Here is a 54,492-nt window from a genome sequence, read left to right as displayed (position 1 = left end):
CGTCGGCCACAGCCTGCCGAGCAGCGACAGATGCATGCCGTGGGTCTTGGCCGCCTTGCGCAGATCGTGGAAATCATTGGCCTCGCCGCGCGATCCGGCCTTGTCCAGCGCCTTCCTGGCACGGCGCAAGGTGATGCGGGCGCCTTCGGCAAGCACGTCGGCCGCCTGTTCCGGCTGGTCGGGCAAGGCAAGGCTTTCGATCCGCTTGAGGCCTTCCTCGCATGCCGCGGTCGCCGCACCGATCGCCACTTCGAGCCCGCTGCCCTCATGCATTTCATGCTGGCGGGCAATCAGCCTGTCGCGAACCGCGCCCAGCCCGTCGTCGGCGCTCTCCTTGGGAAAGCTTGCCGCCAGCCGGTCGATGGTCTCGATCAGCGCCGTCGCCTCGCGCGGGCCGGCAAGCAGGCCGGCCACATTGCGATAGCACTGGTTTTCGGTCTCACAGAATGTTTCGTCACCGGAACGAACCAGGCGCAGCAAGGCACGAGCGCTCTTCAACCGCTTGCGGCATTTGTGCAGTGCCTGTTCCGGCCGGCTCCGCGCGGCATCAAGGTGAGCCAATGCCTTGCCGATTTCCTCTGCAAGGATACGCCTGACCTCGCCGGTCAGCGGCACGCGCGGATCGATGCGAAAGCTCATGCGGCGATCTCCGGTATCCCCCCGAGGGCGAGCGACGCGTTGTAGTATTTTGACTCACCGGTGACTTCACGGCCGAGCCAGTCAGGCAGCATTTCGTCCGGCACGTCCTCCGGCGTCTCAAGTTCTGCGACCACAAGTCCCGTAAGTGGACCGCCAAAGACATCGACTTCATAGAGATAGCCGCGGTGCCTAACATGGTGACGTGTCTTCTCGATGACACGTCCGATGGTGAAGTCCAACATCTCCACCGCCTCCGGCAGCGGGATCGGGTATTCGAATTCGTCGCGCTCGCGCGCCTTGCTGCCAAACTTGAGCGTCAGCTTGGCGGACGTGCCATCGCTGATGCGCACGCGCACCGTGCGCCCGGGGCTGGCAGCGAGATAGAACTGGAGGATACGAATACGCGCCTCGGCCAGTTCTAACCATGCGGTGCTGGAGACCAGGAACTTGCGCTCGACTTCCTTGCCCATGGCCGCGCACTAAAGCGGTTACCGCCGGCGATGGCAAGACGGTGACGCACACAAGTTAGCGCTCACGAATTGACTTTAATCAATCGATTGATTAAATATCTGATATGATCAAGCAGTCCGACGCCAAAAATCCCCGCCGCGAAGCATCTCCCGCCGAGATGACGCGTGCGGCGCTTGTCCGCGCGGCGCTGAAATTGTTCGGGCGGCAGGGTTTCGACGGCACTTCGACGCGCGAGATCGCCGCCGAGGCGCAGGCCAATATCGGCTCGATCGCCTATCATTTCGGCGGCAAGGAGGGCCTTCGCGCCGCTGCCGCCGACTTTATCGTCGAGACCATCCAGACGGTCGCCGGCCAGGCGCTCGGCAATGCGCAGGCGCCGATGCCGGGCGGTGCAGAGGCGGCGCAAGCGCAGCTCTTCGCGGCGCTGGAGCGGATGGTCGGCTTTGTCGTGGCCAGCCCGCAGGCCGGCGAGATCGTGCAGTTCGTGTTGCGCGAGCTTTCACATCCGACGGCAGCCCTCGACCGCATCTATGACGGCGTTTTCGAGCCGACGCATCGCCGGCTGTGCCAACTCTGGGAGCAGGCGACCGGCGAGCCGGCCGAGAGCGAGGCCACAAGGCTGACCGTGTTCACGCTGATCGGTCAGGTCATCTATTTCCGCATCGGCCGCGAGGCGGTGATGCGCCGCATGGGCTGGAACGACATCGGCGCCGCCGAGGCCGCCAAGGTGGTGGCGGCCACATCCGGCAATCTCGAGGCCATATTGGCTTCCAGAAAAGGGGCAAAGATGAAGGGGCAAAGACCATGAGCTTTCTGTGTTCGCTGCCGCTCGCTGCGCAGCTTTTCAGCGCCTGTGCCCCGGCTGCCCCGCTGGCCGTCGGCTATGTCGAAGGCGATTACGTGCTGCTGGCGCCGATCGAGGTGGCGCAGGTCGAGACCGTCACGGTCAAACGCGGCGACCGAGTGGTGCCCGGCACGACCGTGGTGACGCTGGAAAGTGCCGACGCGAAGATCGCGGTGGCGCAGGCCGAGGCCGGCCTTGCCCAGGCGCAGGCGCAATTGGCCGATCTGCAGATCGGCAAGCGGCCGGAAGAGATCGCGGTGTTGAAGGCCGAGGTCGACATGGCCAGCGCCCAGGCCGCCGACGCCAAGCGCAAATTCGACCGCGCCGCCGATCTGTTCAAACGCGGCGCCGGCACGCAGGCCGATTTCGACACCGCGTCGGCGACGCTGGAAACGGCCAACGCGCAGGTCGGTCAGGCCACCGCCAATCTCGCCGTCGGTGGCCTGCCGGCGCGTCCCGAAACGATCAAGGCCGCCGACAACCAGGTCAAGCAGGCGCAGGCGACACTGGAACAGGCGCAGTGGCGGCTGTCGAAGCGGGTGCTGGCAGCCCCTTCGCCCGGCCGCGTCAACGATGTCATCCGCAATCCGGGCGACACCGCCGGCCCGACCGCGCCTGTCATTTCGATCCTGCCCGACGGCGCGGTGAAGCTCAGCGTCTACATTCCGGAGAGCGCCTTCTCCTCGGTCAAGGTTGGCACCTTGCTCGGCGTCCATTGCGACGGCTGCGGCGAGGGCGTGAAGGCGCGGGTCAGCTACGTTTCGCCCGATCCCGAGTTCACCCCGCCGGTGATCTATTCGCTCGAGAACCGGCAGAAGCTGGTCTACCTGGTCGAGGCGCGGCCGGAGGGCGATGCCGGCCCGCTGCAGCCGGGCCAGATCGTCGATGTCGATCTGGCGGACAGCGCAAAATGAACGCCATCGACGTCCATGGCCTGGTCAAGCGTTTTGGCAACAAGACCGTCGTCGACCATGTGACGATGTCGGTCGCCGAAGGCGAGATCGTCGGCTTTCTCGGACCCAACGGTTCGGGCAAGACCACCACCATCCGCATCATGTGCGGTCTGCTGACGCCGGACGAAGGCGAAGGCACGGTGCTCGGCTTCAACATCCGCACCGACAGCCTGCGCATCAAGCGCGAAGTCGGCTACATGACGCAGAAATTCTCGTTCTACGAGGATCTGACGATCGGCGAGAATCTCGAATTCGTGGCGCGGCTCTACCGGCTGAAGCCGGTTGAAGAATATGTCGCCGGGACGCTTGAAGACCTTGGCCTGACCACGCGCCGCAACCAGCTGGCCGGCACCTTGTCGGGCGGCTGGAAGCAGCGGCTGGCGCTCGCCGCCTGCATCATGCACAAGCCGAAATTGCTGCTGCTCGACGAGCCGACGGCCGGTGTCGATCCGAAGGCGCGGCGTGAATTCTGGGACGAGATCCATCGCCTCGCCAGCGGCGGGCTGACCGTGCTGGTCTCCACCCACTACATGGACGAGGCCGAGCGCTGCCACCGCATCAGCTACATCTCCTACGGCAAGATGCTGGCCACCGGCACCGTCGCCGAGGTGGTGAAAAATGCCGGGCTGACCACCTTCGTCCTGCAAGGCCCGCGCCTTGACCAGGTGGCCGAAGCGCTTCAAGGGCGCCCCGGCGTGGACCAGGTGGCGCCGTTCGGCGCGACGCTGCATGTCGTCGGCTCCGACAAGAGGAAGCTCGAAGCCGCACTCGCGGATGTCGAAAGAGAGCACAAGGGCGTGAAAGTGTCGCCCGGAGAAACCAGCCTGGAAGATGTTTTCATCCAGTTCATGTCCGGCTCGAAGGACAACATGGCATGAACAGTGTCTTTTCCTTCGCTCGGCTTGGCGCGCTGCTGATCAAGGAATTCATCCAGATGCGGCGCGACCGCATCACCTTCGCCATGATGCTGGGTGTGCCGCTGATACAGTTGGTGCTGTTCGGCTACGCCATCAACAACGACCCGAAAAGCCTGCCTGCAGCACTCGTGGCGACGAGCAACGATCCCTACACGCGTGCCATTGTCGCGGCGCTGCAGACCACCGGCTACTATCGTTTCGACCATGTCGCGCAAAGTGCTGCCGATGCGGAGTTCCTGATATCGCGCGGCGACGTCGCCTTCGTCGTCACCATCCCCGCCGATTTCGCCAAGAGGGTGGAGAGCGGCAACAACCCGCAGATCCTGATCGAGGCCGACGCCACCGACCCGGCGGTGGCCAGCGGCGCTATCTCGACGCTCGGCACCGTCGCTAGCCAGGCGCTGCTGAGGGCGCAAGGCACGCAGGAAGCCGCCGCCGAGGCCGCCAAGGGTCAGCTCGATGTCGTCGTACATCGGCGCTACAATCCCGAAGGCATCTCGCAATACAACATCGTGCCCGGCCTGCTCGGCGTCATCCTGCAGATGACCATGGTGATGATGACTTCGATCGCGCTGACGCGCGAGACCGAGCGCGGCACGATGGAGAACCTGCTGGCGATGCCGTCCAGCCCGCTCGAGATCATGCTCGGCAAGGTGCTGCCCTATCTGGCGGTCGGCGGCGTGCAGGTGGTGGTGGTGCTGGCGGCGGCCAAGCTTCTGTTCGCCATACCCTTCACCGGATCGATGTCGCTGCTGTTGACCGCCGTGCTGATCTTCGTGCTGGCGCTGGTGCTGCTCGGCTATACGATTTCGACCGTCGCCCGCACGCAGATGCAGGCCCTCCAACTCACTTTCTTCTTCTTCCTGCCGTCGATCATGCTGTCGGGTTTCATGTTCCCCTATCGGGGCATGCCGGACTGGGCGCAGACCTTCGGCGAGATCTTCCCGCTGACGCATTTCCTGCGCATCACCCGCGCGGTGATGCTGAAGGGCGCCGAACTGCCGGCGGTGGCCGGCGAGATCGGCTGGCTGGTGGTGTTCGTGGCGCTGTTTGCCGGTGTCGCATTGGTGCGGTTCAGGCGGACGCTCGACTAGCTCTCACGGGTTGAGTGATCTCGTACCGCTAACGAACGGACTTCCTCGGACATAGAAGCGTAGCGGGCGATCCGCGTCCTTCGTAATGCCGATCCGGATGCCCTGCCCGATGTCACCGGCCTGATGATCATCAATTGCCAGCCATAGCGGGCCTTCGCGGCAAAGATCGATCCCGTCGAGCGAACGATCGATACGCAACGCCTGGGCGAGCCTTCCCGGTCCTCGCGCCAGATCGCGCACGCGCTCGATGCCCCGATTGAGCCGCATGATGGCAATGCCCTCGAGCGGCTCGAGCGCCCTGATCAGCACACCGGTTCCGATCCCTGGCATCTCGCTCGAGACGTTGAGCATGTAGGAGACGCCGTAGGCGAGATAGACATAAGCGTGGCCAGGCCCGAGAAACAGCGAACGGTTGCGCGAGGTCATCCCCCGGTAACCGTGCCCGGCGGCATCGCCGACGACATAGGCCTCCGTCTCGACGATGCGGCCGCTGGCGACGCCTTCGGGCAGCTCGCGCACCACGAGTTTGCCAATGAGAGTGCGGGCAAGGGATGCCGTATCATCAGGCAGTTCCGAGCGCACGAGCGGGCGGCGGATGGTCATGCTCAGCGCGGCCAGGTTTCACGGCATCGGCTCGACCCATTGCGCGCGCGAAGGTCCCGGCTCGAACGGATCGGCGAAATACTGGGTCTCGCGGGCGACCTTGCCATCGAGGAACTCCATGATGCTCACGGTGTAGGACGGTCGCCCGTCATAGGCGAGGACAAATTCAGTGACCCAGAGATCGCCCCCGCCAACGATCCGCCGCACCGTGAAGCGCTTTTGATTGGGCTGCGCGGCGCGCGACGACTGGATGTTTTGCCGCCCGCTTATGCGCTCGCCCGACTGCGGATAGTCGAGCACCGCGTCCTCCCGGTAGATCTGGTGCTCCGCCTCGAGGTCATCAGCGTCGGAAGCAGCCCAGTGGCGATCCAGAGCCGCCCGAATCTCCAAGTCTTCCATGCCGGATCTCCCTCGGACATCGCGGTCGTGACCGGGCCTTTCGCTACCCTACGCCGCCGCCATGATCTCGGCATAGGTACCGAAATCGACATTGCCGCCGGAGAGCACCACGGCAACGCATTTGCCGGATAGCTCGATCTCACCCGATGACAGTGCCGCCAGCGCCACGCAGCCGCCGGGCTCGACCACGAGTTTGAGATAGGCCATGGCGTCGCGCATCGCCTGCGCGGTTGCCTTGTCTGAGACCGCGATGCCACCGGCAAGGTTCCTGCGGTTGATCTCGAAGGTGATCAGGCCGGGCTCGGCGGTCAGGATCGCGTCGCAGATCGAAGCGTGGCCGGGCTCGTTCGACACCCTTGCGCCTTCGATGAGCGAACGGCGGGTGTCGTCGAAATGCTCGGGCTCCACTGCCCAGACCGCGGTGTCGGGCGAGGCGTCTTTGACCGCAACTGAGATGCCGCTGGTCAGGCCGCCGCCGCCGCAGGGAATGACGACCGCGTCGAGGCTGACGCCAAGCGCTTTTGCCTGGCGCATCAATTCGAGGCCGATCGTGCCCTGTCCAGCGATGATGGCCGGGTCGTCGAAGGGCGGCACCAGCACCATGCCCCTTTCGATATAAGGGCGCACCACGGTCATGCGGTCGTCGCGAAAACGGTCGAACGGCACCACCTCCGCGCCCATCTTGCGGACATTGGCGATCTTCATCGCTGGCGCGTCTGAAGGCATGGCGATGACCGCCTTGACGCCGAACATCGCGGCCGAAGCGGCGACGCCCTGCGCATGATTGCCCGACGAGAAGGCAACCACGCCTCGGCTGCGTTCTTCTTCACGGAGCGACGACAGCTTGTTGTAGGCGCCACGGAACTTGAACGAGCCGGTACGCTGCAGCGTTTCCGGCTTGAACAGGATCCGGCCGCCGAAGCGCTTGTTCAGCTCCTGCGATTCGATCAAGGGGGTTTCGACGATCAGGCCGGCAAGCCGGGCTGCGGCGGCGTGGATGTCGGCGATGCCGGGAGGGGTGGTCATAGTGGATCCTGTGGAAACATGTTGCCCTTCATGATGCCCGCAAAGGGAGGTGGCGCACCATGGGAAAAATGTGACCGTTACAAAGTTTGGCGAGTCATGATCGGCGTTTGCGCCGCCCCTCACCTGCCTGCCGGCATCCTCTCCCCGTATAGTGACGGGGAGAGGGGAGCTGTCGCCAGCGGTTTCGCCAATCGCCAGCGTCGCAAGAAGGGCGCGGCATCACGGCCAGCTTCCTTCTCCCCGTTTACGGGGAGAAATGCCCGGCAGGGCAATGAGGGGCGGCGCCGAGATCAGCAAATTGGCCACCCTATTCTAGCCAAGCAGCGTCCTCTGCCTCTTGCTCCCACCCAGCTTGCGCCAGTTGTTGAACCGGTGGCTGGCGGCGGCAAAGGAGATCTTCATCTGCTGGGCAACCGAATAGCGCGACTTGCCCTCGTCGAACATGCGGTAGCAGCACTCGACGCCTTCCTCGGTCAGTTTGCCGTCCGGCGCCTTGTTGTGCGGATTGGCGGGGTCGAATTTCTCGACCTGTTGTTCGACCAGGCCTTTCAGGCGCTGCAGGTCGGCCTCGATGCTGGCGATGAGGTCGAGAACGGGCTTTGGATCATAGGGGTGCGGAGGCTGTTTTGCCGTCATCTGCGGGCTCCTTGTTCTTGGCTTGAGTGCAGCTATATAGGTGAACATTCACTGATAATGAAGGGTCGCCGCGGGCGCGGGGCTTCAACAATTCTTGACCGCGACCCAAGCGCGCAATTGACCAAAGGCGTTCAAAACCCTACTTTAGAATTATTCTAAACTAGGGTGAATTCCTCATGCTTTCCCGTGTTTTCGGCTTCGGCCGCCGTCCCTTCGAATCGCTTACCGAACAGGAGATCCTGGCGCTGGCCATTTCGTCCGAGGAGGATGACGGACGCATCTACCGGGCCTATGCCGACGGACTGGCAGACACCTTCCCGCAATCGGCAAAAGTGTTCGAGGAGATGGCCGAGGAAGAGGATGGCCATCGCGATGCGCTGATCGAGCTCTTCCGCAGTCGGTTCGGCGAACGTATTCCGCTGATCCGGCGCGAGCATGTGAAGGGGTATTACGAGCGCAAGCCCGACTGGCTGGTGAGACCGCTCGGCATCGAGCACGTGCGCAGCCAGGCCGAGGCGATGGAGCGGCAGGCCTATCTGTTCTACGTCGAGGCGGCCAAGCGCACCACGGATGCCTCGACCAGAAAGCTGCTCGACGATCTGGCATTGGCCGAGCAAGGGCACGAAACGCTGGCGCAGCGCCTGGAGCAAAAGCACGTACCGGGCGAAGTGAAGGACGAAGAGGCCGCCGCCGAGCAGCGCCAGTTCATCCTCACCTATGTGCAGCCGGGGCTTGCCGGATTGATGGACGGCTCGGTGTCGACGCTGGCGCCGATCTTCGCCGCAGCGTTTGCCACCCATGACACCTGGCAGACCTTTCTGGTCGGGCTTGCCGCCTCGATCGGCGCCGGCATCTCGATGGGCTTCACCGAAGTGGCTTCCGACGACGGCAAGCTATCGGGCCGTGGTTCGCCGATAAAACGCGGCATCACCACCGGCGTCATGACGTCGGCGGGTGGCCTTGGCCACGCATTGCCCTATCTCATCCCGCATTTCTGGACGGCGACAGCCGTCGCTGCGGTTGTGGTGTTCTTCGAACTGTGGGCGATTGCCTTCGTCCAGAACCGCTACATGCAGACGCCCTTCCTGCGCGCCGCCTTCCAGGTGGTGCTGGGCGGCGCGCTGGTGTTCGCGGCCGGCGTGCTGATCGGGAATGCGTAAGCGCAAAGCGCCCCCTCACCCAGCCTCCGCTTCGCTCGGCTGACCTCTCCCAGAGGGGAGAGGAGCTTTCCAGCGCCGCGCCAACCTCTTCTCCCCGCCGGGGAGAAGGTGGCCGCGAAGCGGCCGGATGAGGGGGCTGGCGCCACGCGGGTTGCCCGTTCACCCATTCACCGCCCGACTATCCCCAGGCGCCTCGTCCCTCTCGGTCAGCCCATAATCCCTCACCACATGCGCAATCCGCAGACGGTAGCCGGCAAAGATACCGCCACGGCCGGCCTTCTGCGCCTGCCGGTGTTCCTCGGTGTTGCGCCAAGCCTTCACCGCCTCCTCGTCGCGCCAGAACGACAAGGACAGGATGCGGTTCGGATCGACCAGACTCTGGAAGCGTTCGATGGAGACAAAGCCGTCGATGCCGTCGAGCAGAGGACGCAAGTCGGCGGCGATGCTCAGATAGGCGTCGCGCCTGCCCGCCGCCGGCTCGACCTCGAAGAGGACGGCAATCACGGCAGCACCAGCTTTGCATGCGGTCCCGAGACGTGTTTCAGGAACATGCGGTCCTCCTTCAGGATGAATCTTTCGCGGCGGGCGAATTCGTAGTTTGCCTTGCCGGCGGGATCGGCGGCAAGCCGAGCGCGATAAGCTTCATAGGCCGCCAGGCTGTCGATGTTATAAGCGGCATAGGCGGTCGTCGCCGAGCCCTCATGCGGCGCGTAGTAGCCGATCAGATCGGCGCCGCAACGTGGAATGGACTGGCCCCAGTTGCGGGCGTATTCCTCGAAGGCCGCTTTGCCGAACGGGTCGATCTCGTAGCGGATGAAGCAGGTGATGGTCATTGTGGTCTCCTTGGGTTTCCGCGTCGATGGTTCGAGCGGCGTCGAAACGTCGTGCCGCCTGGTCTGCTAGGCAATTCCCTTGGCGGTCATGCCTGCCAGAAGGACTTCGTGCATTCGCGGCGCACGTCTTCTGGCGTCAGGCCAAGGTCGCGCAGCAGATGATCGTCGATCTCGGCGAGGTCGAGACGCTGCAAATGACGGTCATACCAGCGAGCCAGCAGCCGGGAACGCAACCAGGTGACGAACGGGAACGATTGGCGGCTGGCGAGCGGGGCCGAGGGGAAAGCGGTTCGTGCGGTCATCGTCGTCTCCTTGATCTGATCGGAGAATAGTGGTTATCTGACAAGGATGCTTCGATGAGAAACGAACTATGCGTGAAGGACCCGACATCGCCCGCATCGCCAGCCTGGTCGGCGATCCAGCACGGGCAAACATGCTGAATGCTCTGATGGGCGGCACGGCGCTGACGGCGAGCGAACTGGCGCTCGAAGCCGGCGTGTCGCTGCCGACCGCCAGCTCGCATCTGGGCAAGCTGATGGAAGGCGGGCTGTTGACGGTGGCGAGCCAGGGCCGCCATCGCTACTACGGCCTCGCCGGCCCGCAGGTGGCGGGCATGATCGAAGCCATCACCGGTGTCGCGGAAGCCGTTGGGCCAAAGCGCGTGCGGCCGGGTCCCCGCGACGGCGCCATGCGCGTGGCGCGCGTCTGCTACGACCACCTTGCCGGCGAGCAGGCGGTGGCGATGCTCGATCGTCTCGTCGCCAAAAACGTGTTGGTCCGCGACGACAAGGAGATCAGGCTCGGGCCATCGGCGGCTTCGCATTTCGCTGCCATCGGCATCGATGTCTACACCAGGCCGCGCCGGCCGGTATGCCGCGCCTGCCTCGACTGGAGCGTGAGGCGCTCGCACCTCGCCGGCACGCTGGGCGCCGCCATCCTCGACAAGATCCTTGCCGAGAAATGGGCGCGCCGCGAGAAGGACAGTCGCGCGGTCATTTTCTCGCCGCCGGGCAAACAGGCGTTTGAGAGGGTGTTTTTGGACTGAGGGGTTGGCGGGACAGCGCCCCCCTCTGGCCTGCCGGCCATCTCCCCCACACGGGGGGAGATCAGGCGTCACGCCGGCTTTCGCCAATCTCTTACGTGCAAAGGGTGCGAAGCGCCGAAGCTGCCAATCTCCCCACTCGTGGGGGAGATGGCCGGCAGGCCAGAGGGGGGCGCGAAGGATCGCTGCGCTGGCAAATTGCGCGAACTACCCCCGCTTCAACACCTTCCCCACCTTGAAAAAATCCTTCCACGGATCGGCTAGCGCCAACTTCGCCAGCGTCGTCTTGTCGCCGATCGGGAAAGCGTTCGGCGCCAGTCCGGCTTCGATCTCGGCCCAGGTCACCGGCATCGACACGGTGGCGCCCTTCTTGGCGCGCGACGAATAGGGCGCGACCGTCGTCGAGCCCCTGCCATTGCGCAGATAGTCGACGAAGATCTTTCCGGTGCGCGCCTTCTTCGACAGCGTCGCCGTGTAGCGGTCGGGGGCGCCCTGTTCGAGCGCCTTGGCAAAATCATGGGCGAAGGTCTTCACCGCCTCCCAATCCGCCGATGGCTTTAGCGGCACCAGCACATGAAAACCCTTGCCGCCCGAGGTCTTGACGAAATTCGACAGCGACAGCTCGTCGAGCTTGCCTCTAATGTCGAGTGCCGCCTCGCGCACCGCTTTCACGTCGACGCCTTCATCGGGATCGAGATCGAAGATGATCTGGTCGGGCTGTTCAAGCTTGTCTGTCGTGCAGCCCCAGATGTGGATCTCGACCACACCATATTGAACCAGTGCAGCAACGCCGTCGAAATCCCTGATGAACAGGATCTCCTCGCCGTCGTTAGGGTCCTTCATGCGGGCGATCTTGTCGCTCATGCCGGCCGAGGCATGTTTCTGGAAGAAGCGCGGTCCGCCGACGCCGTCCGGCGCGCGCACCAGGCTGAGCGGCCGGTTGACGACGAACTGTTCCATGCGTGGCCAGACCTGCGCGTAGTGGTCGAGCAGGCCTTGCTTGGATATTTTTTCGTCCGGCCACAGCAGCTTGTCGGGATGGGAAAGCTTTACCGTGGTCGTCATCGACCCGGCGGGCTTGGCGGTGCTGCTCGATGCCGGCTTTGCCGAACCTTTGGCTGTCGCTGCCTTGCCTGTCGACGCTTTGGGCTTTTCCTGCACGACTTCCTCCGCCGGCTTGTCCTCGCGCAATCCCTGGAACGAGGCGTGGCGTATTATACGGTCCGACGTCCAGCTGCGAAACTCCACTTCGCCGACAAGTTCCGGCTTGACCCAGACCAGGCCCTTGCCCTTCGGCACGGTGGCAGCGAACGGCGACGACTTTGCCTTCAGCGCATCGAGCTTTGTCTTCAAATCGGTGGCGCCCTTGGCGGAGAAGCCGGTGCCGACGCGGCCGGCATAATGCAGCTTGCCACCCTCATGATAGCCGACCAGCAGCGAGCGCAGTCCGCGCCCGGTCTTCTCCGACGGCAGATAACCGCCGATGACGAACTCCTGCCGCGCCGTGCATTTCGATTTCACCCAGGTGGGGCCGCGGCCGCTGCGATAAGGCGCATCGGCGCGTTTGGAGACGACGCCTTCCAGCCCCATGCGGCAGGCATGCTCCAGCATGATCTTGCCGGGCTCGGCGAAATGGTCGCTGAAACGGACTGCCGCATTCTCCGGCTGCTTGCCGAGCAGCTCCTGCAAGGTCTGCTTGCGCTCGACCAATGGCTCGCGGCGCAAATCCTTCCCGTCGAGGCGCATCAGGTCGAAGACGTAGTAGATGAAGCGGTTGGTTCGATTGGCAGACAAATCCTGCTGCAGCAGGGAGAAGGACGAAACGCCGCTGTCGGCCAGCACGACGATCTCGCCGTCGATGATGGCGTCACTGCATTTCAGTCCGGCCAGTTCTGCCATGATCTCGCCGCCGAATTTCTCCGTCCAGTCGAGGCCGGTGCGGGTCAGCAGCCGCACTTCGGTGCCAGCGATCTGCGCCTGCATGCGATAGCCGTCGAACTTCACCTCGTGCAGCCAGTCCTTGCCCGGCGGGGCTTCGCGCTCCAGCGTGGCCAACTGCGGCTCAACAAAGTCGAGGCGCTTGCCGGGCTTCGCCTTGCCGGCGGCTGGCTTGTTGGAATGCCAGACTTTTGGCTTCTGGCCCTTGGCGGCCTTGCCCTCGCCGACCTCCTCGATGGTCAGGCCCGACTTCACCGATTCCGGCGCTTCCTTGAGGATGTCCTCGCCCGGCCGCGCGGCGGCATCGTCGGACTTGATCAGCAGCCAGTTGTCGCGCTTTTCAGCCGCGCGCGGCTTCAACCGCACCAGATGCCATAGACCGTGCAGCTTGTGGCCGTGCAGCTCGAAGCTGATATGGCCTTTCTTCATTGCCTTGGCCGGGTCGATCTCGGGAACCCAGGTGCCCTCGTCCCAGACGATGACCGAACCGCCGCCATATTCGCCCTTGGGGATGGTGCCTTCGAACGGCGCATAGTCGATCGGGTGATCCTCGACATGCACGGCCAGCCGCTTCTCATGCGGGTCGAGACTCGGGCCGCGCGTCACCGCCCAGCTCCACAGCACGCCGTCATGTTCCAGCCGCAGGTCGTAATGCAGCCTTGTCGCCGCGTGCTTGTGTATGACGAAGATGCCGCCCGCCTCGCCCTTCTTGGTACGGGCGACCTTGCCGGCCGGCTCGGTGGTCTTCTTGAAATCGCGCTTGGAGTGGTACTGTTCGAGGCTGGCCATCTCTGGATGTCCTCAGGCCGACTTGCGCTTCGGCGCGCCGGCTTTCGGGTTGGCGCGCTTGGCCTTCGCCGACGAAGAAGCCTTCGAGCTGCCATCCGACGACAGGCTCTTCTTCAGCGCGTCGAACAGATTGACGACATTGGAGGGTTTGGGCGCTGCCTTGGCCGTGGGCGCCTTCTTGCCGGCCTTCTTGGCGCGGATCAGCTCCAGGAGTGCGTCCTCGTATTTGTCATCGAATTTCGAGGGATCGAACTTGGCCTTCTTCCTGTCGATGATCAGCTCGGCCAGATCGGTCACCTCCTGATCGGTCTTCACCGCCTTGATGTCGCCAAACACGGTGTCCGGCTGGCGCACCGTGTTGTCGTAGCGCAGCGTCGTCAGCACCATGCCCTTGCCCAGCGGTTCGATGACCACCGGGCGCTCGCGTTGATAGAGCACGATGCGCGCCAGTCCGGCCATCTTCTTGCCCGCCATAGCATCACGGATGACGGCGAACGCCTCCTCCGACACCTTGTCGGCCGGCGCGACATAATAGGGCGTATCGAGGTAGATCTGCTGGATCGAGGCTTTGTCGACGAAACCGTCGAGCGCCATCGTGTGCGAGGATTCGATCTGCACCGCCTCGATCTCGTCTTCCTCGATATGGACGAAATCGCCGTCGCTGACTTCGTAACCCTTGATCTCGTCGTCGTCGCCAAGCGGCTTGCCGGTTTCGGAATCGACATAGATGCGTTTCACCGTGTTGCCGGTCTTGCGGTTCAGCACCCGGAACGAGACCTTCTCGGTGTGGGTGACGACATTGGTCAGCTCGACGGCACAGGTGACCAGCGACAGCTTCAGATAGCCCTTCCAGGCTGGACGCGGCGCCATGATATCTTCCCTTCCACAACCAGATGAAGGTGAGAACGGACAGAGCCCGCTCCAGTTCCGCGCTCCCGCGCCGATCTGGATGCCAAGCGCACCCGAGGCGTTCTGGCCGCCCGCACGGAAATTTCACTGAGGCAGCCAAAGTTGAAACAGAACCGCGCGCGGGCGACATTCAAACGAAACATATGTGATGGAAAAGTCACATTGGGCGGAATGCCGACCAACTGCACGGAAAGACCCCGAATCAGCCGCATTCCAGCCACGAAGCAAGGCATTTTCGACCAGATATTAACATCACGTTCACCGACTATTCACGCCTCGACGCTATGATGACCGCAATTCGGAAGGGACATCCGAAATTCGGGACAGGGACAAGGTAAATGAACTTCCTCGCGCACCTCATCGGCTATGCCGCCGCCATCCGCGAATTCGTCGCGCCGACCTATCGGCCCGAGCGCTATTACATGCGTGGCCCCGGCCCGGCTTGCGCCCGTCGCGGCAACTCGCTCGGCGTGAGCGCGCACTGATCATGGCTTTCGAAAATCGCCACGACAGCCGGATCTGCAGGCCGGCCGCCTCTACCCGCGCCACCACCTATCGCGCCGAGCGTCCCGCTCTCGCCGACAGGCGGCGTGCGACATCGCCACGGCTTTGATACCGTCTCCGGCTGGCTTAGTGTCCTAAGGGCACAAGCAGCCGAGGCCCGCGTGACCGACCTTCCCCAGTCGAGCCGTCGCAAGTCAAGCTGTCCCTCCGAAACATCCTTCGATGCACGCCAGCCGCTGATCGTCTTCGATGGCGTCTGTGTGGTCAGGCTCGATCGCAAAAGCCGCTTTGGGTGCGGGCGCCTTCGATGCCCTTGCCGTAGATTTCCGACAGCGCCACGCCGAGCGGATAATAGACACCGGACGTGCCGCCGGTCAGCACATTGATGAATTCCTGGGCCTTGGCTGAAATAGCGCCCAGGCCAAGCGAGACCGCCACCGCGCCGGCCGCAATGAATTTCGTCCTGAAATGGAACATGGTGATTTCCTCCCTGAAATGTCTGCGCCGCCGCCCTCCTCGGCGCGGGCGGGGCGAGTTTAGACGGCAGACGGCAAATGCCAACCAGCAATTGCACTCCATTAGGCGAACGGTTGAGTGCTGCCGCGGTGGGCGCCGGCTTGCGCATGACACGACCAAGGCCGAAAGATTTTTCCAGCGCCTGTCGAAATCGGCCGAGACCGCACGACATAGGGTCGGCCCGCACGGAGCGGCCGTTCGACAAAACGGGAGAAGACCATGCGATACATGCTTTTGATCTACAATGACGAGGCCGCGACGGCTAATGCGCCGCGCGACAAGACCGAGCAGGTCCTCGCGGCCTATGGCGCCTATACCGAAGCGTTGAAGAAATCCGGCGCATGGCTGGCCGGCGACCGGCTGCGCCCGACCCAGGCGGCGGCCTCGGTGCGGATGGCCAACGGCAACACCAACGTGCTCGATGGCCCCTATGCCGACACCAAGGAGCAACTTGCCGGCTTCTACATGATCGAGGCGACCGACATCGACACGGCCATCGAATGGGGTGGACGCTGTCCGGCAGCCAGCACCGGCACGGTCGAGGTGCGCCCGATCTGGGAAATGACCGAGTACCTATCCGAGAAATGACCGAAACGCCCCGACGACGCCGAATGATTTTTCGCGGCGCCTGTCGAAATCGGTCCAGGCCACGCGACATAGGGTCGGCCAGCAACGAAGCGGCCTTCGAGAAAACGGGAGAAGACCATGCGATACATGCTTTTGATCTACGTCAACGAAGCCGCGATGGCGGCCGCGCCGACCGATAAGACCTACGAGATCAGCGCAGCCTATGGCGCCTATACCGAGGCGTTGAAGAAATCCGGCGCCTGGCTGGCCGGCGACCGGCTGAAGCCGACCCAGGCCGCCACTTCGGTGCGGATGGCCAACGGCAAGACCAACGTGCTCGACGGCCCCTACGCCGACACCAAGGAGCAACTCGCCGGTTTCTACATGATCGAGGCTGAGGACGCCGATGCCGCTATCGCCTGGGCGGCGCGCTGCCCCGCCGCCAGCGCCGGCACGGTCGAGCTGCGGCCGATCTGGGAACAGACCATGTGATGGAGAATGGCCTGGAGATCGCGCGGGCGGCGGCGGAAGTCGCCGCCCGGCAAAGCTACGGCAAGCTTGTCGCCTGGCTCGCGGCACGCACGCGCGACGTGGCCGGCGCCGAGGATGCGCTGGCCGATGCCTTCGCCGCCGCACTGGAGCGATGGCCTCAAACCGGCGTGCCCAAGAAGCCGGAAGCCTGGCTGCTGGCGGTGGCAAGGCGGCGCCGCGTCGATGCGGTGCGGCGGCGGCTGACCAGCGAGGCCGGCCGCGAGCATCTCAAGCTGATTGCCGAGGAGGCGGAGGCGCACATGACCGACGAAGACCTGCCCGACGAACGGCTGCGGCTGATGTTCGCCTGCGCCCATCCGGCGATCGAATCGAGCGTGCGTTCGCCGCTCATCCTGCAGACCGTGCTGGGGTTCGACGCCGCGACGATCGCCTCTGCCTTCCTGGTCTCGCCGGCAACGATGAGCCAGCGCCTGGTGCGCGCCAAGACCCGCATCCGTGAGACCGGCATTCCGTTCCGCGTGCCGGAGCGGGCTGAACTCGGCGAACGGCTGGATGCGGTGCTGGAAGCGATCTACGCCGCCTTCGCCGAAGGCTGGTCCGACCCGGCGGGCACCGAGACGCAGCGCCGCAATCTGGCGACCGAAGGCATTTGGCTCGGCCGGCTGGTGGCTTCGCTGTTGCCGGAAGAGCCCGAGGCGCTTGGCCTCTTGTCGCTGATGCTGTTTGCCGAGGCGCGCCGCGCCGCACGGCGCGATGCGGCCGGGGATTACGTGCCGCTTGCTGAGCAGGACTATACGCTCTGGGATCGCGCTTTGGTCGATGAGGCGGAAGCGTTGCTCGGCCGCGCCGCCACCATGGGCGTCATCGGCCGCTACCAGCTTGAGGCGGCCGTGCAGTCCGCACATGCAGCACGACGGCTGACCGGCCGCACCGACTGGGCGGCGATCCGCGAGCTCTACGACGCGCTGCTTTCGATCGCAGGATCGCCGGTGGTGGCGATCAACCGCGCGGTGACGATTGCCGAGGCCGAGGGCGCCGTGGCCGGATTGGCGGCCCTTTACGTGCTGGGCGACGACAAGCGGCTTGATGACTATCAGCCCTACTGGGCAGCCCGCGCCGGTCTGCTGGCCAGGCTCGGTCAGGTGCCACAGGCAACCGAGGCCTATGATCGGGCGATCGGCCTTGAACGCGATCCGGCGGTGCGCCGCTTCCTGCAAGGAAAACGGGCGGTGCTCAGAAATTGAGCCGCGCCACCGGCCGTCCGTTCAGCCTGGCCACATCTCATGCGATGTGTTGAGCGTCTTCATCAGCGGGTTGTCGCGCAGTTTCGACCACAGGCGTTCAATGTTCGGCCATGCCGTCCGCGCTTTGTCGACGTCGGGATGCCAGGCCACCAGCATGACGAGGTAAATGTCGGCCAGTGACAGCTGGGAGCCGACCAGCCAGTCACGGCCTTGGAGAGCGGCATCCAGAACGGCAAAGCCTCGGTCCATCTCGGCGACGGCTGCCTGCTTGACCGCCTTGGTGCCGTCCGGATCGGCCGTGTATCGATACGCGTAGTAGAAACGCAGCACCGCCGGATAGAGCACCGACGACATGAAGGTCATCCAGCGCAGGAAGTCGGCACGGGCAGGCGTGTCGACAGCCGGCGCCAGGCCGGCATTGGGGTGACGCTCGGCAAGCAGGATGCAGATCGCCGCCGATTCGGTCATCGAGCTTCCGTCCGGCAAGGTCAGCACCGGAACCTGGTTCAACGGACTGATGCCCAGGAAGGCCGGATCGGGTCGGTCCGTCTTCGGTACGTCGATCTGCTCGAACGGTACGTTCGCCAGCGCCAGCGCAGCCTCGACGACGAAGCCGCCGCTGCCTGGGCGGGTGTAGAGCTTGTACATGGAATCTTCCCCCGGCCCGCGCTAAGCAAGCCGGGAGCGATATGAACCGGAAGCGGTGTCGCGCTCAAGCCGCTGATGGCGGCCACAGACGGTTTTTCAGCGGGCCAGCTTGGTCACGAAGAAGCGTCGGACTACGAGCCCAACCCCTCGAACAGGATCGTCGACAGATAGCGCTCGGCGAAGGATGGGATGATCACCACAAGGTTCTTGCCCTTGTTCTCCGGCCGCGAGCCGACGACGATGGCCGCCTGCAGGGCGGCGCCCGACGAGATGCCGACCGGCACGCCTTCGAGGCGGGCGACGAGGCGGGCATTGGCGACCGAATCCTCGTTCGAGACCTTGACGATCTCGTCATAGATCGTCGTGTCGAGGATTTTGGGCGCAAAGCCGGCGCCGATGCCCTGGATCTTGTGCGGGCCGGGCTGGCCGCCCGACAGCACCGGTGAGGATTCCGGCTCGACTGCGACGACATGCACCGAAGGCTTGCGCTTCTTCAGCACCTGGCCGACGCCCGTGATAGTGCCGCCGGTGCCGATGCCGGCGACGAAGATATCGACCTCGCCATGCGTGTCGTTCCAGATCTCCTCGGCCGTCGTCGTGCGGTGGATTTCCGGGTTGGCCGCATTCTCGAACTGCTGCGGGATGATCGCATTGGGGATCGTCGCTGCCAGTTCGTCGGCCTTGGCGATGGCGCCCTTCATGCCTTTCGGACCCTCGGTCAGCACCAGCTCGGCGCCGAGCAGCGCCAGCATTTTCCTGCGTTCGATCGACATCGTTTCCGGCATCGTCAGGATCAGCTTGTAGCCCTTGGCGGCGGCAGCGAAGGCAAGCGCGATGCCGGTGTTGCCGGACGTCGGTTCGATCAGCGTGGTCTTGCCGGGAGAAATCTTGCCGGACGCCTCCAGCGCCTCGATCATCGCCACGCCGATACGGTCCTTGACCGAAGCGATCGGATTGAAGAATTCGAGCTTGGCAATAAGATTGGCGACGATGCCCTTTTCCTTGGCGAACTTGTCGAGCCGCACCAGAGGCGTGTCGCCGATCGTGTCGGTGATGGAATCGTAGACGCGGCCGCGACCGGGCACGCGGGCTGATGTGACGGGCTTGTTCATTGGTTTCGCTCCCAGAATTTCAGGCAAGTGGAATTGCAGCCGGCAAGATAGGGCTTTCAGCCGCGCAACATAAGCTGTCGGCCGAAAATATCCGAGTGGGGACTGTGTCGAAAACGTCTCCGCCGCGGAAAAGCATTTCCCGCAAAGGCCTGTTTGCGAAATGCTTTGGCCGAGAGCCCTTTATTGGCGGGCGGCAATCGCTGCAGCAGCACCAACCATGAAGCCGGCGGCGGTGCGGTTCAGCGCCTTGAGCGCGCGCGGCGATTTCAGGAACCAGCGCGCCTTGGCAGCCAGCGCCAGATACGGCACCAGCACCACCAAGAGCACGACGACCGTCAGCGCAACGAGAATGCCGTAATCGGCCAGCGTGATGGTCTTCAGGTCGACGATGGTCGGCGTGATTGCGAGGTAGAAGATCATCGTCTTCGGATTGCCGAGGGTTACGGTCAGGCCGGCGACGAAGCTCGACAGCAGGCCACCCTTGCCTTTCCTCGCCTCGACGGTCTCGGGCGTGATGCCGCTGTTCCAGAAGCGCCAGCCGAGGAATACGAGATAGGCGACGCCGAGCCATTTGATGGCGAGAAAAACCATGCCGAAAGTTTGCGCGACGAAAGCGAGGCCGAGCACCACGACGGTCAGGTAGGTGAGGTCGCCAACCATCAGGCCAAAGGACATGGCAAGCGCCGAGCGAAAGCCGGAACCGAGCGCGCGCGCAATGAGCGCGGTGAGCCCGGGACCGGGAATGGCTGCGGCGACGCCGAGAGCGGCACTGTAGGCGAGGAATCCGGTGAGGGTCATGGTATTCGTCTCAAATCAGAAGGCACTGTCGCATGAAACGGGCCAGAATTGAATTCCCGTGGGGTCGGAATCCATTGCACCAGATATCGTTGGGACACCTGAAGAAGGCCCCCTCATCCGACCGCTTCGCGGCCACCTTCTCCCCGCTGGGGAGAAGAGACGAGCACGGCCCCGCCTACCTCCTCTACCCGCCAGGGAGAGGTAGGATTGTCCCAAATTGCTCTTCGCAATTCGGTTGGCAATCCAGGTGAGGGAGCCTGCGCTGCCCAGCAGATCAGGAGTGACCGTCGTCATGGGTGACACGCCATATGGTGCCGTTGCCGTCCTCGGTCACGATCAGCGCGCCGTCGTTCGCCACCGCCACGCCGACCGGTCGACCCCAGACTTCGCCGCTGGAGACGACGAATCCGGTGATAAAATCCTCATACTCGCCGGTCGGCTTGCCATCCTTGAACAGCAATCTCACCACCTTGTAGCCGGTCCTGTTGCCGCGGTTCCATGAACCATGCAAGGCGACGAAGGCGTCGCCCTTGTATTCGGCCGGAAAGCTCTTCCCTTCGTAGAAGGCGATGTTGAGCGGCGCCGAATGCGCCTGCATCAGTACATCGGGAATATCAGCCTTGCCGGCAAGGTCGGGGCGCTCGCCCTTGCGGCGCGGATCCTCGTTGTTGCCGATATAGTACCAGGGCCAGCCATAGAAGGCGCCGTCCTTGACCACTGTTGCATATTCGGACGGCACATTGTCGCCGAGCCCATCGCGCTCATTGACGACACACCACAGCGCGCCGGTCGCCGGCTGCACGGTCATGCCCGAACAGTTGCGCAGGCCGGTGGCGACGATGCGTCCGTTCTTGCCGTCCGGATCGAAGGCCAGCACGTCGGCGCGGCCGTCTTCAGAGCCCCATGTGGCGCCGAGCGGCTTCGACTTCGCCCAGGCGTCGAGTCCGCCCTCCGGTTCCTTGCCCATATCCTCGGCGACATTCGATCCCGAGCCGACCGACAGATAAAGCGTCTTGCCGTCCGGCGAAAAAGCGATGTCGCGCGTCCAGTGATGATTGGCAGGGATGTTGTCGATGATGGTTTCCGGATCGCCTGATGCCTTCAGGTCGCCCTTGCGATAGGCAAAGCGCACGACGCTGTCGCTGTTGGCGACATAGACCCATTGCGGATCATTGCCCGGCGGATAGAAGGCGATGCCATAGGGCTGGTTGAGGTTGCCGGCAAAGATGCCGTCCTGCGCCGGCTTTGCGCTGCCCTCGGCCAGGCGATAGACGCGGACCTGGTTGGCCTCGCTGTCGGCGACGAACAGGTCGCCATTCGGCGCCACGCGCACGACGCGCGGATTGTCGATGCCTGACGCGATCAGCTCGGCCGAAAAGCCCTGCGGCAGCTTGGGCTTGGCACCCGCCGGCCTTTCGGCGAGGCCGGCGCTGTTCGAGGCGGATTTGGTGGCGTAGGGCTTCGGCAGATCGTTCGGCCTGATCAGGCGGCGCACCCCCGGCCGGTCGGCGCGCCAGTCGCCGAAAGCGGCCGCGCCTTTCAACACGGGCTCGTCTGCCTGCTGCGCGAATGCCGTGGTGGTGACAAACAGGGTGGCGGAGATAGCCAGCCCGGCGAAACGGATCATCCCTGCCCTCCAACACTTGGCCGTGAAGACAGCAACGGGCGGCTTCGCCGATCGTTCCGCGGCAAACGATGAGTTGAAGGAAGGCCCCGATCTCCGGATTCAGGTTCCGGCAGCGTAGAAATCGTCGTCGAGGCGTTTTTCCAGCTCAACCAGATCGGCCGGCAGCGGCAGGCCCATGGCGCGCATTTCCCGCAGCTTTTCGCGCAACTGTTCCTGGATTTCGTGCTGGTCTTCCGGCTGGTTGACCATTTCCTCCAGCAACAGGCTGATCCGAGCCTTGAGTTCTTCCAGCGCCATCGTCGTCTCCTCGGTTAGATCAGCTCAACGGAGCATGCGGGATATCAGCTGCGCGGTGTAATCCACCATCGGCACGATGCGCGCGTAATTCAGCCGGGTTGGACCGATGACGCCGAGCGCGCCGACGACGCGGGCGTCCTTGTCGCGATAGGGGGCTACCACCAGCGACGAGCCCGACAGCGAAAACAGCTTGTTTTCCGAGCCGATGAAGATGCGCACGCCCGAACCCTGTTCGGCAAGGTCGAGCAGCTGGATCAACCCGTCCTGCGTCTCCATGTCCTCGAACAGATGCCGCAACAATTCGATGTCGGCCTGGGCGGTGACGTTTTCCAGCAGATTGGCGCGGCCGCGCACGATGAGTCGCGCCGGCAGGCCGCTGTCGGCGCCGGCCCACACCGCCAGCCCCTTCTCGACCAGGTCCTGCGACAGCGTATCGAGTGCAGCCCTGGTCTCTTCCTTGATGCGGGCGATCTCGATCCGCGCCTCGGCCAGCGTGCGGCCGCGGATATGGGCGTTGAGGAAATTCGAGGCCTCGTGCAATTGCGAGACGGTGATGCCGACGGGCAGTTCGACGACGCGGTTTTCGACGTCGCCGTTCTGCGACACCAGCACCGCCAGTGCCTTGGTCGGCTCAAGCTGGATGAATTCGATGTGCTTCAGCGCCACCTCGTTCTTGGCGGCCAGCACCAGGCCGGCGCCGCGCGACATGCCCGACAGCATCTGGCTGGCCTCGGTCAGCATGTGCTCCAGCGTCGCGCCGGAGCCCGACGCCCGCACCTGTGCCTCGATGGCGCGGCGCTCCTCGTCGGAAAGGTCGCCAAGCTCCATGAAGGCGTCGACGAAGAAACGCAGGCCGGCCTGCGTCGGCAGCCGGCCGGCCGAGATGTGCGGCGCGTAGATCAGGCCGAGATGCTCGAGGTCGCTCATCACGTTACGGATGGTCGCCGGCGACAGCGAGGAGGGCAGGATGCGCGACAGGCTGCGCGAGCCCACGGGTTCACCGTCCCTGAGGTAGGAATCGACGATGCGTCGGAAGATGTCGCGGGAACGCATGTCGAGCGACTGAAGCGCGGGCGACTGCGAACTCGGATCGACTGCCTTGGTCATACGGCCAAAAACCTCCGGCCCAAGATATAGACTTCGCCGCGGCCCGCGCAACCCGGTGTCTTTGTGAGATCGCCCGGTGTCTGTGTCGGATCGTCAGGCCATTTTCCTTTGCGCCACGCGTCCCATGTGGTTACAAGCCGGCCAAGATTCCGAAAAATGACAAGAAAGCAGCCAGAATGCGCCCCTCCAAACGCCAATTCGACGAAATGCGCGCCATCTCCTTCGAGCGCGGCGTCTCCAAGCATGCCGAAGGCTCATGCCTGGTGAAGTTCGGCGACACGCATGTCCTGTGCACGGCCAGCCTCGAGGAAAAAGTGCCGGGCTGGATGCGCAATTCCGGCAAAGGCTGGGTGACGGCGGAATATGGCATGCTGCCGCGCTCGACCGGCGAGCGCATGCGCCGCGAGGCTTCTGCCGGCAAGCAGGGCGGCCGCACGCTGGAAATCCAGCGGCTGATCGGCCGCTCCTTGCGCGCCGTGGTCGACCTGCAGGCGCTGGGCGAGCAGCAGATCACCGTCGACTGCGACGTCATCCAGGCCGATGGCGGCACCCGCACCGCCTCGATCACCGGCGGCTGGGTGGCGCTGTATGACTGCCTGCGCTGGATGGAAGCGCGCCAGATGGCCAGTGTCGCCAAGGTGCTGAAGGACCATGTCGCGGCGATCTCCTGCGGCATCCATGATGGCCAGCCGGTCATCGACCTCGACTATATCGAGGATTCCTCGGCCGGCACCGACGCCAATTTCGTCATGACCGGCAAGGGTGGCATCGTCGAGATCCAGGGCACCGCCGAGGGCGAGCCTTTCTCCGAAGATCAGTTCGCGGAATTGATGGGCCTGGCCAAGAAAGGCATCCAGCGCCTGGTCAGCCTGCAGCAGATGGCAGTGGCTTGACGGTTTTCTGGTGACCCCCTCCGCCATCCTGGAATCTGCCCTCTACGTCACCGATCTGGCGGCGGCGGAAGAATTCTATGTCGGCGTCCTCGGGCTCGACCTGCTCGGCAAGGTTGACGGCAGGCACCTCTTCTTCCGCTGCGGACCGGGCGTGCTGCTCGTCTTCAATGCCGAGGCGACGAAGGTGCCGCCGGCCCCCGACGCCAGGCTGCCGGTCCCGCCGCACGGCGCTGTCGGCGAGGGTCATCTGTGCTTTGCGGCGACCGCCGACGAAATCGTGCGCTGGAAAGCTCATCTGGAGGTGAAGAAGATCCCCATTGAAAGCGAATTCGAGTGGCCGCAAGGCGGCCATTCGATCTATATACGCGACCCCTCGGGCAATTCGATCGAATTTGCCGAGCCACGAATCTGGGGCCTTTGATGCATTCTCTTGATGGCAAGAAGATCGTTGTCGCCAGCCACAATGCCGGCAAGCTGCGCGAATTCGCCGACCTGATGGGGCCGTTCGGCTTCGAAGCCAAGTCGGCCAAGGAGTATGGCCTGCCGGAGCCGGATGAGACCGGCACCACCTTCGAGGAGAACGCCTACATCAAGGCGCTCGCCGCAGCCCAGGCGACCGGCCTGCCGGCGCTGTCGGACGATTCCGGCCTGTGCGTCGACGCGCTCGACGGCGCGCCCGGCGTCTACACCGCCAACTGGGCCGAAACCCCCGACGGCTCGCGCGATTTCGGCATGGCCATGCAACGCACCGAAGTGGCGTTGCAGGAAGTCGGCGCGGCCTTGCCACAACAGCGCAAAGGCCGCTTCGTCGCCGTCATCTGCCTGGCGTTCCCCGACGGCGAGGCGGAATACTATCGCGGCGAGGCCGAAGGCACGCTGGTCTGGCCGCCACGCGGCGAGCTCGGCTTCGGCTATGATCCGGTGTTCCTGCCCGATGGCTTCGAAAAAACCTTCGGCGAGATGAGCGCTGAGGAAAAACACGGCTGGAAGCCCGGCCAGCCGACGGCGCTGTCGCACCGCGCCCGCGCTTTCCAGAAATTCGCCAAAGCGAGATTGGGCTCGGCATGAGCATGCTGCTCGACCGGACGCCCGGCTTCGGCGTCTATGTCCATTGGCCGTTCTGCGCAGCCAAATGCCCCTATTGCGACTTCAACAGCCATGTCCGCCACCAGCCAGTCGACCAGGACCGCTTCGCCAGTGCCTTCGAGGCCGAGTTGGCGACGATGCGCGAGCGCACCGGGCCGCGCGAGGTGACCAGCATTTTTCTCGGCGGCGGCACGCCGTCGCTGATGAAGCCGGAAACGGTGGCCAGGGTTCTGGACGCGGTGGCGAAGAACTGGACGGTGCCCGATGGCATCGAGGTGACGCTCGAAGCCAATCCGTCCTCGGTCGAGGCCGAACGCTTTCGCGGCTACCGGGCAGCCGGGGTCAATCGCGTCTCGCTCGGCGTGCAGGCGCTGAACGACAAGGATCTGCGCTTCCTCGGCCGGCTGCACAACGTTGAAGAGGCCCTGCACGCCATCGGCCTGGCGCGAGAAATCTTTCCGCGGCTGTCCTTCGATCTGATCTATGCCCGGCCCGGCCAGACGCCGGAGGCTTGGGCATCGGAGCTGGAACAGGCGATCGGCCATGCCGCCGACCACCTGTCGCTCTACCAGCTGACCATCGAGGAAGGCACGCCCTTCCACGCTCTGCATGCGGCGAAGAAATTCATCATCCCCGACAACGACCACGCCGCCGATCTCTATGCGCTGACGCAGGAGATCACATCGGCGCATGGCCTGCCGGCCTATGAGATTTCCAACCACGCCAGGCCGGGCGCAGAAAGCCGGCACAACCTGACCTACTGGCGCTATGGCGAATATGTCGGGGTCGGGCCGGGCGCGCATGGCCGTTTCGTCGAGAATGGCCGCCGCACGGTCACGATCGCCGAGCGGATGCCGGAAACCTGGGCCAATCTGGTAGAGGCCAAAGGCCATGGCGTCACCGGCGGCGAGATCCTGACGCGCTCGGAAGAGGCCGACGAGTTCCTGCTGATGGGCCTGCGGCTGGCCGAGGGCATCGACCTCTCCCGCTACGAGGCGTTCTCAGGACGCGGCCTGTCGAGCGCACGGCTGTCGATGCTGCAGGGCGAGGGTCTGGTGGCACCGATCGGCAATGCCCGGCTCCGCGCCACGCCGGCCGGCATGATCGTGCTCGACGCCGTGGTGGCCGATCTGGCGCGCTAACCCCTTGAAAACCGTCCTCTTCGTTTGCAGCCAGAACCGTTTGCGCAGCCCGACCGCCGAGCAGGTGTTTTCAACCCGCCGCGACATCGAGGTCGCATCGGCCGGAACAAACCATGATGCCGACACGCCGCTGACGCATGATTTGGTCGCTTGGGCCGACATCATCTTCGTCATGGAAAAGGTGCACCGCACCAAACTGCAGAAGAAATTCAAGGCCAGCCTGAAGAAGGCCCGGGTCATCTGCCTCGATATACCTGATAACTATGAATTCATGGATCTGGAGCTGATCAGCCTTCTGAAGGCACGCGTTTCACAGTATCTCGGTTGAGACGTCATCCGCGAAGGCCACCCGCATGAACCTGACCGTCACCTCCTGGCAATTCTGGGCGCTGCTCTCGGCTGCATTCGCGGCCCTGACGGCGATCTTCGCCAAGGTCGGCATCGAGAACATCAATTCCGATTTCGCCACCTTCATCCGCACAATCATCATCCTGATCGTGCTCGGCGCGATCCTGCTCGCCAGCGGCCAGTTCCAGTCGCCGGCGATGATCACGGGAAAGACCTGGGCTTTCCTCGGCCTGTCCGGTCTGGCCACAGGCGCCTCATGGCTCTGCTATTTTCGCGCCCTGAAGATCGGCAATGCGGCGCAGGTGGCGCCGATCGACAAGCTAAGCGTCGTGCTTGTGGCGGTGTTTGGCGCGGTCTTTCTCGGCGAGCGACTCACCGGCGCGAACTGGCTTGGCGTCGCCCTTATCGCGGCGGGCGCGGTGCTGGTCGCCTATCGGGGATAGCTCAGCCACTCCGCAATCCGAACTCGATTCGACTTCGAAGAAGAAATCCTGATGGTGAAAATCGCCGCCATCCTCCCAGGATTGCTGCGTGCGGCCACAGCCTGCATAGGAAAACACGTCGATCTTTGTATCCTGCGGCGCCTGTATCCATTGGTCGCCAACCCTATGAAACATGTAGTGCGAAGTGGCTGGATCGTCCGAACGCATATGCAAGTGGATGCCGGGCATCGCGAATTGCGGATCGATGTCCAGCTGCAGATAGGCGGCTGAAATATTTTCGATGATTATCCAGTCATGGCTGGAAATGGGCTGGTTGAGCGCCGGGTAGCGAATTCTTGCGAGTTCGCGTTCTTCGGTCTCGCCGGCCAGCATCCCTCGGAGCGAAAGTGTCTTGCCAAAGAGGCCACTGGCCATTGTGGCCCTGAATTTGATCGTTCGTGGGGAGGCTGATGAAGAGCCGGCCTGTGCGGATTGCGGCGCGGCCCTCTGGGGGTCGCGTATGGGAAACATCTCATTGTTTCGCGCATCACCCGCGGATGCCGAGGTGGCAAGGCACAAAAAACCGACGGCAAGCGCGCATACTCGCCGACCAACCAGCGTCTTCGTTTCGCGTTCAATCAGAGCGTCTTCGTTTTGTGGCCATCCGGTCAGGCGTCGTGCTTGTCGCGGTGTTTGGCGCGGCCTTTCTCGGCGAGCGTGTCTCCGGCGCGAACTGGCTTGGCGTCGCCCTTATCGCGGCGGGCGCGGTGCTGGTCGCCTATCTGATGTAGCGGCACGCCGTTGCGGGCGCTTTTTGTTTCAAGACGGGTGATGAAGATATCGAAGCGATTGGGCATCGTCCGGTCAGTGCTCCGTCGTGCTGTCGGGTTTGTTGTCGGAAAGCCTGACGTTCGCAGGCAAGGCGGCCTGCTTGGTCAGGCTGGCGTCGGTCTTGGCAGGCAAGCGCTTGTCCCTGCGTACGGCAACGCGGTTGCGGTCGGCATAGTAGGGCTCGAAAGCGTCCTGTATCTTCAGGCTATCCATCCTGTCCTCCTCGGGAATCAGGGGGTAAATCTGCCGTAGCCGGTTTCGTTCCCTACTGTGGCAAAGGAATGGCGGGGGAGACGCAACGTCAGCTTTTGCAAGCCGACGTCAGTCGTGCCAAACAGGTTCTGAATGGAGAAGGCATCAGTGACCGGCGAGACGGGCAAGCGTAGCTATGTGGTCGGTCAGGCCGAGATCGCGGCCCGGCCGCTCGAGCCGGCGCTCTATCTGGTGGCGACGCCGATCGGCAATCTGGCCGACATCACGCTGCGCGCGCTGGAAACGCTGGCCGCCGCCGACATCGTCGCTTGCGAGGACACGCGGGTGTCGCGCGTGCTGCTCGACCGTTACGGCATCCGCCGCCGCACCACGGCCTATCACGAGCACAATGCCGGCGAGGCCGGGCCGAAGCTGATCGCGGCGCTCCAGGCCGGACAGAGCGTGGCGCTGATCTCCGATGCCGGCACGCCGCTGGTCTCGGATCCCGGCTACCGGCTGGTCGGCGAGGCGCTCGACCACGGCATTCGCGTCGTGCCGATCCCCGGTCCATCGGCGCCGCTCGCCGCGCTGACGGCATCCGGCCTGCCCTCGGATGCCTTCATGTTCGCCGGCTTTCTGCCGGTCAAATCAGGGCAGCGGCTGACGCGGCTGGAGGCACTGAAAGCCGTGCCGGCGACGCTGATCTTCTTCGAATCGCCGCGCCGGCTGGCTGACTCGCTTGTCGCCATGGTCGAAGCGCTCGGCGGTCAGCGCAAGGCGGCGATCGGCAGGGAATTGACCAAAACCTTCGAGGAGATGCGCACCGGCACGCTGCAGGCGCTCGCCGACCACTATGCGGCGGCCGATACGCCGAAGGGCGAGATCGTCGTTTGCGTCGGCCCGGCCGAGGCGAAGGCCGACGAACCTGAAGACATCGACCGCCTGCTTTTGTCGCTCGCCGCCGAGATGCCGGCCTCCAAGGCAGCCGCCGAAGCCGCGAAAATGACCGGCGGCCATAAACAGGCACTCTATCGGCGGCTGCTCGAGCTTAAGGATGCTTCCGGAGAGGGCGGTGGCTGAGCGCCCGATTGCCAGCCGCCAGAAGGCCTATCGGCGTGGTCATCGCGGCGAATGGCTGGCGGCGGCAGCGCTGATGCTGAAGGGCTACCGGATCCTGGCGCGCCGCCATCGCACGCGCTTCGGCGAGATCGACCTGATCGCGCGGCGCGGCGACCTGGTGCTGTTCGTCGAGGTCAAGGCGCGCCGCACGCTGATGGAAGCCATGGAGGCGATCGGCCATGAATCGGAACGCCGCATCGAGGCAGCGGCCGACATCTGGCTGTCGCGCCAGTCGGATTACGGCAAACTGTCGATGCGCTTCGACATGGTCGCGGTGCTGCCCTGGTGCTGGCCGGTGCATGTCGAGAATGCGTTTTATGGGCGGAATTGAGGAACATCCTTCGTCATCCACGGGTCTGCGCTGCGTCGCTACGCTCCTTGCTCCGCCCGTGGATGACGAAGTCGAGGAGGTCGCGGACCACTCCTCACCCCCAGATCATCAAGCCAACCAGCCCGACAACACCCACCACCAGCCGCCACCAGCCGAACAGCGAGTAGCCGTTGCGCGAGACGTAATCGAGCAGGAAGCGCACGACGATGAGCGCTGTGATGAAGGCGGCAACGAAGCCGACGGCAATGATCGGCAGGTCGGCGCTGCTCAGTACGTTGCGGTTCTTGAACAGGTCGAAGGCGAAGGCGCCGACCATGGTCGGGATCGCAAGGAAGAAGGAAAATTCCGCCGCCGCCCGCTTGTCGACGCCTAAAAGCAGTGCGCCGACGATCGTCGAACCCGAGCGCGACGTGCCGGGAATCAGCGACAGGCACTGGAAAAGCCCAATCTGCAGGTAAAGCCGGGTCGGGAATCGCTCGACGTCGCGGTAGACGGGTTTGAGGTTCATGCGATCGACAGCCAGCAGCACGACGCCGCCGATGATCAGCATGATGCAGATCAGCCTTGGCGATTCGAACAGCACTGTCTTGATGAAATCATGCGCCAGCGCGCCGATGATCGCCGCCGGCAGGAAAGCAATGAGGATGCCGATGACGAAATGCCGTGTCAGCCGGTCATGCGGCAGGTCGAGCAGCATTTTCCACAGACGGCGGAAATAGACACTGAGGATCGCCAGGATGGCGCCGAGCTGGATCAGGATCTCGAAAGCCTTGCCGGTCGAGTGGAAGCCGAGGAAATGGCCGGCGAGCAGGATATGGCCGGTGGACGACACCGGGATGAACTCGGTCAGCCCCTCCAGCAGGCCGAGCAGCAGGGCTTCGACGATGGTCTGGCTTTCCATGGCTACCTCGGCATTTGGCGTGACGGCTAACAGAACGGCTTGCTTGTCATGGCGTTGAAGTCCCCCTATAGGTCGCAACACTCTGACGGCCCGCTAACCGGGCGGCCAAGACTTACCGGTGCGCCCTGCGATTCGCCAGTGCGCTTTATCATCGCGGAACCATGCTGACGCTTTTCCACCATCCCATGTTCGCCACCTGTCGCTTCGTCCGCCTCGCTTTCGGCGAGTATGGCGAGGAGCTGGCCCTGATCGAGGAAAAGCCGTGGACCCGACGCAAGGAGTTCCTGGCGCTGAACCCGGCCGGTACGCTGCCGATCCTGCTGGCCGAAGGCGACGTGCCGATCGTCGGCGCAACGGTGATCTCGGAATATCTCGATGAAACGCGCGGCGTGCTCAAACGCGACAAGCGGCTGTTCGCCGAGGACCCGATGCAGCGCGCCGAAATCCGCCGGCTGATCGACTGGTATCTCAACAAGGCCGAAAGCGAAGTCACCCGCCATTTGGTGCGCGAGCGCGTGCTGAAGCCGGTCATGCCGGAAACGGCGGGCGGCGGCACGGATCGCGCCCGATTCGGGCGCGATCCGTGCCGCGCGCGCCAACATCCGCCAGCACATGAAATACACCAACTGGTTGGCCGGCACCCGCCATTGGCTGGCTGGCTCGAGGGTCACCTATGCCGATCTCGCGGCCGCCGCAACGCTGTCGGTGCTCGATTATCTCGGCGAGATCGACTGGCGTGAACACGCCGCAGCGCGCGAATGGTACACGCGGGTGAAGTCGCGACCCTCCTTCCGGCCGCTCCTGACCGACCGGGTGCGCGGCCTGTCGCCGGTGTCGCATTATGCGGACCTCGACTTCTGACGCCGCAAAACTGCGCGCGCTGATCGACGCAGAGGCGCGCCGCGCCGGCTTCGATGCCGTCGCCGTCACCACCCCCGATGCGATCCCGCTGGCGCCTGCCCGCCTTGCCGAATTCGTCGCCGATGGCTTCCACGGCTCGATGGACTGGATCGCGGAGACGCTGCAACGCCGTGGCGAACCGACCGCACTGTGGCCGCAGGTGCGCTCGATCATCGTGCTGGCGATGAACTACGGCCCCGACCATGATCCGCGCGGTGTGCTGGCCAAGCGCGACCGCGGCGCCATCTCGGTCTATGCGCAAAACCGCGACTATCACGATGTGATGAAGGGCCGGCTGAAGGAAATCGCCGGCAAGATCGTGGCGCGCGCCGGCGGCGACGTGAAGGTGTTCGTCGACACCGCACCTGTGATGGAAAAGCCGCTGGCCGAGGCCGCCGGGCTCGGCTGGCAAGGCAAGCACACCAATCTGGTCAGCCGCGAGCATGGCTCCTGGCTGTTCCTCGGCACCATCTTCACCACAGCCGAGCTTACGCCCGACCGCGCCGAGATCGACCATTGCGGCTCCTGCCGCGCCTGCCTAGATGCATGCCCGACCGATGCTTTCCCGGCGCCCTACCGGCTCGATGCGCGGCGCTGCATCTCCTATCTCACCATCGAGAACAAGGGACCGATCCCGCATGAATTCCGCGAGAAGATCGGCAACCGCATCTATGGCTGCGACGACTGCCTCGCCGCCTGCCCCTGGAACAAGTTCGCGAAAGCCGCGTCCGAGGCCAAGCTTGCCGCGCGCGACGAATTGCGCGAACCGCCGCTCGCCGACCTGGTGCAACTGGACGACGCTTCCTTCCGCGCCTTCTTCTCCGGTTCGCCGATAAAACGCATCGGCCGCGACCGGTTTGTCCGCAACGTGCTGATCGCCGCCGGCAATTCCGGCGATGCCTCACTTGCCGGCGCCGTGCGTGCCTTGCTGGACGACGCCTCGCCACTGGTGCGGGGCGCGGCAATATGGGCGCTGGCGCGGCTGGTGCCGGCCGCCGAATATTCCGAACGGGCCGCCGCCGGCCTGAAAACCGAGAGCGACGAAGCCGTGCGCGATGAATGGCGCCTGGCCCGGCCAACCAGGGCGCATGCATGAGCGAAAAACAGATATTCATCTTCGGCGCTGGCTATTCGGCCAGGGCCTTTGCTGGGGCTAACAAAGGCGCCGCCAGGATCTTCGGCACGACGCGCTCAGCGGACAAATTCGAGGTGCTGCGGCAGGCCGGCATCGCTCCGCTGCTCTTTGACGGTGCGCTGACCGAGGAAATCGGCGATGCGCTGGAAACGACGACGCATCTGCTGATTTCGGTTGGCCCGGAAGAGGCCGGCGATCCCGTTCTGAAAGCCGCGCGAGAGGTAATCGCTCAAATGCCGGCGCTGGAATGGATCGGCTATCTCTCCACGGTCGGGGTTTACGGCAATTATGACGGAGCATGGGTCGACGAAACGGCGCAATGCCGTCCGGTGTCGAAGCGCTCGGTGATGCGGGTTGCTGCCGAGCAGGACTGGCTGCGATTGGGCACGGACATCGGCCGGCCGGTGGCGATCCTGCGGCTTTCCGGCATTTACGGGCCGGGCCGCAACGCCCTGGTCAATCTGGAAAACGGCAGCGCAAGGCGGCTGGTCAAGCCGGATCAGGTGTTCAACCGCATCCATTGCGACGACATTGCCGGTGCGCTTTGGCAGCTGATCGAAGGCAATACAGGTGGCATCTTCAATGTCACCGATGACATGCCAGCGCCGCCGCAGGATGTCGTCGCCTATGCCGCTTCATTGATGGGTATCGAACCGCCGCCCGAAATTCCCTTCGACGCCGCCCAACTTTCGCCCATGGCGCGGTCCTTCTATGGCGAGAACAAGCGTGTCGCCAACGCGGCGATCAAGGCGGCGGGCTATCGCTTTCGCTTTCCGGATTACCGCGCCGCCTTCGACCATATGTGGGCAAGCGGCGACTGGCGCGACGGTGACGCGCGCAGCCCGATGAAGGGCTGACGATCGAAGCGTGGGGCTTTGCATGCTATGATTCGGCCTTACAGATTGCGGTGGGGAACCGGTTTCATGAAGACAGCGATGCTGCCATTTCTCGGCAAAACGCCCCTGTTGGCCGCTGCGCTCGGTCTGCTTGCCCTGGCAGGGCTCGCCACGCAGCCGGCGAGTGCCGAAGAACGGGCAAAAGATCTGTTCGGCGCCAAGAAGCTGCCGGCCGCGACCGCTGCGCAGTCGATAGGCTTCTATTCCAAGGGCTGCTTCGCCGGCGGCGTCGCCATTCCGATGGATGGTCCGACCTGGGAGGTGATGCGGCCGTCGCGCAACCGCCGCTGGGGCCATCCGGCGATGATCGCGGTGATCGAGCAATTGTCGCGCGACGCAGCAGTCGATGGTTGGCCAGGGCTTTTGATCGGCGACATTTCGCAGCCGCGCGGCGGCCCGATGATGACTGGGCATGCCTCGCACCAGATCGGGCTGGACGCCGACATCTGGCTGACGCCGATGCCCAGCCGCCCGCTGTCGATGGCGCAGCGCGAAAGCATGAGCGCCACCTTGATGGTCGACGAGAAGACCCATCTGGTGAAGGACGCGCTATGGACCCCGGCACATACAAGGCTTCTGAAGCGCGCGGCCAGCTACAGCCAAGTCGAGCGCATCCTGGTCAATCCGGGCATCAAGAAAAAGCTCTGCGACACCGTCAAGGGCGACCGCAGCTGGCTGCGCAAGGTGAGGCCGTTCTGGGGCCACGACTATCATTTCCACATGCGCATCGGCTGTCAGCCGGGTTCGCCCGGCTGCAAGGCGCAGGAAGCGACGCCGGACGATGATGGCTGCGGCAAGCCGCTGGCCTGGTGGTTTACGCAGGAGCCGTGGCGGCCCAACAAGAACCCGGATGCGCCGAAGGCCCGCGACCTGATGACGATGGCGAACCTGCCCAGCGAATGCCGCGCCGTGCTCGACGCGCCGGGGCCGGCCTCTGCCGAGGCGGCGACCTACCACGGCGGAAGCGTGCCGGTTGCGGTGGCCGCACCTGAACCCGAAGCGCCGTCACTGCCCGCCACCGCGGCTAGTGGTATGACTGGACTGCCAAGCGCGGTGAACGCCTTCACCGCGACCCCCGAGATCGGCGTCCCGCTGCCGCGGCCACGGCCGCCGGGAAACTGATTGTTGCGGCATCAATCGGTTTAGGGCTCATTTTTGCGAAACAGTGGCCGTTTGGCCGCAGAAGCTGTGTCTGCGCGCCGCCGGGGTCGAAAACCGTTTCCCTTTTCAAACTCATGCGCTAGTCAACGGGAGAACGGCTAGATGCCGTCGGGGCGCCGGAGACGGACGTGAGCATGCCAGGCACAGGCGACGACGATACTTTGTTGCGGTTTCCGATCCTGATCGGCGACATCGGCGGCACCAATGCGCGCTTTTCGATCGTGCTCGACGCCAATTCCGAGGCCGGCGAGCCAACCATCGTCCAGACGGCGAACTACAACACCATCGACGAAGCGATCCAGGCGGCCGTGCTCGACCGCTCATCGGTGCGCCCCAATTCGGCGGTGCTGGCGGTGGCCGGCCCGGTCGATGGCGACGAGATCGAGCTCACCAACTGCCCGTGGATCGTCAAGCCCAGGCAGATGTTCGCCAACCTCGGCTTGAGCGACATCGTCGTGCTCAATGATTTCGAGGCGCAGGCGCTCGCCGTCGTCGCGCTCGGCGAGGAGCACATGGAAAAGATCGGTGGCGGCACGCCGGAGCCCAATGCCGGCCGCGTGGTGCTCGGTCCGGGAACCGGGCTCGGCGTCGCCGGGCTGGTCCATGCGCTTCGCCACTGGATCCCGGTGCCGGGCGAGGGCGGCCATATGGACATCGGCCCGCGCACACCGCGCGATTTCGAGGTTTTCCCGCATATCGATAAGCTCGAAGGTCGCATTTCGGGCGAGCAGATACTGTGCGGACGCGGTCTGGTCAATGTCTATCGGGCGGTGGCCAAGGCGGATGGCAAGCCGTCGCCCTTCACCACGCCGGCCGAGGTCACCGGCGCGGCGCTGGCGAAAACCGATCCCGTTGCCGAGGAAGCGCTGGAGATCTTCGTCACCTGCCTCGGGCGCACCGCCGGCGATCTCGCTTTGGTGTTCATGAGCCGTGGCGGCGTGTTCCTCACCGGCGGCATCGCACAAAAGATCGTGCCGGCTCTGAAAGCCGGCAATTTCCGCGCCGCCTTCGAGGACAAGGCGCCGCACAGCGCGCTGATGCGCACCATGCCGGTCTATGTCATCACCCACCCGCTGGCCGCACTTCTGGGCCTTGCCGCCTATGCCCGTAACCCGTCGCTGTTTGGTGTCCAGACGGAGGGGCGGCGGTGGCGCGACGAAGTTAGTCACCCCAAGGCATAGGCAAGCCGGTTGCTTGGCGTTAAGAGGGGTGCCGAATTGCCCGGCCGCGGGAAGCGGAAACCTACGAAGCGCTCCGATTTGACATTTCAGCCCCCCAATTTGTCGAAACCCCGTGCGGGCGAGATCGTGGCGGTCATCCGCCGCATCCTCCAGGAAAACGGCCGCGAGTATCGGGGCGCGTATATTTTCACGATCCTCTGCCTGCTGACCGTGTCGGCGACGACGGCGCTTGCCGCCTGGATCATGAGTCCGGTCGTCAACCAGATCTTCTATGAACGGCGCGGCGACCTGATCCCGTGGATCTGCGCCGCACTGCTCGGCGCGTTCATCCTGCGCGGCCTTGCCGGCTACGGCCAGGCGGTGACGATGGCCAGGATCGGCAACAATCTGGTGGCGCGATACCAGCAGCGCATCTTCAACCATCTGATGAAGCTCGGTGTTTCCTTCTTCAACGACACAAGGTCCGGGCGGCTGGCCGCGCAGGTCAACGAGAACGTCAATGGCATCCGCGACCTGTTGTCGATGACGGTGACGTCGACGGCGCGCGACGCCGTCTCGCTGGTCGGCCTGGTCGGCGTCATGATCTACCAGGATCCGGTCCTTTCGCTGAGTTCGCTGCTGATCGGACCGCCGCTGATATGGACCGTCACCTATCTGATGCGCCGGGTGCGGCGCATCACGCGCGAATCGGTGCAGATCAACTCGCGGCTGATCGGCGCCATGCAGGAGGCCACGCAAGGCATCGCCATCGTCAAGGCCTTCACCATGGAGGACGAGCTGTCGCGCCGCATCAGCAAGCTCGCCGAGGATGCCGAACAGCGGTCGAACAAGATCGCCCGCGTCTCGGAGCGGCTGACGCCGGTTTCCGAACTGCTGGCCGGCATCGCCTTCGCCAGCGTCATCGCCTATTCCGGCTACCGGGCCACCGTTCTCGGCCAGCCGCCGGGCGCGGTGTTTTCCTTCATCACGGCGCTGACGCTCGCCTATGATCCGGCCCGCCGGCTGGCGCGCATGCAGGTCGGCATGGAACGCGCGCTGGTCAATGCGCGCATGATCTACGAGCTTCTCGACATCGAGCCGCAGCAGAGCGACGCTGCTGGCGCCGCCGAGGCGAAATTCACCTCTGGTGAAGTGCGCTTCAACAACGTCTCCTTCCACTATGTCGAGGAGGCGCCGGTCCTGCACGATCTGAGCTTCGTCGCGGCCGCCGGCAAGGTGACGGCAATCGTCGGCGCTTCGGGCGCCGGCAAGACGACGCTGGTGGCGCTGCTGCAGCGCTTCTACGACGTCGAGGCGGGCACGATCGAGATCGACGGCCAGGACATTTCCAAGGTCACCAAACAGTCGCTGCGCGGCTCCATCGCCTATGTCTCGCAGCAGCCCTATCTGTTCGAAGGCACCATCCGCGACAACATCCGCTACGGCCGGCTGGGCGCCACCGACGCCGAGATCGAACAGGCTGCAAGGCAGGCCGCGGCCGACGATTTCATCCGCCAGCAGCCGCAGGGCTATGACACGCCGGTCGGCGAGAACGGCGTGACGCTTTCGGGCGGCCAGCGCCAACGCGTATCGATCGCGCGGGCCATTGTGCGCCAGGCACCGATCCTGTTGCTCGACGAAGCGACATCGGCGCTCGACAACGAGGCCGAGGCGCGCGTCCAGCAGGCGCTGACCCAGGTCATGGAAGGCCGCACCACCATCGTCATCGCGCACCGGCTGTCGACGGTGGTCAATGCCGACCACATCATCGTCATGGAACAGGGCCGGCTGGTCGAAGAGGGCACGCACGGCTCGCTGATGGCCGATCCGCACAGCGTCTATGCCCGGTTCCACCGCATCCAGGGCGTCAAGGGCCTGGGGCTTGTCGACGACAGCGCGCCGATCCAGATTTCGGCTCCGAACATTGAGACGCAGAATATCGCCGGGAGCACGACATGAGCAAGACGCCCGCAACCGACAGGCCGGCAACCGATATGGGCCTGGTGGTGGTGGGCGCCGCCGGCCGCATGGGCCAGACGCTGATCCGCGCCATCCACACCATCCCCGGCGCGCGGGTCATCGGCGCGGTCGAGCGAGCGGGTTCGCCCTATCTGGGCAAGGATGCAGGCGAGCTCGCCGGCGTCGGCCGCATCGATGTGGCGATCGGTGACGATCCGCTGCCGGTCTTCGCCAGGGCTGACGGCGTGCTCGATTTCACCACCCCGGCCTCATCAGCCGAATTCGCCGGCTATGCGGCGCAGGCGCGCATCGTCCACGTCATCGGCACGACCGGCTGCACGGCCGACGACAATGCCCGGATCGCGGCAGCGGCGCGCCACGCGACGATCGTCAAGTCGGGCAATATGAGCCTCGGCGTCAATCTTCTGGCGGTGCTGGTCGAACAGGCGGCGCGCGCGCTCGACGCCGACGATTTCGACATCGAGATCCTCGAAATGCACCACAAGCACAAGGTCGACGCGCCGTCCGGCACGGCACTTCTGCTTGGCGAGGCCGCCGCCGCCGGGCGCGGTATCGAGCTGGCCGGCAATGATGTGCGGGTCCGCGACGGCCACACCGGCGTGCGCAAGACCGGCTCGATCGGCTTTGCCACGCTGCGCGGCGGCTCGGTGGTCGGCGATCATAGCGTGCTGCTGGCCGGCACCGGCGAGCGCATCACGCTGTCGCACCACGCCGAGGACCGCGCCATCTTCGCTCGCGGCGCCGTCAAGGCGGCGCTTTGGGCGCGTGGCAAGAAGCCGGGACTGTATTCGATGCGGGACGTGCTCGGATTGAGCTGAGGCGGCCTGATCCATAAACCTGAAGGAGCAAACATGTCGCGAACCCTCGTGCTCGTGCGCCACGGCCAGAGCGAATGGAATTTGAAGAACCTGTTCACCGGCTGGCGCGACGTCGACCTGACCGAGCAGGGCCACGCCGAGGCCAAGGCCGCCGGCCAGAAGCTCAAGGCACGCGGCCTGAAATTCGACATCGCCTTCACCTCGGCGCTGATCCGGGCGCAAAAAACTTGCCAGCACATTCTCGATGCGGTCGGCCAGAGCGACCTGAAGACCATCCGCGACCAGGCGCTGAACGAGCGCGACTATGGCGATCTCTCCGGCCTCAACAAGGACGATGCCCGCAAGAAGTGGGGCGAGGAGCAGGTGCATGTCTGGCGCCGCTCCTACGACGTGCCGCCGCCCGCCGGCGAGAGCCTGAAGGACACCGGCGCTCGCGTCTGGCCCTACTACCTGCACGATTTGCAGCCGCACGTGCTGCGTGGCGGCACGGTGCTGGTCGCCGCCCACGGCAACTCGCTGCGCGCGCTGATCATGGCGCTGGACGGCAAGTCGGGCGAGGAGATCGTCAAGCTGGAACTCGGCACCGGCGTGCCGGTCATCTACCAGCTCAACGCCGATTCGACCGTGGCTTCCAAGGAAGTGCTGGAGGGCTGACGGTCCTTGAGCCGGCAAGTGGCAACAGCTTTAAAAAAAGCGCGTTGACACACATCGCTTGCCCGCTTACATGAGCCCGCACCAGCCCAGATGGCGGAATTGGTAGACGCGCACGGTTCAGGTCCGTGTTCCGCAAGGAGTGGAGGTTCGAGTCCTCTTCTGGGCACCAAATTCCCGTTTCGAACCATTCGACGGTTCAGAAACTTAGAGAAAAAGCCCGGTTCGTCCGGGCTTTTTCTTTGCCGCCAACCTCCCCTTCCGGCCAGTCCCCTCACAAACCGCTTCAAACTCCGCGCCCGCTTCGCTACGCTCAAAGCCATGTCGCAAACCATCAACCCGATCTTCGGTGCCCGTCGCGATCAGGCGTTCCCGACGCTGGCTGAGGCGGACATCGATCGCATGCGCCGGTTCGGCGAGGCCAGCGTCTATGCGGCCGGCGAGAACATCGTCACGGCTGGCGATGTGGCGCCCGGTCTGATCGTCGTGCTGTCGGGCAGCGTGGACATCACCCAGGATGGCGGGCTTGGCCGGCGCGAAACGATCGTCACCCACGGTCCGGGCAGTTTTGTCGGCGAGCTGGCGCAGCTTTCGGCCCGTCCTTCACTGGTCAATGCGCGGGCCGCCGAACCGGTGGAAGCGTTCGTCATCGCCTCGCAGCGGCTGCGCGACCTGATGGTGCAGGAAGCCAATCTCGGCGAGCGCATCATGCGGGCGCTGATCCTGCGCCGTGTCGGGCTGCTGGAAAGCGCCACCAGCGGACCGATCATCGTCGGACCTGCTGGCAATGCCGACGTGTTGCGGCTGCAGGGTTTTCTCGCCCGCAGCGGCCAGCCGCACCGCGTGCTCGATTCCGACAGCGATCCTTGTGCGAAAACCCTGGTCGAGCGCTTTGACGTCGATCCTCACCATCTGCCGATCGTGCTGTGTCCGAACGGCAGGCTGCTGATGAACCCCGGCGAAAAGGACCTCGCCCGCTGCATCGGCCTGCTGCGGCCGATCGATGCCGACAAACTGTACGATGTCGCCATTGTCGGCGCCGGACCGGCTGGGCTGGCGGCCGCTGTCTATGCGGCCTCCGAAGGGCTGTCGACGATCGTGCTCGATTGCCGCGCCTTTGGCGGACAGGCGGGCGCGTCCTCGCGCATCGAGAACTATCTTGGTTTCCCCACCGGCATTTCCGGCATGGCGCTGATGGCGCGCGCCTACAACCAGGCGCAGAAGTTCGGCGTCGAAATGGTAATACCGGACGAGGCGAAGCTTTTGAATGCTGCCACCGACGGCGCCCGCTACAGGCTCGATGTCGGCGACGGCGAGACCGTGCGGACGCGCAGCGTGGTGATCGCCAGCGGCGCGCGCTATCGCCGCCTCGACATCGCCAATCTGGCGCGGTTCGAGGGAACCTCCGTGCATTATTGGGCGTCGCCCATCGAAGGCCGGCTTTGCGCGGGCCAAGAAGTGGCGCTGGTCGGCGCCGGCAATTCAGCCGGGCAGGCGGCTGTCTATCTGGCCAGCCATGCGCGCAAAGTGGCGCTGCTGGCGCGCGGCGACAGCCTCGATGCCAGCATGTCGCGCTATCTGGTCGAGCGCATCAGGGCGCAACCGAATATCGAGGTGCTGACCGGGACCGAAATCGTGGCTCTGGAAGGCGACGAGGGCAATCTTGGCACGGTACGCTGGCGCAACCGCGCCAGCGGCGTGGAAACGACGCGCCCGATCCGCCATCTCTTCCTGTTCATCGGCGCCGACCCGAACACCGACTGGCTGGCGAACTGCGATGTGGCGCTGGACGCCAAGGGTTTCGTCCGTACCGGATCGGACCTGGGATCGGCGCAGATGGAGACGAGCCGTAGCGGTGTGTTCGCCATCGGCGACGTCCGCGCCGGCTCGGTCAAGCGCGTCGCGGCGGCTGTCGGCGAAGGCGCCCAGGTGGTCGCGGCCTTGCATGCATATCTCGCGCGCGGCAACGCCGACGCACCTCAAACGGCAGGGAGACCATGATGGATGAATGCAGACATACGCGCGACATCAGGAAGGTGACGCCGAGCGCGCTCGGCTGCGAGGAATGCCTGAAGAGCGGGTCGCAATGGGTGCATCTGCGGCTGTGCCGCACCTGCGGCCATGTCGGCTGCTGCGACGACTCGCCCAACCGCCACGCCACCAAGCATTTCCACGCCACCAAGCATCCGATCATCGAGGGCTACGATCCCCCGGAAGGCTGGGCATGGTGCTATGTCGACGAGGTGTTTGTCGACCTTGGCGACGACGTGACCCCGCAGAACGGCCCGATCCCGCGCTTTTATTGAGCTGCGCCCGAGAGACCCGAAGAAGAGCCCGGTTCGCCCGGGCTTTTTCTTTGTCCAAGCATAATCGCCGCTCGATGCCCGATTGTCAGCAAACTGACAGGTTACCAGTTCAGTGTCTGCCAGGTCACGACCACCAGAGCCCTGACAAAGCTTTGACATGATCGCGGCTAGTTTAGAAACATTCAGACTGGAAGGCTCGCATACCCGCCTAATCATTCGCGCCGCGCTCATCTTCGTGGCGCTGTATCTGGCCGGCTTTGGTGTCCTTCACCTGCTCCTATGGGCAAGCCTGATGCCGGGGTAGCTTCCGCGATTCTTTATCGCAATGAACGTTGCCCGTCGCCCGTTATAGTAGCGTTTCTCAAGCCCGGTTACTGTCGGTTTGAGACGTTCAATATCGGTAAATCCAGAATATTCCAATAAGCTGATGACGGCGCGGGAATTGGGGGAAAACTGACAGAATTCCTCTGGGCGCCAGCGCGAGGTCGTAATGTTGCTTGCTGCGGAATCGACCCCCGCCACCCTGCGCATATGCCACATCGGCCATCGATCCAGGATTCGATTTATGATCGGCACCTTCATGAGAGTGGTATCAACCGCTAGAACGTTGCTTGCCAATGCTGAAATACGTTTGAGGCTTAAAACAGGGTTCTCCAAGTGGTATAGAATCCCGAAGAACAGGACGAGATCGAATGCGCCGTGCTTGGACGGATCAAGTTCCATCAAATCAAGTTGCTGAAAATCTAAATTGTGGAGGTCTACTGCCTCTTTTACGAGATTTGCCTGTTCGATATAGTGAGGATCAATGTCGATCCCAAGCACATAACTGGCACCTGCCCTTGCCGCGTGCACGGAAAAACCACCGCAGTTGCATGCCACGTCAAGTACCCTTTTGCCTGCCAATGACCCTCCACAGGCACTAAGGATACTTGGCCATGCGTGATCGATGAGATTTTGCATTCTCGTGCGCTCTCGGTCTTGACGAGAAGCGGTCGGCACGTAGGTGCTCAAGCCGTAAGGCAAGTCGATGGCGTGATGAAACGGTGCGAGGCGTTCGACAGCCGCTTGAAGTTCCGATTTGGTCTTTTTTTCTGTCGGTGGGATCGACGGTTGAAGATTTTTCATAAGGTCGCATTCTCCCTTGCCCGCCCAGCGTCAGTCCAATGGGATTGTTCACGGATTCCTGAATACGCAGACGAGCAGCGTTGCGATGGGTATCACAGCCCATGCTAGTGCTTGGGATCCGGCACGAACCGGATCAGCCGGTAGAATCCAAGGTACCGGACAAGGAAAACTAAGGCATCAACGGTGCCGTTGCACCATATCAAAACGTGGTAGCCGGGTTAATCCAGGGTACCAATTGGACAGGAAGGCGGCCCCGCTTTACAGGCACACATTCCCGACCTGTATCTGGCGGCTTCTTTCCACATGCGAGTACCATCGCTGGGGATCGACTTTCACTTCATATTCGCGATCCCGGTAGCTACCCGCTGCAATCCACACTGTCACTGAGCGCTGGTAGATCGTAATGCCTCTCACGATCACCAGAGCCCGACAAAGCTTTGACATGATCGCGGCTAATTTAGAAACATTCAAAACGGAAGGCTCGCATGAACCCCACCTATACAAGCGCGCAAAAGGCCATTCACTGGGCGGTGTTTCTGCTGGTCATCGGCCTTTATGGCCTGACCTATGTGGAGGAGCTTTTTCCGCGCGGCGACCCCGGTCGTGCGCTCGTCTGGTGGCTTCATATTTCGTTTGGGCTGCTGCTGTTCGCGCTGGTCGTTATCCGCGTCGGCCTGCGGCTGATGCTGGGAACGCCAGGGCTGCCGATGGAGATGTCAGAGCTTGAACGATGGGCCGCAAAGATCGCGCATCTGCTGCTTTATGGGCTACTCGTGGCCATTCCGGTTCTCGGCATCCTGCTGACGTGGTACAGGGGCGACGCCTTGAGCTTCTTTGGCCTTTTCACCATCCCGGCTCCGGTCTCTCCCGACCGCGACACGGCCCGGTTCATCAGGGAACTGCACAGCCTCTGCGCCAATTCGATCCTCATCCTCGCCGGAGTGCACGCGGCCGCGGCGCTGTGGCACCATTTCATCCGCAAGGACGACGTGCTCAAGCGAATGCTGCCGGAAAGCGCGAGTTCTTAGAGCAAGTCCGGGAAAGTGTGAGACGGTTTTCCCGGGAAAAGCGCATAGCGCTTTCCCTTGGGAATTGCGTGAAGGCAGGGCTCCAGACCAGTGAACAGGGATGAGGCCGGCGGTTCAACTGTCATGCCGGCTTGTGCCGTCGCACGATCTTCCACTCGTGCCAGATCAGCACCATGACGGCCGCATCGAAGACGGTCAGGACGAGCAGGCCGAACGAATGGGTGTAGGAGTAGCGGTAGACTTGATAGACCATGAACAAGCCCAATGCCGCGAGCGATGCTGGATACGACCAAAGCTTGCCTCTCAGGAGGCCGACAACCAAGGCCAGCTTTATCAGGCCGTGGCTGAGCAGGTAGAAGGCGTAGAACTCCTTGCTGGCGATCGAAAAATGGCTTGCCATCTGCGACAGATGGCTCGCTATGAAATCGTTCGGATCTTCGATCAATTCCTCCTGGGTGAGAGCATTGACCCAGGAGGCAATGGTGTCGGTGGTGATGACATAGAGCAGTATCCCACCGATGCACTCAATCAGGGCATGTGCGCCCTTGAACCAGACGCTGACTTCAAAAATCTGATGGATGCGGTGTTCATCGACGGGCTTCAAAAATCCACCTCACGACCAATCGCGGGAACCGACGCCAAATGGATGCAGCTTTAACGCACTGGATAAACGCCGCGGCCGGTATCAGCCCTTTTCTTGATAATGCAATGGTCGGCATCTCACAAATCGGCGTTCCCCTCATGGTGCTGGCCGTGGTCCTGCAATGGTGGGCGAAGGCCGACCGCTATCATGTTCGCCACGCGGCGATATCCGCCGGCCTGGCGTTCTTGCTGGGTCTTGCGGTCAACCAGTTCATTCTTCTCTTCGTGCATCGGGTGAGGCCCTACGATGCCGGTGTGACGCATCTGTTGATTGCGCCCAGCGCCGACTGGTCATTCCCGTCCGATCACGCGACAGCCACCATTGCGATTGTTGCGGCCTTTGCGATGCAAGGTCTCCCGCGTCGGACGACTGCGCTTCTCGTCATGGCATTCCTGGTCTGCTGGTCGAGAATCTACATCGGGACGCACTACCTGACCGACGTTGTCGGCGGGGCCATCACTGGCATCCTGGGCGCCATCATTGTGCGGCTGGCTTACCGGGAGAACTCCCGGCTGGACAAACTGGTGACCAAAATTCTTTAGGTCGGCGCTGTTCGAAGACGCACTCGGACAGAGGAGCCGCTCGGCGGGCTCCTCGACATGGGTGGCCGTTGGCAGAGCATCGCGGCGGTCGGTTCGAAGCGTTTTGACAGGCGTTCGCTGCCGGCTGCCGCGCCGTTTATCGCACGGAGCCTGTGACGGTCGGGTCGATCGTGCTGGGAACGGATTTGCGTTCGTTGCCGGCGAGTGCCGCTATGATCAGCAGGCTGGCAACCACCGGGACAAACAGGATGGCAACGCGGGCTTGCACGTAAAAAATGGCGCGCCATTCATTGCGCTTGTCGGGGCTGTTGCTCATCATACTCACTTTGTCAGACCCCCCGGCCGTGACATAGCCGCGAACGGTTAAGCAACCCCTTCCGACAGTGTTAACCGGGCGGAATTGAGGCGGAATTCCCAGGCGATCCCCCAGATGGCGATCGCCCGGCTTCAGCGCAGCCCGATCCGCCTTGCCCCTTGCCGGAACAGCGCTACGGCGTCCGGCTCGAAGCGGAATGTGCCGATGAAATCGTCGACGCCATAGCTCGGCAATGTCTTGCGGATGACGGCGGCAAAGCCGCGTGCCTCGTCGAGCCGTCCGGCCAGAGCAAGGCAATGTGCTGCGATCGCCAGGATGATGGCGTGCGCGTTGGGCCGCGCCGCCGCCCTCAGCGCCCATTCGGCCGCCTCCTCGAACTGGCCGAGCCGGACATGCGCCATCGCCCGCGCGCCCAGCATGCCGAACAGCAGCGGGTCGAAGGGGCTGAGATGGCGCGAATGGTCGGAGGAGCCGATCGCCGCTTGCGGGTCGCCCGACTGCGAATGGACGAAGGACAGCGCATAGTGGCCAAGCGCGAAATTGGGACTGAGGTCCACCGCCCGTTCCAGTTCGATCAGCGAGCTGTCCTGCTCGCCGCGCAGCCACAGCGCCCGCCCCATCGCCCAGTGCGCGGCCGGATTGTGGTCGTCGACCAGCAGGCTGTGGCCGGCGCTCTCGAAGGCCAGCGCGCTTTCGCGGTCGCGGTCGCCCCAGCGCTGGAAGGCGTTCTGCCAATGGGTGAAAGACAGGCCGGCATAGGCGCGGGCAAAGGTCGGGTCGAGCTGCAAGGCCTGGGCAAAGAAATGCCGCGCCTGCTCGTTTTCCGCCTGGGTGAAGCGGTACATGTGCCAGAGGCCGCGATGATAGGCTTCCCAGGCGTTGAGCGAACTGGGGGCTTTCAGCATGGCGCGGTTGCGCTCGACCGTTTCGATCTCGGCCGAGATAGACGAGACGATGCTGTTGCCGATATCGTCGAGTACGGAAAAGATGTCGTCGGGCCTGCGCTCGAACGTCTCGGCCCAGACGATCCTGGCGGTGCGCACCTCGATCAGTTCGACGCTGACAATAAGGCGGCCGGGCGGGCTGCGCACGGTGCCGGTGGCGACATAGTCGACATTCAGCCGGCGGCCGGCATCCTCGGGCGCGATGTCCTTCTCGGCCAGCGCAAACACCGATCCGCGCGCGATGACGAAGAAATCCCTGAGCTTGGAGAGGCGGGTGATGATGTCGTGGGTGAAACCATCGGCCAATCCGCCGCGCGTGCCGCCGCTCTCCTCGACAAACGGCATCACCGCCAGCGAAGCGTGGCTGGGTTCGACCGGGCCGGCATCTGAGGGCGCCGCGGCCAACTGCGATATTGTGGACAGGCAGGCCTGCTGCGGCCGGAGCGGGGTACCCGACTGTTGGTTACGGATTGCCCGCCAGGCCGCGCGAAGCTGTGCGAAATCCAGTTCCTCCGACTGAAACAATCGTTCCGCCGAAGCCAGGTGCTGCTCGGCCGCGCCGACCTCGCCGCGCCGGGCCAGACTGGCCAGAAGGGCTGCATGCGCACGCTCGTCGAACGGCGCCAGTTCCACCCATGTGTCGAGATGAACGATCGCCTCGTCGCTATCCGCCGGCAGGCTCGCGACAAGCTGTTCCAGCACGGCGATATGGCACGCGTGAAAACGGCGACGCTGGGCGATCAGCCAGCTGTTGAAATGCGGGCTGCGCTCGACCTCCGGACCGTCGAGCAAATCCCCGGCAAACAGCCCGGCCAGCACCCGCAAGCGCTCGACATCAAGCGTGCCGAGCCCTTGCGTGACGGCCTGGCTGACTTCCAGCGCATCGACCAGGCAATCGCTCAGATCGAGCGCTACCGTGTCGCCCTGTGTCACGACCCGGTGTCGGTCTGGCGCGTCGAGTGTGCCCCGCAGCTTGCTCAGGCACCAGCGCAGCTCGCCCCTTGGATCGTTCGGTACATCCCACAACAGCTCGCACAGGCGGCTGCGGCCGACCGGATGCGGCGCCAGCGCCAGATAGGCGAACAGAGCGCGCAGCTTGCGTGACGAGGGCAACGCAACCGGCACATCGTTGCGGGAGATTACCAGCGGTCCGAGCAGGCGCACGGAAAGCGCCGGCATCTCGCCGCCCAGCCTCGATCGTGCGGATTCCACGTCGGTTTCCACGCCTGCTCCCACGCTGGCCTGTCGGCCACTCCTGTATCACCAAACACGACAAGGCGCATGCGGCAGCGGATTACGCGCCGGACACCACCATTGCCGCAGTGCGGCATGTCAGTCCTAGCGCAGCAAGGTCACGAAACTTCGCCGCACAACCCGCCGGTTTGTAACCGGCCCGTGATGACAAGACACGATGACAATCGAGGAGACCAAGATGTTGCATCAGCAGAAAATCAGGACCACGGCCGGCCGCGGCCGCCTTTTCGACAGCATTCTCGACACCGTCGGCGACACGCCGGTGGTCCGTATCAACAATCTGGGACCAGCTCACGCGACGATCTATGTCAAGGCCGAGTTCTTCAATCCCGGCGCTTCGGTGAAGGACCGGCTGGCGCTCAACATCATCGAGGAGGGCGAGCGCAGCGGCGCGCTGAAGCCGGGCCAGACGGTGGTCGAGGCGACCAGCGGCAACACCGGCATCGGCCTGGCCATGGTCTGCGCGCAGAAGGGCTATCCGCTGGTCGTCACCATGGCCGACAGCTTTTCGGTCGAGCGCCGCAAGCTGATGCGCATGCTGGGCGCCAAGGTGGTGCTGACGCCGCGCGCTGAAAAAGGCTTCGGCATGTACAAGAAGGCGGTGGAGCTGGCCGAGGCGAATGGCTGGTTCCTCGCCCGCCAGTTCGAGACGGCCGCCAACGCCGCCATCCACGAGGCGACGACCGCGCGGGAGATCGTCAATGACTTCGCCGGTTCGCGGCTCGACTGCTTCGTCACCGGCTATGGCACCGGCGGCACGGTCGTCGGCGTGGCGCGCGTGCTGCGCCGGGAGCGGCCGGAAACCCGCATCGTGCTGTCCGAACCGGCCAACGCGCAGCTCATCGGCAGCGGCAAGGTGCAGCAGCGTGGTGCCGATGGCGCCCCTGCCGCCAGCCACCCCGCCTTCGAGCCGCACCCGATCCAGGGCTGGACGCCGGATTTCATCCCCAACGTGCTGCAGGAAGCGATCGACGCCAGCCTCTACGACGAGGTGATGCCCATTGCAGGGCCCGAGGGTATCAAATGGGCCAAGGCGCTGGCGCGCCAGGAAGGCGTCTTCACCGGCATCTCCGGCGGCGCCACTTTTGCCGTGGCGCGGCAAGTCGCCGAGCAGGCACAGGCCGGGGCGGTGATCCTGTGCATGCTGCCCGACACCGGCGAACGCTACATGTCGACGCCGCTGTTCGACGGCATCGAGGCCGAGATGGACGCCGATGAGGCTGCCCTTTCGCGCTCGACGCCCGGCTGCCAGTTTCCGGCGGCTTGACGGGAGATCGGTATGGACGCCGTACAGGAACCCCTCGGCCTGATGGCCGAGGAAACGCTCGATCCCCAGGACTGGGCCGATGTGCAGGCCCTGTCGCACCAGATTATCGACGATGCGGTCGACTATCTGCGCGACCTGCGCGACCGCCCAGTCTGGCGGGAGATGCCTGCGGATGTGCGAGAGGTCTTCGCGGCACCGCTGCCGCGATCGCCGGCGCCGCTTGCCGCTGTCTATGGCGAGGTCTCGCGCACGGTGATGTCCTATCCGATGGGCAACATCCATCCGCGCTTCTGGTCCTGGTATATGGGATCGAGCAACTTCACCGGCGCGCTCGGCGATTTCCTGGCGGCAATCCAGGGCTCCAACCTCGGCGGCGGCAACCACGCCGCCGGGCTGATGGACAGCCAGGTGGTCAACTGGTGCAAAGAGATGCTGGGCTTTCCGGCTTCTGCCAGCGGCACGCTGGTCAGCGGCGGCTCGATGGCCAACCTTATCGGGCTGACGGTGGCGCGTAACACCAAGGCGGGCATCGACGTGCGCGAGCACGGCGTTGCCGCCATCGAGAAGCCACTGCGTTTCTATGGCTCAGACCAGATCCATTCCTGCCACCGCAAGGCAATGGAGGCGCTCGGCCTTGGCAACAAGGCGCTGCGCCGCATTCCGACCGATGCCGGGCTGCGCATCGATATCGCTGCCTTGCGCGCGGCGATCGCCGAGGACCGCGCGGCAGGATTCAAGCCGGCCTGTATCATCGGCAATGCCGGCACGGTCAACACCGGGGCGATCGACGACCTGCGGACGCTCGCCAAGCTGGCCCATGAGGAGGACCTCTGGTTCCATGTCGACGGCTGTATCGGCGCGCTGGTCGCCATTGCGCCTGAAAATGCCCATCGCGTCGCCGGCATCGAATGGGCCGATTCAGTTGCGCTCGATCCCCACAAATGGCTGCATGCGCCGTTCGAGGTCGGCTGCGCCCTGGTCAGGGATGCCATCGCGCATCGCCGGACCTTCGCCGTGACGCCGGAATATCTGGAATCAACGCCGCGCGGCCTGGCCTCCGGCGAATGGCTGCACGACTACGGCTTGCAGACGTCGCGCGGCTTTCGCGCGCTCAAGGTGTGGATGGCGCTGAAGGAGCACGGCATCGACAAGTTCGGCCGCCTGATCGACCAGAACATCGCACAAGCTTTCTATCTCGCGGGATTGATCGAGACCGAGCCGGACCTGGAGCTGGCGGCAGTGCCGACCATCAACATCGTCTGCTTCCGCTATCAGCCCGGTTTGGCCGGCGAGGCGCTGAAGGTGCTCAACACCGAGATCATGCTGCGGCTGCAGGAACAGGGCATTGCCGCTCTGTCGGACACCACGGTGCATGGCGAGCACTGGGTGCGCGCGGCGATCACCAACCATCGCACAAGGCGCGAGGATTTCGATCTTCTGGTGCGGGAAACGGTGCGACTGGGGCGTGAGATCTCGGCGCCGGCGGCTGCGCCTTCCTAGTTCCCGGCAGGCATGCGATTCTGCCGGAATGATTCGCGAGGTCCGATGGTGACGCTCTTTCGTATGGCTGCACTTGCGGCCTTGCTCTTCACCACCTCGGCGCAGGCCGCCGAGATGGCCTTCTTCGTCAAGAACCTGCGCACGGAAGCAGTCGCGGTCGAGCTGTTCAGCCGCGACCGCGAGACGGTCTGGCCGGGCAACGACAAGGTGTTCCTGATCGACCCCAGCTCGCAGAAATCCGTGCCGCTCTCCTGCAATCAGGGCGAACATATCTGCTACGGTGCCTGGGTCGATGGCGACGACAGCATCTCCGCCGGCGTCGGACCGGACAATGACCAGCCCTGCGACACCTGCTGCTTCATCTGCGTGGAGCATTCGACCGAGACGATCGATCTGGTGCCCTAGGGCAGAGGCACGCCGATATCCCCAAAATCAGTCCGGGAATTGTTGCAATCATCCCTTTAGCGATTCAATGCAGCGTGCGATGGTCGCTCCGCGGCCGGGTGGGCCGCTATTTCAGGGGGTTACCATGCTTTACACCTACGCGCGCCGCACGCTGGTCGCGTTGTCGCTTGCCACACTGCTTGCGCCGTCAGCGCACGCCGCCGATATCACCTTCGCCATCAAGAACAGCCACCCCAACGCCATGCGCGTCGAGCTCTACAGCCAGGACCGCGACTATGTCTGGCCGGGCGAGGACAAGGACTACTTCCTTGACGATGGCGAGACCAAACAGCTGCCGATCTCGTGCAACGAGGGCGAATCGATCTGCTACGGCGCCTGGGTCGATGGCGACGAGGGCACCTATTGGGGCGTCGGTCCCGGCAACAAGGAAAAATGCGAGGATTGCTGCTATACCTGCAGCGGTGGCGAGACCGAGGAAATCGACCTGGTCCCCTGACCGGCTTGCCAGCTTGACGGTTATCCTGCCGGAGCCATAGAGCAATTCCAGGAAAAGTGTGAAGCGGTTTTCCGTGCGGAATTGCGCGAATACCCAGAGCGCGCCACATCCATTCGGATGCGACGTGCTTCAGGCAAGAGGAGCCCAGCTATGGCCGGCATGGTCGAAAGCGACAAGATCGACGTCGGATTCTCCGGCAAGCGCTGCATCCATTCGCGCAATTGCGTGCTCGGCGATCCGCATGTCTTCGTACCCAACGCGCCGGGCCAGTGGATCCATCCCGAGGCCGCCAGCGTCGAGAAGATCGTCGCCATCGCCGAAAGCTGCCCCTCGGGCGCCATCACCTACATCAGGAAGGATGGCGGGCCGCAGGAGCAGCCGCCGGTGGTCAACACAGTGCGGCTGCGTGAAAACGGCCCGCTGGCCGTGCATGCCGAGATCGTGCTCGACGGCGAAACGTTTTATCGCGCCACGCTGTGCCGCTGCGGCGCCTCGGAAAACAAGCCGTTCTGCGACGGCAGCCACAACAAGTCAGGTTTTGCCGCCACCGGCGAGCCGCCGCTGAAGGACACGCCGGCGCTGGAGGCGAGGAATGGCCCGCTGAAAGTGACGCCGACCACCAACGGCCCGCTCAAGCTCGAAGGCAATGTCGAGATCGTCACCGGCACCGGCCACACGGTCGACCGCACGCAACGCACCTTCCTCTGCCGCTGCGGCCATTCCGCCAACAAGCCGTTTTGCGATGGGACGCATAAAAAAATAGGCTTCGTGGCATGAAAGGAGGTCCGCCAGCGTTAGTGTAGGATGAGAGTTCGCGCTCAGGAGGAAATCATCATGCGCACCATGCTTGTTCTTGCTCTGCTTGCCTTTGCCATGCCCGCCTACGCCGCCAATCATGCGGTTCAGATCAAGGGCATGAAATTCACCCCGTCCAAAATCTCGGTCGCCGTCGGCGACACCATCACTTTCACCAATGCCGACCCGATGACGCACACCGCCACCGCGCTTGACGGCTCCTTCGACACCGGTCATCTCGCCACCGGCAAGAGCGCCAAGGTCAAGATATCAGCTGCCGGCGCGCACCCATTCCATTGTGCGATCCACAGCTCGATGAAGGGCACCGTCACCGCGAAATAGCGGCGTCCTCGCCAGACTTGTCATCCGCCATGGCGATAAGACTTCCAGCATCGGTGGAAGCTGGTTACTAGCGTTGCGGCAAAGCTGCCAATCTCCCTCCTCGTGGGGGAGATTGGCTCTCTTCCCTTGGCCCAGCGCTCGCAGCTTTATCGCCCGCTCGGTATCGGCTAAGGGCATGGACAGATAATTTCGCCAGCCGGACCGCCATCAGCAATGACCGCCAAGACCAAGCCAAAGCCGCTGTTCCTCGGGATCGACACCGGCGGCACCTACACCGATGCCGTGCTGTGGTCAGAGACGGAAGGCCCGCAGCAGGGGCCGAACAAGGGCAAGGTGCTGGCCAAGGCCAAGGCGCTGACCACCAGGCATGATCTCGCCGTCGGCATTTCCGGCGCCGTCGACGCGGTGCTGCAGAAGGCTGGCACCGATCCCGCTGATATCAAGCTGGTCTCGATGTCAACGACGCTTGCCACCAACGCGCTGGTCGAGGGCCAGGGCGGTCGCGTCGCGCTGGTGATGATCGGCTTTTCCGAGGGCGACCTCGCCCGCGACGGGCTGAAGGCCGCGCTGGGCACCGATCCGGTGGTTTTTTGTCCGGGCGGCCACGACGTCCATGGCAATGCCGCCAAGCTCGATCTGTCCGGACTGGAAGCGGTGCTGCCGGAACTCGGCGCGTCGGTATCCGGCTTTGCCGTCTGCGCCTATTTCGCCACCCGCAATCCGGCGCATGAGATCGCCGCCCGCGAGCTGATCCGCGACAAGACCGGCCTGCCGGTCACATCAAGCCACGAGCTGTCGGCCAAGCTCGGCGGTCCGCGCCGGGCGCTGACGACGCTGCTCAACGCCAGGCTGATCTCGATGATCGACCGGCTCGTGGCGGCGACCGAAGGCTTTCTCGAGGCGCGCAACATTGCAGCACCCCTGATGGTGGTGCGCGGTGATGGCGCGCTGGTTTCGGCGGCCTTTGCCCGCCAGCGGCCGATCGAGACCATCCTGTCCGGCCCGGCCGCCAGCCTGGTCGGCGCCCGCCACATGACCGGGCTCGACAATGCTGTGGTCTCCGACATTGGCGGCACCACGACGGATGTTGCCGTGCTCGACAGCGGCCGTCCCAGGCTCGATCCGGAAGGCGCCACCGTCGGCGGCTTCCGCACCATGGTCGAGGCGGTCGCCATGCGCACCTTCGGCCTCGGGGGCGATTCCGAAGTGACGCTGGAGGATGGCGCGCTCAACCCGAAGATCCTGCTCGGGCCGCGCCGCCTGGTGCCGCTGGCGCTGGCCGGCATGGCCCATGGCAGCGCCGTCACATCGGAACTCGAACGGCAACTGCGGGCACCCAATCCCGGCCGCATGGATGGCCGCTTCGCGGTGCGCACCGGCGTGCCGGATCGGCTCGCCGCCGGCCTGACCGGCGCCGAAGCCAAGCTCTACGAGCTGATTGGTGCCGTGCCGCTCGCCATCGACAGGCTTTTGACCTCGAACGCGCAGAACGCGACGCTGAACCGGCTGGTGTCGCGCGGGCTGGTGCATGTCGCCGGCTTCACCCCGTCGGACGCCGCCCATGTGCTGGGCAAGCAGGCGAACTGGGATCCCGTTGCCGCGCGCCTCGGCGCCGAACTGTTCGCCCGCAAGCGCGACGGCCGTGGCCAATTCATCGCCGCTTCCCCCGAAGCGATCTCGGAGCGGGTGCTGGTGACGCTGACGCGCTGGTCGGCCGAATATATCCTCGAAACCGCCTTCGCCGAGGACGGCCTCGATGGTGCGTCGACCGTGGCGCATGCGCTGGTGCAGCGCGCGGTCGACGCGCATCCCGGCATTGCGCGGCTGACCGTGGCGCTCGACCGCCCGGTTATCGGCCTCGGCGCCTCGGCGCCGCTGCATTATGCCGGCCTGTCGCCGCTGATCGGCAATGACTGCGTGGTGCCGGAAGATACCGATGTCGCCAACGCACTCGGCGCCGTCGTTGGGCAGGTGCGGGTGTCCGCCGAGGCGCGGGTTAGCCAGCCCAAGGAAGGGCTGTTTCGTCTTGCCTCGGGTGAAACCGTGCGCGATTTCCTCGACGAGGCGGCGGCGATCGCAGCGGCCGAGGCCGATGTCCGCGCCATCGTCGCCCAGCGCGCCAGGGAGGCCGGCACCGACAGCGCCGAGATCGACGTCGCGACCGAATTCCGCGTCTCGACCGTCGAAGCCCAGCGCATGTTCATCGAGGCGCATGTGGTGGCGGTGGCCTCGGGAAGGCCGCGGATTGCGGTTTGAGCGCGTAATCTCCCCCTCGAGGGGGAGATGTCGCCGAAGGCGACAGAGGGGGTCGGTTCGACGGGACGCGACCTCCTGCTTTGAACAGAAGAGGCTAGCGCCTTACGTCCGGCGACCCCCTCTGGCCTGCCGGCCATCTCCC

Annotated in this window: 59 protein-coding genes, 1 tRNA gene and 3 pseudogenes (1 of these 63 only partly in view); 39 read left to right on the top strand and 24 right to left on the bottom strand. The window is 64.1% G+C overall.

The genetic code is table 11. The annotated features are described in order from the left end of the window. Window positions 1-639: the 5' portion of a CHAD domain-containing protein gene (locus EN993_RS01770; RefSeq protein ID WP_127262219.1), read on the bottom strand. It extends 300 nt beyond the left edge of the window; 639 of the gene's 939 nt are visible here — the first part of the coding sequence; it begins with the start codon at window positions 637-639; its stop codon lies beyond the left edge, outside the window. Continuing rightward, the gene (locus EN993_RS01765) at window positions 636-1,109 is read right to left on the bottom strand and encodes a CYTH domain-containing protein (protein WP_127262218.1); all 474 of its coding nucleotides are present in this window, start codon (window positions 1,107-1,109) and stop codon (window positions 636-638) included. Before EN993_RS01765 ends, EN993_RS01770 begins: the two co-directional genes overlap by 4 nt. A 104-nt stretch (window positions 1,110-1,213) precedes the next feature. Between EN993_RS01765 and EN993_RS01760 the strand changes: the two genes are divergently transcribed. Genes EN993_RS01760 through EN993_RS01745 form a run of 4 tightly spaced genes read left to right on the top strand, consistent with a single transcriptional unit; the run spans window position 1,214 to window position 4,918 of the window. Beyond that, on the top strand, window positions 1,214-1,918 hold the full coding sequence (locus EN993_RS01760) for a CerR family C-terminal domain-containing protein (RefSeq protein WP_109667674.1): 705 nt from the start codon (window positions 1,214-1,216) through the stop codon (window positions 1,916-1,918). After that, window positions 1,915-2,868, top strand: a complete 954-nt coding sequence (locus EN993_RS01755) for an HlyD family efflux transporter periplasmic adaptor subunit (protein ID WP_127262217.1) — start codon at window positions 1,915-1,917, stop codon at window positions 2,866-2,868. The genes EN993_RS01760 and EN993_RS01755 overlap by 4 nt, the downstream gene beginning before the upstream one ends. Then, window positions 2,865-3,785, top strand: a complete 921-nt coding sequence (locus EN993_RS01750) for an ABC transporter ATP-binding protein (RefSeq protein ID WP_127262216.1) — start codon at window positions 2,865-2,867, stop codon at window positions 3,783-3,785. The genes EN993_RS01755 and EN993_RS01750 overlap by 4 nt, the downstream gene beginning before the upstream one ends. Next, complete coding sequence (locus EN993_RS01745; protein WP_126067040.1) at window positions 3,782-4,918, top strand: ABC transporter permease; 1,137 nt, start codon at window positions 3,782-3,784, stop codon at window positions 4,916-4,918. Before EN993_RS01750 ends, EN993_RS01745 begins: the two co-directional genes overlap by 4 nt. A 3-nt stretch (window positions 4,919-4,921) precedes the next feature. On the opposite strand, the gene EN993_RS01740 is transcribed toward EN993_RS01745, so the two are convergent. From EN993_RS01740 to EN993_RS01720, 4 genes are all read right to left on the bottom strand, one after another. Next, window positions 4,922-5,521 carry a DNA-3-methyladenine glycosylase gene (locus EN993_RS01740; RefSeq protein ID WP_127262215.1) on the bottom strand — a complete coding sequence of 200 codons (600 nt, stop codon included), beginning with the start codon at window positions 5,519-5,521 and terminating at the stop codon, window positions 4,922-4,924. A gap of 18 nt (window positions 5,522-5,539) precedes the next feature. Then, window positions 5,540-5,920 (bottom strand): nuclear transport factor 2 family protein, encoded by a 381-nt coding sequence (locus EN993_RS01735; RefSeq protein ID WP_126067042.1) that lies wholly within the window; start codon window positions 5,918-5,920, stop codon window positions 5,540-5,542. Window positions 5,921-5,968: 48 nt separating this feature from the next. Beyond that, window positions 5,969-6,946, bottom strand: a complete 978-nt coding sequence (locus EN993_RS01730) for a threonine/serine dehydratase (protein ID WP_127262214.1) — start codon at window positions 6,944-6,946, stop codon at window positions 5,969-5,971. 312 nt (window positions 6,947-7,258) lie between these two features. Next, entirely contained in the window at window positions 7,259-7,582 is a 324-nt protein-coding gene (locus EN993_RS01720; protein ID WP_024502197.1) for a hypothetical protein, read from the bottom strand. Between the two features lie 176 nt (window positions 7,583-7,758). Between EN993_RS01720 and mbfA the strand changes: the two genes are divergently transcribed. Continuing rightward, the gene (gene mbfA / locus EN993_RS01715; protein WP_109667652.1) at window positions 7,759-8,742 is read left to right on the top strand and encodes an iron exporter MbfA; all 984 of its coding nucleotides are present in this window, start codon (window positions 7,759-7,761) and stop codon (window positions 8,740-8,742) included. A 159-nt stretch (window positions 8,743-8,901) separates the two neighbouring features. Here the strand turns inward: mbfA and EN993_RS01710 are convergent, their stop codons facing one another. The 3 genes from EN993_RS01710 to EN993_RS01700 form a co-directional block, all read right to left on the bottom strand. Then, on the bottom strand, window positions 8,902-9,246 hold the full coding sequence (locus EN993_RS01710; protein WP_127262213.1) for an antibiotic biosynthesis monooxygenase: 345 nt from the start codon (window positions 9,244-9,246) through the stop codon (window positions 8,902-8,904). Continuing rightward, window positions 9,243-9,575: an NIPSNAP family protein gene (locus tag EN993_RS01705; RefSeq protein WP_126067045.1), complete on the bottom strand. Its 333-nt coding sequence runs from the start codon at window positions 9,573-9,575 to the stop codon at window positions 9,243-9,245. Before EN993_RS01705 ends, EN993_RS01710 begins: the two co-directional genes overlap by 4 nt. Before the next feature lie 86 nt (window positions 9,576-9,661). Continuing rightward, on the bottom strand, window positions 9,662-9,877 hold the full coding sequence (locus EN993_RS01700; protein ID WP_126067046.1) for a DUF1127 domain-containing protein: 216 nt from the start codon (window positions 9,875-9,877) through the stop codon (window positions 9,662-9,664). A gap of 68 nt (window positions 9,878-9,945) precedes the next feature. On the opposite strand from EN993_RS01700, the gene EN993_RS01695 reads away from it, so the two are divergent. Then, window positions 9,946-10,620, top strand: coding sequence for a winged helix-turn-helix domain-containing protein (locus tag EN993_RS01695; RefSeq protein ID WP_126067047.1), 675 nt, complete (start codon window positions 9,946-9,948; stop codon window positions 10,618-10,620). Between the two features lie 204 nt (window positions 10,621-10,824). Here EN993_RS01695 and ligD read toward each other — a convergent pair whose 3' ends face one another. Together ligD and EN993_RS01680 are read right to left on the bottom strand one after the other, a co-directional pair. Then, on the bottom strand, window positions 10,825-13,344 hold the full coding sequence (gene ligD / locus EN993_RS01685; protein ID WP_127262212.1) for a DNA ligase D: 2,520 nt from the start codon (window positions 13,342-13,344) through the stop codon (window positions 10,825-10,827). A 12-nt stretch (window positions 13,345-13,356) separates the two neighbouring features. Further along, entirely contained in the window at window positions 13,357-14,214 is an 858-nt protein-coding gene (locus tag EN993_RS01680; protein ID WP_127262211.1) for a Ku protein, read from the bottom strand. 377 nt (window positions 14,215-14,591) lie between these two features. On the opposite strand from EN993_RS01680, the gene EN993_RS01675 reads away from it, so the two are divergent. Next, a complete protein-coding gene (locus tag EN993_RS01675) occupies window positions 14,592-14,738 on the top strand; it encodes a hypothetical protein (RefSeq protein ID WP_082525385.1) in 147 nt (48 codons plus the stop codon). A gap of 307 nt (window positions 14,739-15,045) precedes the next feature. Here EN993_RS01675 and EN993_RS01670 read toward each other — a convergent pair. Continuing rightward, window positions 15,046-15,234: pseudogene (locus EN993_RS01670) on the bottom strand (C4-dicarboxylate ABC transporter); the annotation flags it as partial. 258 nt (window positions 15,235-15,492) lie between these two features. On the opposite strand from EN993_RS01670, the gene EN993_RS01665 reads away from it, so the two are divergent. From EN993_RS01665 to EN993_RS01655, 3 genes are all read left to right on the top strand, one after another. After that, window positions 15,493-15,861 (top strand): YciI family protein, encoded by a 369-nt coding sequence (locus tag EN993_RS01665; RefSeq protein ID WP_109667638.1) that lies wholly within the window; start codon window positions 15,493-15,495, stop codon window positions 15,859-15,861. 117 nt (window positions 15,862-15,978) lie between these two features. Further along, a complete protein-coding gene (locus EN993_RS01660) occupies window positions 15,979-16,332 on the top strand; it encodes a YciI family protein (protein WP_056585399.1) in 354 nt (117 codons plus the stop codon). Next, window positions 16,332-17,576: an RNA polymerase sigma factor gene (locus tag EN993_RS01655; protein ID WP_127262210.1), complete on the top strand. Its 1,245-nt coding sequence runs from the start codon at window positions 16,332-16,334 to the stop codon at window positions 17,574-17,576. Before EN993_RS01660 ends, EN993_RS01655 begins: the two co-directional genes overlap by 1 nt. 21 nt (window positions 17,577-17,597) lie before the next feature. On the opposite strand, the gene EN993_RS01650 is transcribed toward EN993_RS01655, so the two are convergent. The 6 genes from EN993_RS01650 to hrcA form a co-directional block, all read right to left on the bottom strand. Beyond that, complete coding sequence (locus EN993_RS01650) at window positions 17,598-18,224, bottom strand: glutathione S-transferase family protein (RefSeq protein WP_127262209.1); 627 nt, start codon at window positions 18,222-18,224, stop codon at window positions 17,598-17,600. A 131-nt stretch (window positions 18,225-18,355) separates the two neighbouring features. Next, entirely contained in the window at window positions 18,356-19,336 is a 981-nt protein-coding gene (cysK, locus tag EN993_RS01645) for a cysteine synthase A (protein WP_127262208.1), read from the bottom strand. A 180-nt stretch (window positions 19,337-19,516) separates the two neighbouring features. After that, window positions 19,517-20,134: a LysE family translocator gene (locus EN993_RS01640; RefSeq protein ID WP_127262207.1), complete on the bottom strand. Its 618-nt coding sequence runs from the start codon at window positions 20,132-20,134 to the stop codon at window positions 19,517-19,519. A gap of 274 nt (window positions 20,135-20,408) precedes the next feature. Next, entirely contained in the window at window positions 20,409-21,761 is a 1,353-nt protein-coding gene (locus EN993_RS01635; RefSeq protein ID WP_127262206.1) for a sorbosone dehydrogenase family protein, read from the bottom strand. 99 nt (window positions 21,762-21,860) lie between these two features. Further along, window positions 21,861-22,058: a hypothetical protein gene (locus tag EN993_RS01630; RefSeq protein ID WP_126067052.1), complete on the bottom strand. Its 198-nt coding sequence runs from the start codon at window positions 22,056-22,058 to the stop codon at window positions 21,861-21,863. Window positions 22,059-22,082: 24 nt separating this feature from the next. Continuing rightward, complete coding sequence (gene hrcA, locus EN993_RS01625; RefSeq protein ID WP_126067053.1) at window positions 22,083-23,165, bottom strand: heat-inducible transcriptional repressor HrcA; 1,083 nt, start codon at window positions 23,163-23,165, stop codon at window positions 22,083-22,085. A 176-nt stretch (window positions 23,166-23,341) separates the two neighbouring features. On the opposite strand from hrcA, the gene rph reads away from it, so the two are divergent. The 7 genes and pseudogenes from rph to EN993_RS37610 form a co-directional block, all read left to right on the top strand. Beyond that, window positions 23,342-24,058 (top strand): ribonuclease PH, encoded by a 717-nt coding sequence (rph, locus tag EN993_RS01620; RefSeq protein ID WP_109667625.1) that lies wholly within the window; start codon window positions 23,342-23,344, stop codon window positions 24,056-24,058. 10 nt (window positions 24,059-24,068) lie between these two features. Then, window positions 24,069-24,479, top strand: coding sequence for a VOC family protein (locus tag EN993_RS01615; RefSeq protein WP_109667622.1), 411 nt, complete (start codon window positions 24,069-24,071; stop codon window positions 24,477-24,479). Beyond that, the gene (gene rdgB, locus EN993_RS01610) at window positions 24,479-25,126 is read left to right on the top strand and encodes an RdgB/HAM1 family non-canonical purine NTP pyrophosphatase (RefSeq protein ID WP_109667619.1); all 648 of its coding nucleotides are present in this window, start codon (window positions 24,479-24,481) and stop codon (window positions 25,124-25,126) included. Before EN993_RS01615 ends, rdgB begins: the two co-directional genes overlap by 1 nt. Continuing rightward, window positions 25,123-26,286, top strand: coding sequence for a radical SAM family heme chaperone HemW (gene hemW, locus EN993_RS01605; protein ID WP_126067055.1), 1,164 nt, complete (start codon window positions 25,123-25,125; stop codon window positions 26,284-26,286). Before rdgB ends, hemW begins: the two co-directional genes overlap by 4 nt. A gap of 4 nt (window positions 26,287-26,290) precedes the next feature. After that, window positions 26,291-26,614, top strand: coding sequence for a low molecular weight protein tyrosine phosphatase family protein (locus EN993_RS01600; protein ID WP_109667614.1), 324 nt, complete (start codon window positions 26,291-26,293; stop codon window positions 26,612-26,614). Window positions 26,615-26,639: 25 nt separating this feature from the next. Further along, the gene (locus tag EN993_RS01595) at window positions 26,640-27,077 is read left to right on the top strand and encodes an EamA family transporter (RefSeq protein WP_109667612.1); all 438 of its coding nucleotides are present in this window, start codon (window positions 26,640-26,642) and stop codon (window positions 27,075-27,077) included. A 653-nt stretch (window positions 27,078-27,730) separates the two neighbouring features. Then, a pseudogene (locus tag EN993_RS37610) lies at window positions 27,731-27,847 on the top strand (transporter); the annotation flags it as partial. Between the two features lie 73 nt (window positions 27,848-27,920). Here the strand turns inward: EN993_RS37610 and EN993_RS01585 are convergent. Next, complete coding sequence (locus tag EN993_RS01585; protein ID WP_109667609.1) at window positions 27,921-28,100, bottom strand: hypothetical protein; 180 nt, start codon at window positions 28,098-28,100, stop codon at window positions 27,921-27,923. Window positions 28,101-28,247: 147 nt separating this feature from the next. Between EN993_RS01585 and rsmI the strand changes: the two genes are divergently transcribed. Beyond that, entirely contained in the window at window positions 28,248-29,159 is a 912-nt protein-coding gene (rsmI, locus tag EN993_RS01580; RefSeq protein ID WP_164757511.1) for a 16S rRNA (cytidine(1402)-2'-O)-methyltransferase, read from the top strand. Next, window positions 29,152-29,529 carry a YraN family protein gene (locus EN993_RS01575; protein WP_164757510.1) on the top strand — a complete coding sequence of 126 codons (378 nt, stop codon included), beginning with the start codon at window positions 29,152-29,154 and terminating at the stop codon, window positions 29,527-29,529. The genes rsmI and EN993_RS01575 overlap by 8 nt, the downstream gene beginning before the upstream one ends. A gap of 94 nt (window positions 29,530-29,623) precedes the next feature. Here EN993_RS01575 and EN993_RS01570 read toward each other — a convergent pair whose 3' ends face one another. Beyond that, window positions 29,624-30,430, bottom strand: a complete 807-nt coding sequence (locus EN993_RS01570; protein ID WP_109667603.1) for an undecaprenyl-diphosphate phosphatase — start codon at window positions 30,428-30,430, stop codon at window positions 29,624-29,626. 161 nt (window positions 30,431-30,591) lie between these two features. On the opposite strand from EN993_RS01570, the pseudogene EN993_RS01565 reads away from it, so the two are divergent. From EN993_RS01565 to EN993_RS01515, 11 genes and pseudogenes are all read left to right on the top strand, one after another. Continuing rightward, window positions 30,592-31,291, top strand: a pseudogene (locus EN993_RS01565) (glutathione S-transferase family protein). Next, window positions 31,272-32,426 (top strand): tRNA epoxyqueuosine(34) reductase QueG, encoded by a 1,155-nt coding sequence (gene queG, locus EN993_RS01560; protein ID WP_109667597.1) that lies wholly within the window; start codon window positions 31,272-31,274, stop codon window positions 32,424-32,426. The pseudogene EN993_RS01565 and the gene queG overlap by 20 nt, the downstream one beginning before the upstream one ends. Continuing rightward, window positions 32,423-33,322: an SDR family oxidoreductase gene (locus tag EN993_RS01555; protein ID WP_127262204.1), complete on the top strand. Its 900-nt coding sequence runs from the start codon at window positions 32,423-32,425 to the stop codon at window positions 33,320-33,322. The genes queG and EN993_RS01555 overlap by 4 nt, the downstream gene beginning before the upstream one ends. A 66-nt stretch (window positions 33,323-33,388) precedes the next feature. After that, the gene (gene mepA, locus EN993_RS01550) at window positions 33,389-34,483 is read left to right on the top strand and encodes a penicillin-insensitive murein endopeptidase (RefSeq protein WP_109667592.1); all 1,095 of its coding nucleotides are present in this window, start codon (window positions 33,389-33,391) and stop codon (window positions 34,481-34,483) included. Between the two features lie 173 nt (window positions 34,484-34,656). Then, window positions 34,657-35,703: a glucokinase gene (locus EN993_RS01545; RefSeq protein ID WP_109667589.1), complete on the top strand. Its 1,047-nt coding sequence runs from the start codon at window positions 34,657-34,659 to the stop codon at window positions 35,701-35,703. A 78-nt stretch (window positions 35,704-35,781) separates the two neighbouring features. After that, complete coding sequence (locus EN993_RS01540; RefSeq protein WP_127262203.1) at window positions 35,782-37,641, top strand: ABC transporter ATP-binding protein; 1,860 nt, start codon at window positions 35,782-35,784, stop codon at window positions 37,639-37,641. Continuing rightward, window positions 37,638-38,480, top strand: coding sequence for a 4-hydroxy-tetrahydrodipicolinate reductase (gene dapB / locus EN993_RS01535; RefSeq protein ID WP_109667586.1), 843 nt, complete (start codon window positions 37,638-37,640; stop codon window positions 38,478-38,480). Before EN993_RS01540 ends, dapB begins: the two co-directional genes overlap by 4 nt. Window positions 38,481-38,513: 33 nt before the next feature. Further along, entirely contained in the window at window positions 38,514-39,134 is a 621-nt protein-coding gene (locus tag EN993_RS01530) for a 2,3-bisphosphoglycerate-dependent phosphoglycerate mutase (RefSeq protein WP_109667583.1), read from the top strand. 84 nt (window positions 39,135-39,218) lie between these two features. Then, window positions 39,219-39,303, top strand: a tRNA-Leu gene (locus tag EN993_RS01525). A 149-nt stretch (window positions 39,304-39,452) separates the two neighbouring features. Continuing rightward, window positions 39,453-41,132 (top strand): cyclic nucleotide-binding domain-containing thioredoxin-disulfide reductase, encoded by a 1,680-nt coding sequence (locus tag EN993_RS01520; RefSeq protein ID WP_109667580.1) that lies wholly within the window; start codon window positions 39,453-39,455, stop codon window positions 41,130-41,132. After that, window positions 41,129-41,437 carry a UBP-type zinc finger domain-containing protein gene (locus EN993_RS01515; RefSeq protein WP_164757509.1) on the top strand — a complete coding sequence of 103 codons (309 nt, stop codon included), beginning with the start codon at window positions 41,129-41,131 and terminating at the stop codon, window positions 41,435-41,437. The genes EN993_RS01520 and EN993_RS01515 overlap by 4 nt, the downstream gene beginning before the upstream one ends. 267 nt (window positions 41,438-41,704) lie before the next feature. On the opposite strand, the gene EN993_RS01510 is transcribed toward EN993_RS01515, so the two are convergent. Continuing rightward, window positions 41,705-42,562 carry a class I SAM-dependent methyltransferase gene (locus tag EN993_RS01510; protein WP_109667574.1) on the bottom strand — a complete coding sequence of 286 codons (858 nt, stop codon included), beginning with the start codon at window positions 42,560-42,562 and terminating at the stop codon, window positions 41,705-41,707. A gap of 485 nt (window positions 42,563-43,047) precedes the next feature. On the opposite strand from EN993_RS01510, the gene EN993_RS01505 reads away from it, so the two are divergent. Beyond that, window positions 43,048-43,590 (top strand): cytochrome b, encoded by a 543-nt coding sequence (locus EN993_RS01505; protein WP_109667571.1) that lies wholly within the window; start codon window positions 43,048-43,050, stop codon window positions 43,588-43,590. 121 nt (window positions 43,591-43,711) lie between these two features. On the opposite strand, the gene EN993_RS01500 is transcribed toward EN993_RS01505, so the two are convergent. Then, a complete protein-coding gene (locus EN993_RS01500) occupies window positions 43,712-44,194 on the bottom strand; it encodes a DUF2127 domain-containing protein (protein ID WP_109667567.1) in 483 nt (160 codons plus the stop codon). Window positions 44,195-44,232: 38 nt separating this feature from the next. Here EN993_RS01500 and EN993_RS01495 point away from each other — a divergent pair, with 38 nt between their 5' ends. After that, window positions 44,233-44,775, top strand: coding sequence for a phosphatase PAP2 family protein (locus tag EN993_RS01495; protein WP_109667564.1), 543 nt, complete (start codon window positions 44,233-44,235; stop codon window positions 44,773-44,775). 136 nt (window positions 44,776-44,911) lie between these two features. Here EN993_RS01495 and EN993_RS01490 read toward each other — a convergent pair whose 3' ends face one another. After that, the gene (locus tag EN993_RS01490) at window positions 44,912-45,091 is read right to left on the bottom strand and encodes a hypothetical protein (RefSeq protein ID WP_164548818.1); all 180 of its coding nucleotides are present in this window, start codon (window positions 45,089-45,091) and stop codon (window positions 44,912-44,914) included. A gap of 131 nt (window positions 45,092-45,222) precedes the next feature. Continuing rightward, entirely contained in the window at window positions 45,223-47,214 is a 1,992-nt protein-coding gene (locus EN993_RS01485) for a BTAD domain-containing putative transcriptional regulator (RefSeq protein WP_109667562.1), read from the bottom strand. A gap of 253 nt (window positions 47,215-47,467) precedes the next feature. Between EN993_RS01485 and cysK (EN993_RS01480) the strand changes: the two genes are divergently transcribed. The 7 genes from cysK (EN993_RS01480) to EN993_RS01450 all read left to right on the top strand — a co-directional run bounded on the left by cysK (EN993_RS01480) (window position 47,468) and on the right by EN993_RS01450 (window position 54,350). Beyond that, window positions 47,468-48,556: a cysteine synthase A gene (cysK, locus tag EN993_RS01480; protein ID WP_127262202.1), complete on the top strand. Its 1,089-nt coding sequence runs from the start codon at window positions 47,468-47,470 to the stop codon at window positions 48,554-48,556. 12 nt (window positions 48,557-48,568) lie between these two features. After that, a complete protein-coding gene (locus tag EN993_RS01475; RefSeq protein ID WP_109667559.1) occupies window positions 48,569-50,056 on the top strand; it encodes an aspartate aminotransferase family protein in 1,488 nt (495 codons plus the stop codon). A gap of 63 nt (window positions 50,057-50,119) precedes the next feature. Further along, a complete protein-coding gene (locus EN993_RS01470; RefSeq protein WP_245462956.1) occupies window positions 50,120-50,461 on the top strand; it encodes a hypothetical protein in 342 nt (113 codons plus the stop codon). Between the two features lie 124 nt (window positions 50,462-50,585). Next, window positions 50,586-50,957, top strand: coding sequence for a hypothetical protein (locus tag EN993_RS01465; protein ID WP_109667556.1), 372 nt, complete (start codon window positions 50,586-50,588; stop codon window positions 50,955-50,957). Between the two features lie 150 nt (window positions 50,958-51,107). After that, window positions 51,108-51,734 carry a CDGSH iron-sulfur domain-containing protein gene (locus tag EN993_RS01460; RefSeq protein ID WP_109667554.1) on the top strand — a complete coding sequence of 209 codons (627 nt, stop codon included), beginning with the start codon at window positions 51,108-51,110 and terminating at the stop codon, window positions 51,732-51,734. 57 nt (window positions 51,735-51,791) lie between these two features. After that, window positions 51,792-52,094, top strand: coding sequence for a cupredoxin family copper-binding protein (locus tag EN993_RS01455; RefSeq protein ID WP_109667551.1), 303 nt, complete (start codon window positions 51,792-51,794; stop codon window positions 52,092-52,094). Window positions 52,095-52,307: 213 nt separating this feature from the next. Then, window positions 52,308-54,350 carry a hydantoinase/oxoprolinase family protein gene (locus EN993_RS01450; protein ID WP_127262201.1) on the top strand — a complete coding sequence of 681 codons (2,043 nt, stop codon included), beginning with the start codon at window positions 52,308-52,310 and terminating at the stop codon, window positions 54,348-54,350. The last annotated feature ends 142 nt before the right edge of the window (window positions 54,351-54,492 follow it).

It is taken from the genome of Mesorhizobium sp. M7D.F.Ca.US.004.01.2.1 (genome assembly GCF_003997785.1).
GTDB lineage: Bacteria > Pseudomonadota > Alphaproteobacteria > Rhizobiales > Rhizobiaceae > Mesorhizobium > Mesorhizobium loti.
Note: the sequence above shows the minus strand (reverse complement) of the source record. Positions and strands in the feature narration are given on the sequence as shown.

Excerpts from the sequence above, each read along its gene's own strand:
- EN993_RS01750 (WP_127262216.1), top strand. The coding sequence starts at position 2,865 with ATGAACGCCATCGACGTCCATGGCCTGGTCAAGCGTTTTGGCAACAAG.
- EN993_RS01460 (WP_109667554.1), top strand. The coding sequence starts at position 51,108 with ATGGCCGGCATGGTCGAAAGCGACAAGATCGACGTCGGATTCTCCGGC.
- cysK (WP_127262208.1), bottom strand. The coding sequence starts at position 19,336 with ATGAACAAGCCCGTCACATCAGCCCGCGTGCCCGGTCGCGGCCGCGTC.
- EN993_RS01700 (WP_126067046.1), bottom strand. The coding sequence starts at position 9,877 with ATGACCGCACGAACCGCTTTCCCCTCGGCCCCGCTCGCCAGCCGCCAA.
- ligD (WP_127262212.1), bottom strand. The coding sequence starts at position 13,344 with ATGGCCAGCCTCGAACAGTACCACTCCAAGCGCGATTTCAAGAAGACC.
- EN993_RS01640 (WP_127262207.1), bottom strand. The coding sequence starts at position 20,134 with ATGACCCTCACCGGATTCCTCGCCTACAGTGCCGCTCTCGGCGTCGCC.
- EN993_RS01760 (WP_109667674.1), top strand. The coding sequence starts at position 1,214 with ATGATCAAGCAGTCCGACGCCAAAAATCCCCGCCGCGAAGCATCTCCC.
- EN993_RS01730 (WP_127262214.1), bottom strand. The coding sequence starts at position 6,946 with ATGACCACCCCTCCCGGCATCGCCGACATCCACGCCGCCGCAGCCCGG.
- rph (WP_109667625.1), top strand. The coding sequence starts at position 23,342 with ATGCGCCCCTCCAAACGCCAATTCGACGAAATGCGCGCCATCTCCTTC.
- EN993_RS01720 (WP_024502197.1), bottom strand. The coding sequence starts at position 7,582 with ATGACGGCAAAACAGCCTCCGCACCCCTATGATCCAAAGCCCGTTCTC.
- EN993_RS01675 (WP_082525385.1), top strand. The coding sequence starts at position 14,592 with ATGAACTTCCTCGCGCACCTCATCGGCTATGCCGCCGCCATCCGCGAA.
- EN993_RS01755 (WP_127262217.1), top strand. The coding sequence starts at position 1,915 with ATGAGCTTTCTGTGTTCGCTGCCGCTCGCTGCGCAGCTTTTCAGCGCC.
- dapB (WP_109667586.1), top strand. The coding sequence starts at position 37,638 with ATGAGCAAGACGCCCGCAACCGACAGGCCGGCAACCGATATGGGCCTG.
- EN993_RS01630 (WP_126067052.1), bottom strand. The coding sequence starts at position 22,058 with ATGGCGCTGGAAGAACTCAAGGCTCGGATCAGCCTGTTGCTGGAGGAA.
- EN993_RS01450 (WP_127262201.1), top strand. The coding sequence starts at position 52,308 with ATGACCGCCAAGACCAAGCCAAAGCCGCTGTTCCTCGGGATCGACACC.
- EN993_RS01515 (WP_164757509.1), top strand. The coding sequence starts at position 41,129 with ATGATGGATGAATGCAGACATACGCGCGACATCAGGAAGGTGACGCCG.
- mbfA (WP_109667652.1), top strand. The coding sequence starts at position 7,759 with ATGCTTTCCCGTGTTTTCGGCTTCGGCCGCCGTCCCTTCGAATCGCTT.
- EN993_RS01665 (WP_109667638.1), top strand. The coding sequence starts at position 15,493 with ATGCGATACATGCTTTTGATCTACAATGACGAGGCCGCGACGGCTAAT.
- EN993_RS01705 (WP_126067045.1), bottom strand. The coding sequence starts at position 9,575 with ATGACCATCACCTGCTTCATCCGCTACGAGATCGACCCGTTCGGCAAA.
- EN993_RS01505 (WP_109667571.1), top strand. The coding sequence starts at position 43,048 with ATGAACCCCACCTATACAAGCGCGCAAAAGGCCATTCACTGGGCGGTG.
- hrcA (WP_126067053.1), bottom strand. The coding sequence starts at position 23,165 with ATGACCAAGGCAGTCGATCCGAGTTCGCAGTCGCCCGCGCTTCAGTCG.
- EN993_RS01490 (WP_164548818.1), bottom strand. The coding sequence starts at position 45,091 with ATGAGCAACAGCCCCGACAAGCGCAATGAATGGCGCGCCATTTTTTAC.
- EN993_RS01765 (WP_127262218.1), bottom strand. The coding sequence starts at position 1,109 with ATGGGCAAGGAAGTCGAGCGCAAGTTCCTGGTCTCCAGCACCGCATGG.
- EN993_RS01660 (WP_056585399.1), top strand. The coding sequence starts at position 15,979 with ATGCGATACATGCTTTTGATCTACGTCAACGAAGCCGCGATGGCGGCC.
- EN993_RS01470 (WP_245462956.1), top strand. The coding sequence starts at position 50,120 with ATGGCTGCACTTGCGGCCTTGCTCTTCACCACCTCGGCGCAGGCCGCC.
- hemW (WP_126067055.1), top strand. The coding sequence starts at position 25,123 with ATGAGCATGCTGCTCGACCGGACGCCCGGCTTCGGCGTCTATGTCCAT.
- EN993_RS01680 (WP_127262211.1), bottom strand. The coding sequence starts at position 14,214 with ATGGCGCCGCGTCCAGCCTGGAAGGGCTATCTGAAGCTGTCGCTGGTC.
- mepA (WP_109667592.1), top strand. The coding sequence starts at position 33,389 with ATGAAGACAGCGATGCTGCCATTTCTCGGCAAAACGCCCCTGTTGGCC.
- rdgB (WP_109667619.1), top strand. The coding sequence starts at position 24,479 with ATGCATTCTCTTGATGGCAAGAAGATCGTTGTCGCCAGCCACAATGCC.
- EN993_RS01745 (WP_126067040.1), top strand. The coding sequence starts at position 3,782 with ATGAACAGTGTCTTTTCCTTCGCTCGGCTTGGCGCGCTGCTGATCAAG.
- EN993_RS01465 (WP_109667556.1), top strand. The coding sequence starts at position 50,586 with ATGCTTTACACCTACGCGCGCCGCACGCTGGTCGCGTTGTCGCTTGCC.
- EN993_RS01695 (WP_126067047.1), top strand. The coding sequence starts at position 9,946 with ATGCGTGAAGGACCCGACATCGCCCGCATCGCCAGCCTGGTCGGCGAT.
- EN993_RS01740 (WP_127262215.1), bottom strand. The coding sequence starts at position 5,521 with ATGACCATCCGCCGCCCGCTCGTGCGCTCGGAACTGCCTGATGATACG.
- EN993_RS01475 (WP_109667559.1), top strand. The coding sequence starts at position 48,569 with ATGGACGCCGTACAGGAACCCCTCGGCCTGATGGCCGAGGAAACGCTC.
- EN993_RS01595 (WP_109667612.1), top strand. The coding sequence starts at position 26,640 with ATGAACCTGACCGTCACCTCCTGGCAATTCTGGGCGCTGCTCTCGGCT.
- EN993_RS01655 (WP_127262210.1), top strand. The coding sequence starts at position 16,332 with ATGGAGAATGGCCTGGAGATCGCGCGGGCGGCGGCGGAAGTCGCCGCC.
- EN993_RS01545 (WP_109667589.1), top strand. The coding sequence starts at position 34,657 with ATGCCAGGCACAGGCGACGACGATACTTTGTTGCGGTTTCCGATCCTG.
- EN993_RS01650 (WP_127262209.1), bottom strand. The coding sequence starts at position 18,224 with ATGTACAAGCTCTACACCCGCCCAGGCAGCGGCGGCTTCGTCGTCGAG.
- cysK (WP_127262202.1), top strand. The coding sequence starts at position 47,468 with ATGTTGCATCAGCAGAAAATCAGGACCACGGCCGGCCGCGGCCGCCTT.
- EN993_RS01455 (WP_109667551.1), top strand. The coding sequence starts at position 51,792 with ATGCGCACCATGCTTGTTCTTGCTCTGCTTGCCTTTGCCATGCCCGCC.
- EN993_RS01570 (WP_109667603.1), bottom strand. The coding sequence starts at position 30,430 with ATGGAAAGCCAGACCATCGTCGAAGCCCTGCTGCTCGGCCTGCTGGAG.
- EN993_RS01530 (WP_109667583.1), top strand. The coding sequence starts at position 38,514 with ATGTCGCGAACCCTCGTGCTCGTGCGCCACGGCCAGAGCGAATGGAAT.
- EN993_RS01485 (WP_109667562.1), bottom strand. The coding sequence starts at position 47,214 with ATGCCGGCGCTTTCCGTGCGCCTGCTCGGACCGCTGGTAATCTCCCGC.
- EN993_RS01635 (WP_127262206.1), bottom strand. The coding sequence starts at position 21,761 with ATGATCCGTTTCGCCGGGCTGGCTATCTCCGCCACCCTGTTTGTCACC.
- EN993_RS01555 (WP_127262204.1), top strand. The coding sequence starts at position 32,423 with ATGAGCGAAAAACAGATATTCATCTTCGGCGCTGGCTATTCGGCCAGG.
- EN993_RS01585 (WP_109667609.1), bottom strand. The coding sequence starts at position 28,100 with ATGGATAGCCTGAAGATACAGGACGCTTTCGAGCCCTACTATGCCGAC.
- queG (WP_109667597.1), top strand. The coding sequence starts at position 31,272 with ATGCGGACCTCGACTTCTGACGCCGCAAAACTGCGCGCGCTGATCGAC.
- EN993_RS01520 (WP_109667580.1), top strand. The coding sequence starts at position 39,453 with ATGTCGCAAACCATCAACCCGATCTTCGGTGCCCGTCGCGATCAGGCG.
- EN993_RS01510 (WP_109667574.1), bottom strand. The coding sequence starts at position 42,562 with ATGAAAAATCTTCAACCGTCGATCCCACCGACAGAAAAAAAGACCAAA.
- EN993_RS01735 (WP_126067042.1), bottom strand. The coding sequence starts at position 5,920 with ATGGAAGACTTGGAGATTCGGGCGGCTCTGGATCGCCACTGGGCTGCT.
- EN993_RS01495 (WP_109667564.1), top strand. The coding sequence starts at position 44,233 with ATGGATGCAGCTTTAACGCACTGGATAAACGCCGCGGCCGGTATCAGC.